This is a genomic window from Pseudomonas sp. RtIB026 (assembly GCF_016861355.2).
In the GTDB taxonomy this organism is placed as follows: Bacteria; Pseudomonadota; Gammaproteobacteria; order Pseudomonadales; family Pseudomonadaceae; genus Aquipseudomonas; species Aquipseudomonas peradeniyensis.
This window is the reverse complement of the sequence record NZ_AP023348.2, coordinates 5,599,466-5,656,365: the sequence shown is the minus strand read 5'-3', so window position 1 is coordinate 5,656,365 and position 56,900 is coordinate 5,599,466. Positions and strand designations below refer to the sequence as shown.

The following is a 56,900-nucleotide window of genomic DNA, read 5'->3' as shown; positions in this document are numbered from 1 at the left end:
ATTGTATTCATGCCACCGGTGTTCGGCAATCGCTGCCGACGCAAGGCATGCCTACCGCTGGCGCCGGCATGCTTTGCTTATGAGAATTGAAATCATTAGTATTGCAACCCCAATTCCCGGACCCTCGCCATGAAGAGCAAAGCCGCCGGCCTTCCCCTGAGCTACCGCCTGGCCGTGACCTCACGCAGCCTGGCCGCGTTGCTGGGCGGTTACCTGCTGGCGTCGATGGCCAGTGTCTGCATCACCCTGCTCGCGCCGATGACCCAGGCCGACGCGACGATGACCGGGATGATGCTGTCGTTCGTCTTCTACCTGATCGCCTTCATCTGGTGCTTCGCCTGCCGCAGTGCCTGGCGCGCCTGGTTGGGCGTGCTGCTGCCAAGCCTGGCCCTGGGGCTGATCAACGCGCTGGCCTACTGGATGAACCTGCCATGAAAGAAGGCTTCCGCCAGGCCATGGCCTGGCTGCATACCTGGACCGGCCTGATCTTCGGCTGGCTGCTGTTCGCCATCTTCCTTACCGGGACGCTGTCGTACTTCAAGGAAGAAATCAGCCACTGGACCCAGCCCGAGGTGCAGAGCCATCCGCTTGACCCGGTGAGCAGCCTCGGGCTGGCCCAGCGTTACCTGGAATCCAATGCCGGCCACGCCAGCACCTGGTTCATCCGCCTGCCCAGCGAGCGCGAGGCGGCGCTGAGCGTCAGCTGGCGCGACCCGAACGGCGGCGGGCGCCGCGGTTTCACCGACAAGGAACTCGACGCCCGCTCCGGCGAGGCGGTCGAGGCCCGTGACAGCCGTGGCGGCGAGTTCTTCTACCGCTTCCACTTCCAGCTGCAGATGCCCCACCCCTGGGGCCGCTGGCTGTCGACCTTCTGCGCCTTCATCATGCTGCTCGGGCTGGTCACCGGGATCATCACCCACAAGAAGATCTTCAAGGAGTTCTTCACCTTCCGCCCGGGCAAGGGCCAGCGTTCCTGGCTCGATGGCCACAACGCCATCGGCGTGCTGGTGCTGCCGTTCCACCTGATGATCAGCTACAGCAGCCTGGTGATCTTCATGTACATGGTCATGCCGGCCAGCATCCTGGCCAGCTACGGCGACAGCAGCGGCTATTTCAACGATGTGTTCGGCCGCGACGAAGTACCCAAGACGGCGGCTCAGGCCGCGCCGTTGGCACCACTGACCGAACTGTACGCCAAGGTCCAGGAACAGGCGCCGGGTGCGCGCATGGGCTACATCCAGGTGCACAATCCCGGCGACCGCAACGCCCGGGTCACCTTCACCCGCGCCTCGGCCGACAGCGTCGCCTACCAGCGCAGTGCCATCTGGACCTTCGATGGCGTCAGTGGCGAGCTGCTGCGACGTGGCGCGCCGGAAAGCGCGGCGATGACCACCTCCTTCACCTTCGTCGGCCTGCACATGGGCAACTTCGCCGGACCCTGGCTGCGCTGGCTGTACTTCGTCTTCGGCGTGGCCGGCACGGCGGTGATCGGCACGGGGCTGGTGATGTGGCTGGGCAAGCGACAGCTCAAGCATGCCAAGAGCGAGCGAATGCCTGGCGAGCTGCGCCTGGTCGAAGTGCTGAACATCGCCAGCATGAGCGGCCTGTTGCTGGGGGTGGCGGCGTTCTTCTGGGCCAATCGCCTGCTGCCGACGGCCATGGACGGGCGGGCCGACTGGGAGATAAACGCCTTCTTCCTGGCCTGGGGTGCGTCATTGCTCCACGCCATGCTGCGCAGCGGGCGCCGTGCCTGGGGCGAGCAACTGACCCTGGGGGCGCTGGCGTTCGCCGTGCTGCCGGTGCTTAACGCGCTGACCACCGACAAGGGGCTTGATCACTCCATCGCCGCGGGTGACTGGGCGATGGCAGGTTTCGACCTGACGGCGCTGGCCACCGGCCTGTTCCTGGCCTGGGCCGCCGGCAAGATGCTGCGTGCGCCCAAGCCGGTCGCCAAGCGTGCGCCACGCGCCGCCAAGACCGTGGAGGCGAGCTGATGCTGGGTGTCGCGCTGATGGGCTTCGCCGGTTTCGCCGGCCTGTGCCTGGCCATGGAAAAGCACTTCAACGACCTGCTCGGGCGCAAGCCTACGAGCCGGCAACTGCGAGCCCTGAAGGTCGGGGGCTGGGCGTTGTTGTTGCTGTCGTTGATCCTCGCCGTGCACGGGCGCGGCTTGGCCCTGGGCCTGGTGGAGTGGATCGCCGTGCTGATGGCCGGGGTGACGCTGTGGGTGTTCGGCCTGCCTTACCAGCCGCGCCTGCTGCTCGGCGCGGCTCTCGCCAGCCTGGTGCTCGGACCGCTGCTGGCCGTGTTGGCGGTCTAGGCCCTTGAGCGACTCCGAGGCTGGCGGTGGTCGGGCGCGCTTTCTCCAGGTGTTCCTGGCCCAGCGCGCACGCATGGAGGCGCTGGTCAGCCGGCGCGTCGGCTGCCGCGCCACGGCGTCGGACCTGGTCCAGGACCTGTTCCTGCGTTTCTGGCGGCGCCCCGAGGTGAAGGTCGAGGCGCTCGACACCTACCTGCTGCGCAGCGCCAGCAACCTGGCCATCGATTATCTGCGCAGCGAAGGCAGCCGCGACCGGGCCGCCGAAGGCCTGCACGACCCCGAGGAGCCGCAGGGCAGCCAGGCTCCCGAGCAGGCCCTGGAAGTTGACCACGACCTGCAGCGTATCGAGACGGCCCTGCGGGCATTGCCCGAGCGCACGCGGCAGATCTTCCTGCTCAACCGCATCCATGGCTGCACCTACGGTGAGATCGCCAAGGCCATGCAGTTGTCCCAGAGCGCGGTGGAAAAGCATATGATGCGCGCCCTCGAAGCGTGCAAGGCGAGCGTCGCCGAACCCGCGTCCTCACTGCGCCGGCCAGGGAGCGCCCGTCGATGAGTCTTGAACAGCCGATCACTGCCGCCCAGTCCCAGGCCGCCCTGCGCTGGCTGGGGCGCATCCAGCAGCAGCCGGCGCAGGCCGAGGGCGCGGCGTTCAAGCGTTGGTTGCTGGAGAGCCCGGCCCATCGCCAGGCCTATGCCGAGGCCCAGGCGCTGTGGTGCCTGAGCGAAGCACCGGCGGCGCGGCTGGCGGCCGAGGAGCGAGAGGGCCTGCAACAGTACCTGGACGCCATGCGCCGACCCGCGCGCAAGCGGCCGTGGCGCGGCCTGGCGGTGGCGGCGTGTCTTGTGCTGGCGCTGGGATGCGCGGCGGGCTGGCAGCCGCAGTTCTGGCTGCAGGACCTGCGTGCCGACTACACCAGCGGCGCGCAGGTGCGGCAGGTGACCCTGGCCGATCATTCGCGGCTGACCCTGGACGCCGGCACAGCCGTGGCGGTGGATTTCGCCCAGGGCGAGCGGCGCGTGCGGTTGTTGCGCGGCGCCGCATTCTTCGAGGTGACCCATACCGGCGAGCCGTTCCTGGTGGATGCAGAGGGCGGTGAAGTGCGGGTGCTGGGGACCCAGTTCGAGGTACGCGGGCAGGGCGATGGCGCCCAGGTCACCGTGCGCAGCGGCCGCGTGGCGGTGACAGCGGCCGAAGGGCAGGCGGCCCGCGAGCTGACCGCCAACCAGCAACTGGCCTATGCCGACGGTGTGGCTGGTGGGGTCGAGGCGGTAGACAGTGACAGCCGCCTGGCTTGGCGCCAGGGCTGGCTGAACTATTACCAGGTGCCGTTGGCGCAGGTGGTCGAGGACCTTGGGCGTTACTACCCCGGGCGGATCCTGTTGCTTGACGGTGAGCTGGGGCAGCGCAGGGTCAGTGGCAGTTTCCCGGTGGCGGAACCGCTGGCGGCGCTGGATTCGCTGGGCAAGGTGATGGGCTTCTCGCGGCAGACGCTGCTGGGGCGGCTGACCGTCTTGCGTTGACCTGATCCGACGCCATCGCGGGGGTTGCGCGGTCCCTGTAGGAGCGGGCTTGCCCCGCGAAGACGTCGGTGCAGCAAAAATTTTTCGATCAGGTGATGAGGTATCCCCCCACGGCATCCGTGTAGTGAGTGGAAGTGCGATTCATTCGCAAACGATCATCCCTCTCACAGGTCCGCGTCCATGAAGTTCACCCCGCGTTGCGTCCCGCTCTGGTTCGGCCTCTGCTCCCTGCCCGCTATCGCCATCGCGCCCCAGGCCCTGGCCGCGCAGCAGAGCCAGGTCTACAGCTTTGCCCAGCCAAGCCAGCCGCTGGCCCAGGCACTCAACGCCTTCAGCCGCGCCACCGGGCAGAGCGTGGTCTACACCCTGGTCCTGCCGGATGTGCAGGCCCCGGCGCTGAACGGCACCTTCGACGCCGACCAGGCGCTGCAGCAGTTGCTCGGCAACTCGGGCCTGGCCTGGCGCCGCCTCGACGCCCGCACCCTGACCCTGGAGCTGGTCGACAGCTCCGGCGCGCTGAACCTGCAGGCCACCACCATCAACTCGCAACTGGACGACTACAGCTACCAGCCGCCGGCCAGCGCCTCGATCATGCGTGGCCAGGGCGCGACGCTGGACATCCCCCAGGCCGTCAACGTGGTCCCGGCCCAGGTGATCCGCGACCAGGCGCCGCGCAACCTGGACGATGCCCTGTACAACGTCAGCGGCATCACCCAGGGCAACAACTTCGGCGGTACCGCCGACACAGTGATGAAGCGCGGCTTCGGCGACAACCGCGACGGCTCGATCATGCGTGACGGCATGCCGATCGTGCAGGGCCGCGCCCTCAACGCCAGCACCGAGCGGGTCGAGGTGCTCAAGGGGCCGGCCTCGCTGCTGTATGGCATCCAGGACCCGGGCGGGGTGATCAACGTGGTCAGCAAGCGCCCGCAATTGCAGCAGTACAACGCCCTGACCCTGCGTGGCTCGACCTACGGCAGCGGCAAGAACGGCAGTGGCGGCGGCCTGGACAGCACCGGGGCGCTGGGCGACAGCAACCTGGCCTATCGCCTGATCGTCGATCACGAGGACGAGGACTACTGGCGCAACTACGGCGTGCACCGCGAGTCGCTAGTGGCGCCGTCGCTGGCCTGGTACGGCGAGGACACCCAGGTGGTGCTGGCCTATGAGCACCGCGAGTTTCTCTACCCGTTCGACCGTGGCACCGCCTTTGGCAGCGACGGCCACCCGTTGAACATTCCCGTCACCCGTCGCCTCGACGAGCGGTTCAACGACATGGAGGGCCGGTCCGACCTGTACCGCCTGGAGGTCGACCATCGCCTGGCCGATGACTGGAAACTGCACTTCGGCTACAGCTTCAACCGCGAGACCTACGACGCCAGCCAGGTTCGCGTGACCGGCGTGGATGAAAGCAAGGGCACGCTGTCACGCAGCATCGACGGCACCCAGGGCGCCCTGAGCCGCGACCAGTTCGCCACCCTCAGCCTCAACGGCAGCGTTGAGCTGGCGGGCATGCGCCACGACCTGGTGGTCGGTGTCGACCACGAAGACCGCAAGGTCTACCGCGCCGACCTGATCCGCCAGAATAGCCGCTCGACCTTCAGCTACCTGAACCCGGTCTATGGCCGCGAAGTGGAAGGCACCAGCGTGCGCGCCAGCGACAGCGACCAGACCGACAAGCTGCGCACCGATTCGCTGTTCCTGCAGGACGCCTGGCACCTGGACGAGCACTGGATTCTGGTGGCCGGCGGGCGCTTTCAGCAGTACGACCAGTACGCCGGGCGCGGCCGGCCGTTCAACGTCAATACCGACACCAGCGACCAGACCTGGGTGCCCCATGCGGGCGTGGTGTACAAGGTCGATGACCAGCTGTCGTTGTATGCCAGCTACAGCGAGTCGTTCAAGCCCAACTCGACCATCGCCCCGCTGAGCATCGGCGGTGGCCGCACCCTGACCCTGGACTCAGGTATAGCGCCGGAGGAGGGCAAGTCCTGGGAAATCGGGGCCAAGCTCGATGTGCCGGGGGCGCTGACCGGTACCCTGGCGTTGTTCGACATCACCAAGCGCAACGTGCTGGTGGCCGATGGCGACACCCAGCCGGGCACCATTCTCTACAGCAACGCGGGCGAAGTGCGCTCACGGGGCGTCGAGCTGGACCTGACCGGCCAGCTCAGCGAGCGCTGGAGCCTGATCGGCGCCTACGCCTTCACCGACGCCGAGGTGACCAAGGACCCGCAGCTCAAGGGCAATCGCCTGCAGAATGTCGCCCGGCACAGTGGTTCGCTGTCGGCGGTGTATGACTATGGCAGTCTGTTCGGCGGCGATCGCCTGAGACTGGGGGCTGGTGCGCGTTATGTGGGGGAGCGTGCGGGGAACGCCACCAATGATTTCGACCTGCCGGCGTACACCGTGGCCGATGCCTTTGCCAGCTACGAAACGAAGTTGGACGAGCACAAGGTGCGCTTGCAGTTGAACGTGAAGAACCTGTTCGACAAGGTGTATTACAGCTCGGCGGTGAACCGGTATTTCGTCGCGGTGGGGGATGCTCGGCAGGTGAGCTTGTCGAGCACCTTGGAGTTCTAGATCGCCGGGACCGCTTTGCGGTCCTTTCGCGGCACGAGGCCGCTCCTACAAAGTACGCGGTCTCCTGTAGGAGCGGCCTCGTGCCGCGAAAGGGCCGCAACGCGGCCCCAGGATTCAACCGGCAAACGCCGCCCGGTACTCCCCCGGCGTCGCCCCCAGCGCCTGCCTGAACCGGTTGCTGAAATGGCTGGCACTGGCAAACCCGCACAACAACGCCACCTCGCCCAGGGGCAACGTGCCCATGCGCAGCAACCGACACGCCCGCTGCAGCCGCCGGGCCAGCAGGTACTGATGCGGCGGCAAGCCGAAACTCGCCCGGAACATCCGCGCGAAGTGGTATTCGGACAGGTTGCAGCGCAGCGCTAGCTCCCCCAGGGTCAGCGGTTGGTCGAGGTTGGCCTCGATGAAGTCCACCAGTTGCCGACGCTGGTGCGGTGCCAGTCCGCCCTTGAGTTTCAGCCCCTGGCGCAGGCCGACCTGGTTGAGCACGGCGTGGTCGATGATGTCGTGGGCCAGGCTGCTGGCCAGCAGGCGTTCGCCGGGCTCGGCCCAGTCCAGGCCGATCAGCTCGCGGAAGCGCCGGGCCTGTTGCGGGTCGTCGAGGAAGGTCGCCTCGCGTAGCTGCATCTCCCGCGGCTCGCGGTCCAGCAGGCGGGTGCAGCCAAGGGCGAACTGTTCCTCGCTGATATACAGGTGGGCCAGACGGATCGAGCCGTTGATCACCCAGTTCGACTCGTGGCCGGCGGGCATCACGCACAGTTTGTCCGGTGCGCCGCGATCGCCAGGGCGCTGGCGACGGAAGGTGCCGGTGCCGTCGGCGATGTAGCACGACAGCGTGTGATGGCTGGGCGCCTGGTAGTCGCGGGCATCGTCGCGGTTGCTCCACAAGGCCGCCGCCAGCCCGTCGCCCAGTTGCGCGCTCAGCTCCAGCCTGGCGTGGGGCGAGGCGTTCAGGACGTTGAAGACCTGCAGGTGATCGAGTGGGGGCATGGGCGGTTCCTCTGCTGGCCATCGTACTGCGCCGGCACCGGGATGGCAGCTACCCGGGGAGGAAAAGCGCAAGTTTATGCAAGCGCCGAACAGCAATGGCGCAAGAAACTGGGCTCATGGGGTTTTCATCGCGGGGCAAGCCCGCTCCCACCGAGGTCGCATGCGCCCTGTGGGAGCGGGCTTGCCCTGCGATAGGCCTGATACCTGTCGAGGGAGTCCATCATGAACCTGTCGCTCTACCTGCTCACCGTCCTGATCTGGGGCACCACCTGGATTGCCTTGAAATGGCAGTTGGGCGAGGTCGCCATCCCGGTGTCGATCGTCTACCGCTTCGCCCTGGCCGGGCTCATCCTGTTCGCCTTCCTGCTGCTCACCCGTCGCCTGCAACCGATGAACCGGCGTGGTCACCTGGTTTGCCTGGCCCAGGGGTTGTGCCTGTTCTGCGTCAACTTCATGTGCTTCCTCACTGCCAGCCAGTGGGTCGCCAGCGGCCTGATCGCCGTGGTGTTCTCCACCGCCACCTTGTGGAATGCCATCAATGCACGGATCTTCTTCGGCCAGAAGATCGCCGCCAATGTGCTCGGTGGCGGCGCCCTGGGCCTGCTCGGCCTGGGCTTGCTGTTCTGGCCGGAACTCTCGCACCACGCCGCCAGCCGCGAGACCTTGTACGGCCTGGGATTGGGCCTGCTCGGCACGCTGTGCTTCTCGGCCGGCAACATGCTCTCCAGCGTGCAGCAGAAGGCCGGGCTCAAGCCCATGACCACCAATGCTTGGGGCATGCTCTATGGCGCCTCGATGCTGGCGGTGTACTGCTTGGCAAAGGGCATCCCCTTCGACATGGAGTGGAGCGCCCGCTACATCGGCTCGCTGTTGTACCTGGTGATCCCGGGTTCGGTGATCGCCTTCACCGCCTACCTGACCCTGGTCGGACGCATGGGGCCGGAGCGGGCAGCCTATTGCACGGTACTGTTCCCGCTGGTGGCGTTGAATGTGTCGGCATTCGCCGAGGGCTACCAATGGACGGCGCCGGCATTGCTGGGCCTGGTGGCGGTGATGGCGGGGAATGTGCTGGTGTTTCGCAAGCCGAAATCCAGGCCGGTCATAATGACGGCCATGGCCAAGTAGGGCGCTAATCTTCACTGTTTTCTTCGCGGGTAAACCCGCTCCCACACGGCTTGCACAGTCCCTGTGGGAGCGGGTTTACCCGCGAAGAGGCAGAACGGTTGGCAGCAACCTTTCAGTGTTTCCACACCTGCGGATTCACCAGATCTCGCGGCCGCTCACCCAGCAACGCCGCCCGCAGGTTGTCCAGCGCACGGTTGGCCATGGCCTCGCGGGTCTCGGCGGTGGCCGAGCCGATGTGCGGCAGGGTCAGGGCGTTGGGCAGTTTGAACAGCGGCGAGTCGGCGAGCGGCTCTTTCTCGTAAACATCCAGCCCGGCGCCGCGGATCGTGCCGTTCTGCAGCGCCTCGACCAGCGCCGCTTCGTCCACCACCGGCCCCCGGGCGATATTGACCAGAAATGCGCTGGGCTTCATCAACTGCAGTTCGCGGGCGCCAATCAGCTTGCGGGTGGCGTCGGACAGCGGCACCACCAGGCAGACGAAATCGGCTTCGCCCAGCAGGGCGTCCAGGCTGCGGAACTGCGCGCCCAGTTCCTGTTCCAGCGCGGTCTTGCGGCTGTTGCCGGTGTACAGCACTTGCATGTTGAAACCGAAGCGGCCACGACGGGCGATGGCCGCGCCGATGTTGCCCATGCCGACGATGCCCAGCTTCTTGCCGTGCACATCGCAGCCGAACTGCGCCGGGCCGACGGTGGCCTGCCAGTGGCCGGCCTTGGTCCAGGCATCCAGCTCGGCGGTGCGCCGGGCACAGCCCATGATCAGGGCGAAGCCCAGGTCGGCGGTGCTTTCGGTGAGCACGTCGGGGGTGTTGGTCAGGGCGATGCCGCGTTCGTTGAAGTAGTCCAGGTCGTAGTTGTCGTAGCCGACCGAGACGCTGGACACCACCTCCAGCTTGCCCGCGCCTTCGAGCTGCGCCCGGCCAAGCTTGCGGCCGACGCCGATCAGGCCGTGGGCCTCGGGCAGGGCTTCGTTGAACTGGGCGCTGATGTCGCCGAGTTTCGGGTTCGGCACGATCACGTTGAAGTCTTGTTGCAGGCGTTCGGCCATGGCTGGCGTGATGCGGCTGAAGGCCAGGACGGTCTTTTTCATCGGGCTGCTTCTCTGCAAGGCGTGGGGTGGACTCGGGCAGAAGAGCGGGGCCGCTGTGCGGCCCTTTCGCGGCGCAAGGCCGCTCCTACAAGTGCCGGGTAACCCTGTAGGAGCGGCCTTGTGCCGCGATGGAGGGCGCAGCCCTCCCATGGCCCTGTCTGCCAGACACTGGAATCGATGGTTAGCAACCTACCATTGTCCCCACCCCCAATGCAGCCGCTTTTTTCAGTTGGCGATCAGCAGCTCATGAGTCTTCAGGTCGGCCTCATGGGCGGCAAGAATCTCCGGCAGCGAATTGCGCAGGTACTCGACCCAGGTCTTGATCTTGGCATCCAGGTACTGGCGCGACGGGTAGATCGCGTACAGGTTCAGCTCCTGCAGGCGATACTCCGGCATGATCCGCACCAGGCTGCCGTCGCGCAGGCCGTCGATGGCCGAGTAGATCGGCAGCACGCCTACGCCCATGCCGCTGCGGATCGCAGTCTTCATAGCGTCCGCGGAGTTGACCTGGAACGGCGAGGTGGTGATGTTGACCATCTCCTGGCCTTCCGGCCCGTCGAACAGCCACTTCTCCAGCGGTATTACCGGGCTGACCATGCGCAGGCAGGCATGCTTGAGCAGGTCGGCCGGCTTGTGCGCGCTGCCGTGGCGGGCCACGTACTCGGGCGAGGCGCAGACGATGCTGTAGGTGATGCCCAGGCGTTGCGAGACGAAGCCCGAGTCCGGCAGCTCGCTGGCCAGCACGATGGATACATCGTAGCCCTCGTCCAGCAGGTCGGGCACGCGGTTGGCCATGGTCAGGTCGAAGGTCACGTCCGGGTGCGACTCGCGGTAGCGGGCGATGGCATCGACCACGAAGTGCTGGCCGACGCCGGTCATCGAATGCACCTTCAACTGCCCAGCGGGGCGGGCGTGGGCGTCGCTGGCCTCGGCCTCGGCTTCTTCCACATAGGTAAGAATCTGTTCGCAGCGCATCAGGTAGCGCTTGCCGGCCTCGGTCAGCGCGATGCGCCGGGTGGTGCGGTTGAGCAGGCGGGTTTGCAGATGGGCTTCCAGGTTGGAGACCGCCCGCGACACGTTCGCGGTGGTCGTATCCAGTTGCGCCGCGGCAGCGGTGAAGCTGCCGAGCTGGGCCACGCAACTGAAAGCACGCATGTTTTGCAAGGTGTCCATGGGTCACTCTCGGTTTAGAGGACAAAATTGTGACATGAAGTAACGGAGTTTCGCCTCCGACTAAAGCCGGATTATCGCTGTTTTGGTAACAAAGATTCGCAGGATTATGCGCTTATCGCCAGTGCGGGCGGCCCCTAGAATTGCTCGGCCCCTCCACCTCTTCCTCGGGAAATCGCAGCTGTGCCGCGTCGCCACATCAGAGCGCTCCATGCGTTCAGTGCCTGTGCCCTTTGTCTCACCTTGAGCGGCTGTATCGGAACCTGGGGCATCGCCCCGCAAAGCAAGACCCTCCAAGCCAACCAACTGACCACCGACGCCGCGATCCGCGAGGCCGCGCGCGACGCCCACTGGCCGGCCCAGCAATGGTGGCGCGCCTATGGCGACCCGCAGCTCGACGCCTGGATCGCCCAGGCCCTGGCCGGCAGCCCGAGCATGGCCATGGCCGCCGCCCGGGTGCGGGAAGCCAAGGCGATGGCCGGCGTGGTCGAGTCGGCGGAAAATCTGCAGGCCAACGGCAACGCCACGCTCAAGCGCCACAACTGGCCCGAGGATCAGTTCTACGGCCCGGGCGCGTTGTCCGGCGCCAACACCTGGGACAACAACGCCGCCATCGGCTTCAGCTACGCCCTGGACCTGTGGGGCCGCGAGCGCAATGCCAGCGAGCAGGCCGTGGACCAGGCGCACGTGAGCGTCGCCGAGGCGCGCCAGGCCCAGCTGGAACTGGAGAACAACGTGGTGCGCGCCTATATCCAGCTCAGCCTGCATTACGCCCGGCGCGATATCGTCCAGGCCGAGCTTGCCCAGCAGGAGCAGATCGTCGGCCTGGCCAAGCGCCGCCTGGACGGCGGCATCGGCACCCATTTCGAGGTCAGCCAGGCCGAGGCGCCGCTGCCGGAAACCCACCGCCAGATCGACAGCCTCAACGAAGAAATCGCCCTGACTCGTAACCAGCTGGCCGCCCTGGCCGGCAAGGGGCCAGGGGAGGGCGCACAGCTGCAACGCCCGACCCTGACCCTCGGCGCGCCGCTGAAACTGCCGTCGAACCTGCCCGCCGAACTGGTCGGCCAGCGCCCGGACGTGGTTGCCAGCCGCTGGCAGGTGGCGGCCCAGGCCCGTGGCATCGACGTGGCCCACGCCGGTTTCTTCCCCAACGTCGACCTGGTCGGCGGCCTTGGCTTCATGGCCACCGGCGGCGGCCCGCTGGAGTTCCTCACCGGGCGCAAGTTCAACTACAACGTGGGGCCGGCCATCAGCCTGCCGATCTTCGATGGCGGCCGCCTGCGCTCGCAGCTGGGCGTGGCCTCGGCCGGCTATGACGTGGCCGTGGCACGCTACAACCAGACGGTGATCGGCGCGCTGAAAAACATTTCAGACCAGCTGATCCGCCGCGAGTCGATGAAGGAGCAGGCGCATTTCGCCGCCGAATCCGTGGCCGCCGCGCAGAAGACCTACGACATCGCCACCGTCGCCTTCCAGCGTGGCCTGACCGATTACCTCAACGTGCTCAACGCCCAGACCCTGCTGTTCCGCCAGCAGCAGGTGCAGCAGCAGGTGCAGGCCGCGCGCCTGACCGCCCACGCCGAGCTGGTCACCGCCCTGGGCGGCGGCCTGGAGGCGGGCAAGGATGTCCCTGAGCAAGAGCGCCAGGCTGCACCGAAAACGCCGGCCACCCTGGCCATCTTCGACCAGCCGGACCACGCCGAATGAGCACATCGAGCTTGCCCTTGCGCTGGCTGCGGAGCCTGGAGTGGCGCCGGGGCTTCTTTGCCTGGGCGCGCACCGACGGGGTCACCTGGGTCTACATCTTCAAGGTGCTGGCCGCCGCGTTCATCACCCTGTGGCTGGCCATGCGCCTGGAGTTGCCGCAGCCGCGCACGGCGATGATCACCGTGTTCATCGTCATGCAGCCGCAGAGCGGCCATGTGTTCGCCAAGAGCTTCTACCGGGTGCTCGGTACCTTGGCCGGCTCGGCGATGATGGTCGCGTTGATGGCAATCTTTCCGCAGAACACCGAGCTGTTCCTGCCCAGCCTGGCGCTGTGGGTCGGCCTGTGCTCGGCGGGCGCCATGCGCTACCGCACCTTCCGCGCCTATGGTTTCGTGCTGGCCGGTTACACGGCGGCGATGATCGGCCTGCCGGTGCTGCAGCACCCCGACCAGGCGTTCATGGCGGCAGTGTGGCGGGTGCTGGAGATCGCCCTGGGGATTCTCGTCTCGACTTTCGTCAGTGCCGCGATCCTGCCGCAGTCGGCCAGTGCCGCCATGCGCAACGCCCTGTACCAGCGTTTCGGCGTGTTCGCCGGGGTGGTGGTCGAGGCCCTGCGCGGCGACAGTCAGCGCGACCGCTTCGAGACCAGCAACGTGCGCTTTGTCGCCGAGGCGGTGGGCCTGGAAAGCCTGCGCAACGTCACCGCCTTCGAAGACCCGCATATGCGCCGGCGCTCCGGCCGCCTGGTGCGCATGAACAGTGAGTTCATGGCCATCACCACGCGCTTCAACGCCCTGCACCGGTTGCTCGAACGCCTGCGCGCCCGTGGCCCGTTGCAGATCGTCAGCGCCATCGAGCCCGGCCTGGACACCCTGGCCGAGCTGCTGCGGCCCTATGTCGGTCGGGCACTGACCGATGCCGACGCGCTGCGCCTGGCCCTTGAACTGGGCACCTATAAGGAAGGCCTGCAGGCCCAAGTGCGCGGCTTGCGCGCCGAGTACCTGGAGACCAGCCCGAGTGAGTCCGACCTGCTCGATTTCCACACCGCCTTCGAGCTGCTCTACCGCTTCGTCGACGAGATGTACAGCTACGCCGAGACCCACGCCTCGCTGGCCGTGCACAAGCACGAGCGCGAGCAGTGGGACGAGCACTACGTGGCCCAGACCAGCTGGCTGGTATCACTGGCGGCCGGCGTGCGCGCCTCGGCGGTGCTGCTGTTGCTGGGCAGCTACTGGCTGCTCAGCGACTGGCCCAGCGGCGCCATGATGACCCTGATCGCCACCGTCACCGTGGGCCTGTCGGCGGCCTCGCCGAACCCCAAGCGCATGTCGTTCCAGATGGCCTGCGGGACGGCGATCGGCGCGTTCATCGGGTTCTTCGAGACGTTCTTCGTGTTCCCCTGGATCGACGGCTTCCCGCTGCTGTGCATGGTGCTGGCGCCGGTGTTCGTGCTCGGCGCGTTCCTCGCCTCGCGCCCGGCCTATGCCGGTTACGGCCTGGGCCTGCTGGTGTTCTTCGCCATCGGCTCGGTGCCGAACAACCTGACGGTCTACGACCCCTACACCTTCATCAATGACTACATCGGCATGGTCATCGGCATGTTCGTCTGCGCCGCGGCCGGGGCGATCATCCTGCCGCCCAACAGCCGCTGGCTGTGGAGCCGCCTGGAGCAGGAACTGCGCGAGCAGGTGCTGTTCGCCATCGGCGGGCGCCTGCGCGGTTTGGGCTCGGCGTTCGAGAGCCGCACCCGCGACCTGCTGCACCAGGCGTATGGGCTGGCAGCGGGCAAGCCGCAGGTGCAGAGCGAGCTGATGGGCTGGATGTTCACCGTGCTGGAGGTCGGCCACGCCATCATCGAGCTGCGCAAGGAGCAGGATCGCGCGCCGATCCACCCGGCCTACGCCGAGTCGCAGCCCTGGCGCCAGGCCATCCGCGTGATGGGCCGGGCCCTGGCGCGGCTGTTCCTGCAACCCAGCGCCAGCAACCACGAGCGCGCGCTGGTGGCGGTGGACCACGCCATCAGCCGCGTGCAGGCCACCGACGAACCCTTCGCCCGGCACTTTGACACCTCGGTGCTGCGCCGGGCGCAGAGCTACCTGCACTTCATCCGTTCCTCCCTGCTCGACCCACAGTCGCCGCTGGCACCGGCGAAAGGAATGCACCATGCCCCGTGAGATCGCCTTCCATGGCGTGTACATGCCCACCATGACCTTGATGTTCCTGTTCGCCCTGGGCCTGGCCTGGGGGCTGGACCGGTTCATCGCAAGCGTTGATGGCTATCGCTTCTTCTGGCACCCGGCGCTGCTGCGCCTGTCGCTGTTCGTCTGCCTGTTCGGCGCCCTGGCGCTGTCGCTCTATTGGTGAGAATCCTGCAATGAAAAAGTTCTTCAGCCTGATCGCCACCCTGCTGGTGCTGGTCGCTGCCGTGGCGATCGGCCGTCAGCTGTGGCTGCACTACATGACCACGCCGTGGACCCGTGACGGCCGGGTGCGCGCCGACATCATCAACGTCGCCGCCGATGTGCCGGGCTATGTGGTGGACGTGCCGGTCAAGGACAACCAGCGAGTGAAGAAGGGCGATGTGCTGATCCGCATCGATGCCGAGCACTATCAGCTGGCGGTGGACCAGGCCAAGGCACTGGTGGCCTCGCGCAAGGCCACCTGGGAAATGCGCAAGGTCAACGCCAGGCGCCGCGCCGATCTGGACAACCTGGTGATCTCCAAGGAGAACCGCGACGACGCCAGCAACATCGCCAGCTCGGCACTGGCCGACTACCAGCATGCCCAGGCCCGGCTGGCGGCCGCCGAGCTGAACCTCAAGCGCACGCAGATCGTCGCCACCGTCGATGGCTACGTGACCAACCTGAACATCCACAAGGGCGACTACGCCCGCACCGGCGAGGCGGTGATGGCGGTGGTGGATGAGCAGTCGTTCTGGGTGTACGGCTTTTTCGAGGAGACCAAGTTGCCCCATGTGAAGGTGGGCGATGTGGCCGAGCTGCAGATGATGAGCGGCGAGCGGATCAAGGGGCATGTGGAGAGCATCGCCCGGGGCATCTACGACCGCGACAACCCGCAGAGTCGTGAGCTGATCGCCGATGTGAACCCAACCTTCAACTGGGTGCGCCTGGCGCAGCGGGTGCCGGTGCGGATCCATATCGATGAAGTGCCGGAAGGATTCCTGCTGGCGGCTGGGACGACCTGTACGGTGGTGGTTAAACCGAGCGAGGAATGATCCGGTTCTTGCGCTGACGCCGTTGATGGATTGGTGGGCAGGTGTCAGCGCTTGAGGGTGGCGTTGAATCGAGCTGTTGCCGCGGTCGCTTCCTGCAACAGTTGGTCCCAGTCATCAGGAGGGTGTCCGCTGCCCAGCATGCGACGGAACACTCTGTAGGCATCGTCACTGCTTTCGTAAGCGTGTTTGCTGTCGTCATCGTTCACCCACGCCAACACGATGATCTTGCTGGAGGCGTGATAGCGATAAAACAAGCGGTATTGCTGGAAGAACTTTGCACGAAACCAGTGCTTGTGTTCCGCGCCCAGTGTGCCGCCCATTCGATGGTCAGCGTTGCCAGGCGCCTGGGCAATGACGTCGAAGGCCAAGCGTCTGACGGCCTTCAATCGTTTTGCCGCATTTTTCTTTACGTAGCCGACCGGATCCTTCTTCTGAAGCACTTCGACTTCATCGATGAGTGCCTCCAGTTTGTCGAGAAAGAGGGGGTGGGCGAACACGCTCCAGCCATGCACGCAAAGAGGTTTGCGCCTCGTTTCAGTCATTCATCATCCGCCGAGAGAGGTTGATCGAGATCGATTTCAACGTCGCCCACCAGTGCATCCAGGCGAGCGACGAGCTCTGCATCGACAACCTTCAATCGTTGCGGATTCGTGGCGATATCCCGGGCCAGGAAATCCAGGAACTGCCCCACGGCGGGGTCTTCCTCGGCTGTCTCTGCGCGGGTCAGTATTACCGCTCCGTCAGGGCGGATCGAGTAGTGAATCTTGTCACGTTTTTTCAGGCCCAAGGCACGGCGAACGGTTTCGGGGACCGTCGTCTGGTAGCGCTCGGTCAGGGTCGACTCGGCTTCGAAGGTAGTGGCCATGATCGTAGGTCCGCGAGGGGTAATATCGATCAAGGTAATGCGAGTGCATTACCTGGTCAATGCAGTTGCATTACCTGGTGTGTCCTGCCTGATCAACGGCTTTCCTGGCTCAAGCGGCCCCAACCAGCACTGGGACTTGTACCCGGTCGATCACCTTGGCACTGATTGACGGATCCAGCAGCCTTCCGACCCGCGACAGGTGGCGGTGGCCAATGATGATCAGCTCGCATTCAAGCTCTCGGGCCTTGGTGATGATCGCCTCCACCGGCTGGCCGGCCACCATGCAGCCCAGGCTGTCGAACCCGGCTTCGCACAGGGTGCCCACGGCGCTGTTCACGGCGTGCTCGGCCAATTGCTGTTCGTCGCAGGCGGCGGGGTATTCCTCCAGCTCTTCTTCGGTGTAGGCCGTACGGTGGTCGTGCACGGCAAAGGTAGAGTCGATGGCCAGCAGCACGTGCAGGGTGTGTTCGCCCGGGCGGCAGTAACGACGGGCGAGGTCGAGCAGGGCGTGGCTGGCGGGGGAGGCGTCGATGGCGATCAGGACCGGGCGGGGCATGGGGGTTCCTTGGGCAAGGCTGGCGGGGTGTGTTAGCTGTGCTGGCCTCTTCGCGGGCAAGCCCGCTCCCACAGGTTCACTGCTGTCCTCGGACCTGTGGGAGCGGGCTTGCCCGCGAAGAGGGCGACACCATTCTTGATGCATTCCTCTATTGAATAAATGGCTCCTCACGCACGGTGCCATTGCGCCTGACGCAATCCACCAACCTGATACCATCGCGTTTCCCACAGCTGTCACGGAAAACGGCCATGCAACTCCCGGACATGAACCTGCTCGTCGCCCTCGACGCCCTGCTCGACGAAGGCAGCGTGGTCGGCGCTGCCCAGCGCATGAACCTGAGCCCGGCGGCCATGAGCCGCACGCTGGGGCGCATCCGCGAGGCCATGGGCGACCCGATCCTGGTGCGCGCTGGCCGTGGCCTGGTACCGACGCCCCGGGCACTGGCCCTGCGCGACCAGGTACGGGCGCTGGTGGAGCAGGCCGGTCTGGTGTTTCGCAGTGGTGACGAGGTCGACCTGCCGAACCTCGACCGGGCCTTCAACATCCGTACCAACGACCTGTTCATCGCCCTGTACGGTGCGCGCCTGCTGCACATGATGCTCGAACAGGCACCGAACACCGTGCTGCGCTTCGTCCCCGAGCACCAGGGCGACGACGACCTGGTGCTGCGCCACGGGCAGATCGACCTGGTGGTCAGTTCGAGCATCGACATGGGACCGGAGATCAAGGTGCAGAGCCTGTTCGACACCTGGTTCGTCGGACTGGCCCGGGCCGACCACCCGATCTTCGACACCGAGATCACCCCGCAGCGCTTTGCCCGCTACCCGCAGATCAGTGTGTCGCGGCGCGGGCGGGCCAATGGGCCGATCGACGTGGAGCTGGGCGCCCATGGCGTGCAGCGCAGGGTGGCGCTTATCACGCCGAGCTTTCATTCGGCGATGTTCTCGTTGCCGGAGTCGGACCTGATCCTGCCGATGCCGGCGAACATCCTTGGCAGCGTGACCAAGTTCGGCCTGCCGCTGCGCTCGTTCGAGATCCCGGTGCCGCTGGAGCGGGTGCGGGTGATGCAGGCCTGGCATCCGCGGTTCGACAACGACCCGGCGCATCGCTGGCTGCGCCAGACCATGCGCGCCTGCTGCGCGGGCGAGCCCACGCCAGCCTCAAACCCTGCGCGTTCTCGGTAGGAGCGGCCTTGTGCCGCGAAAGGGCCGCATAGCGGCCCCGGATTTCGGCGTTAACGCAAAAATCGCTGGGGCTGCTTTGCAGCCCTTTCGCGGCACAAGGCCGCTCCTACAGGGGATGCGCATTTTTCATGGATTGCGTCTGACGCAACATAAACCTGCCAACAAGTCAGTTTTCGTCAGCATTCGACCTTCATAGACTTGCTCCAGCCCTGAATTTGTTGCTGGAGATGTCTATCCATGAGTTCCCTGACCGCGCCTACTGCCGCGCTGGTCGCCCCTGCGCAGACGGCGTTCGGCCTGCGGGTGGTGGTCGGGCTGTTCGGCGTGTTGCTGGCGGTGCTGTGCGCCGGGCTCAACGAGGCGGTGACCAAGATTTCGCTAAGCGACATCCGTGGTGCCATGGGCATCGGCGCTGACGAAGGCGCCTGGCTGCTGGCGGTGTATGCCGCCGCCTCGGTCTCGGCCATGGCCTTCGCGCCCTGGCTGGCCACCACCTTCTCGTTGCGCCGCTTCACCATGAGCGCCGTCGGCCTGTTCGCCGTGCTTGGCCTGATCCAACCCTTCGCCCCCAACCTGCACAGCCTGATGCTGCTGCGCGTGCTGCAGGGCTTCGCCTCGGGCGCCTTGCCGCCGATGCTGATGAGCGTGGCGCTGCGTTTCCTGCCGCCGGGCATCAAGGTCTACGGCCTGGCCTGCTATGCCCTGACCGCCACCTTCGGACCGAACCTTGGTACGCCGTTGGCGGGCCTGTGGACCGAATACGTCGGCTGGCAGTGGGCGTTCTGGCAGATCATCCTGCCGTCGCTGCTGGCGATCGCCTGCGTCGGCTGGGGCCTGCCCCAGGACCCGCTGCGCCTCGAGCGCTTCAGGCAACTGGACTGGCGTGGCGTGTTGCTCGGCCTGCCGGCGATCAGCTGCATCGTCCTCGGCCTGTCGCTGGGCGATCGCTGGGGCTGGTTCGATTCGCCGCTGATCTGCTGGCTGCTCGGCGGCGGCGTGTTGCTGCTGGTGCTGTTCATGTTCAACGAATGGTCCGAGCCGCTGCCGTTCTTCCAGTTGCGCATGCTCACGCGGCGCAACCTGAGCTTCGCTCTGGTGACCCTGGCCGGGGTGCTGATCGTGCTTTCGGGGGTGGGCAGCATTCCGTCCGCCTACCTGGCGCAGATCCAGGGCTATCGCCCGGCGCAGACCAGCCCGTTGATGATGCTGGTGGCCATGCCGCAGCTGATCGCCCTGCCGTTGACCGCAGCGCTGTGCAACATCCGCGCGGTGGACTGCCGCTGGGTGCTGGCGACGGGCCTGGCCATGCTGGCGGTCTCGTGCGTGGGCAGCAGCCTGCTGACCTCGCAGTGGATCCGCGGCGATTTCTATCCGTTCTACCTGCTGCAGGTGTTCGGCCAACCCATGGCGGTGCTGCCGCTGCTGATGCTTTCCACCAATGGCATGACCCCGCAGGAAGGCCCGTTCGCCTCCGCCTGGTTCAACACGGTCAAGGGCCTGTCGGCGGTGATCGCCGGCGGTCTGCTCGACGCCCTGGGTACCCTGCGCCGGCATTTTCATTCCAACCACCTGGTCGACAGCCTGGGCAACGCGCCATTGATCGACGACAACACCGTTGGCCTGGCCAAGCGCATCCATGAACAGGCCCTGGTGCTGACCTCGGCCGACCTTTACCTGGTGATGGCGGGCATCGCTGTCGCCCTGATCTGCCTGATCCCCTTCGTGCCTACCCGGATCTTCCCGCCGCGTGCGGTGGCCTGAATCCGTGGATGAATCCGAGACCTTGAAATGACCAACAACCGCAAGACAATCCTTATCGGCTCGGTGCTCGCCGTGGCCGTGCTGGCCGCCATCGTCGGCCCCTGGATGTTCGGCAGCGACCACCGCCAGAGCACCAACGACGCCTACGTGACCGCCGACTACACCGTGGTCGCGCCGAAGGTGGCGGGCTTCATCAAGGAAGTGCTGGTGGAGGACAACCAGCAGGTGAAGGCCGGGCAGTTACTGGCGACCATCGACCCACGGGACTACCAGACCGCCCTCGACGCGGCCCAGGCCCAGTTGCTGGTGGCCAGGGCGCAGAGCCTGGATGCCCGCGCCACCCTCGAGCGCCAGGCAGCGCTGATCGCCCAGGCCGAGGCCGCGGTGAAGGCGGCCCAGGCCGAGGCCGCGTTCGCCGATCACGAAGTGACCCGCTACAGCCGCCTGGCCGAGCAGGGCGCCGGCACCGTGCAGAACGCCCAGCAGGCGCGCAGCGGCGTTGACCAGGCCCGTGCCCGGCTGGCCAACACCCAGGCGGCGCTGGTGGCGACGCGCAAGCAGGTGGATATCCTCGACGCCCAGGTGGCCAGTGCCGATGGCCAGCTGAAACGGGCCGAGGCCGGCCTGGAGAAAGCCCGGCTGGATCTGTCCTACACCCGCATTGCTGCGCCGGTGGACGGCATGGTCGGTGAGCGCGCCCTGCGCGTCGGCGCCTACGTCAATCCGGGCGCACGACTGTTGTCGGTGGTGCCGCTGGAGCGCGCCTACATCGTCGGCAATTTCCAGGAGACCCAGCTGACCCACGTTCAGCCGGGCCAGCCGGTGAGCATCAGCGTCGATACCTTTTCCGGCGAGAAACTCCACGGCCGCGTCGAGAGCATCGCCCCGGCCACGGGGGTGACCTTCGCGGAAGTGAAACCGGACAACGCCACCGGCAACTTCACCAAGGTGGTGCAGCGTATTCCGGTGAAGATTGTCTTTGACGATGGCCAGCCGTTGTTGGAGCGCCTGCGGGTGGGCATGTCGGTGGAGGCGGTCATCGATACCCAGGGCGACAAGCTGGCCGTTAAAGAGGTGACGGCGCGATGAGCAATGTGGTTGAAAAAATTGAGAGTGCCGGGGCTGCTGCGCAGCCCTTTCGCGGCACAAGGCCGCTCCTACAGGCGACCGCGATCCTTTGTAGGAGCGGCCTTGCGCCGCGAAAGGGGCGCGCAGCGGCCCCCTTGCTGCTGGCCGCGATGCTGGCCGGCTGCACCCTCGGACCGGATTTCCAGAGCCCGTCCAGCGAAGCGCCTCGGGATTGGGCCTCGTTGCAAAGTGAGGCAGCGGCCAGCCAGCCGGTAGCCGAACCGCTGGAACTGCGCTGGTGGGACAGCTTTCACGACGCCCAGCTGAGCGCGTTGATCCAGCAGGTCGCCGAACGCAATCTCGACCTGCAGATGGCCAGCGCCCGCCTGCTGCAAAGCCGCGCCTTGCGCAGCACCGTGGCGGCCGACGAGATGCCTTCGGTGGATGCAAACGCAGGCTACAGCCGGGCGCGTAACAGCGCCGAAGGATTGAACGACCCCTCCGGCAAGGCCGGCAAGTCGGCGTATAACTTGTGGCAAGGCGATCTGGTCGCCGGTTGGGAACTGGACCTGTGGGGGCGTGTGCGCCGTCAAGTCGAGGCCGCCGATGCGACCGTGGCGGTCGCCGAGAACGATCGCCGTGGCGTGCTGCTGGCGCTGCTGTCGGAGACCGCCGGCAACTACATCCAGCTGCGCGCCGTGCAGCACACCCTGGACATCACCCAGGACAACCTCAAGGTTGCCCGGCACAGCCTGAAGCTGTCCGAAGGCCGCCAGGCCGAAGGTGTCGCCACCCGGCTCGACGTCGCCCAGGCCAGCGCCCAGGTGGCGTCGATCGAGGCGCGCCTGCCGACCTTGGAGGCCCGCCGCGACGACCTGATCAATGCCCTGAGCCTGCTTGCCGCCGAACCGCCGCGCAGCTTGCAGGCCCAGCTGCTGCAGGGCGGCGAATTGCCCGCGCCGCAGCAGCGCTTTGCCATCGGCGTGCCGTCGGAGCTGGCCGAGCGCCGTCCGGATATCCGCCAGGCCGAGGCCCGGTTGCATGCGGCCACCGCCAGCATCGGCGTGGCCAAGGCCGATTTCTATCCGAGCATCCGCCTGTCCGGAAGTGTCGGTTTCCAGGCCATGCAGTTGTCCGATTTCGGTGCCTGGGATTCGCGCAGGTTCGCCTTCGGGCCGCAGCTGTCGTTGCCGATCTTCGAGGGCGGACGGCTCAAGGGCCAGTTGGAACTGCGCGAGGCCCAGCAGCAGGAAGCGGCGCTGAACTACCGCAAGGTGGTGCTCGGCGCCTGGCATGAGATCGACGATGTGCTGCGCCTGTACAACGCCAGCCAGTTGCGTCGCGATCACCTGGCCGAGGCGGTGCGGCAGAACCGCATCGCCCTGGAGACCGCGCAGCGCCAGTATGTGGAAGGGGCGGTGGACTTTCTCAACGTGCTGACGGTGCAGTCGGCGTTGCTGGCCAGCGAGGAGCAGTGGATCGACAGCTCGGCGGCGGTGTCGCAGGCGCTGGTGGGGCTGTACAAGGCGCTGGGCGGTGGCTGGCAGGCGTTCGACCAGGTCTGAGCAGTATCGCGGGGCAAGCCCGCTCCCACGGGGGCTCCCAGGTATGCGTGGGAGCGGCGGTGCGCCGATGCGACTTGCCCTGCGACGACGTCAGAGCGGTCGCAACAATCCGAAGCGCTTGCGCAATACCCAATCCAGCAGGCGCTGTGGCAACAGCCGGGCCATCAACGGCAGGGCCGTGCTGCCATTGCCGATACGCACCAGTGCAGGCACAGGCGATTTGCGCGTCGCCGCCAGCAACCCCTGGGCGAACACTGCCGCCGACGTCGGTCGATCCTGCGACGCTCGCGCCCGCGCCTGTACCTGTTCGCGCAAGGGCCACCACGGCGAACCGCTCGCCAGTACCTGTTCGGCCTGCTGCTGCGCATTGCTGGCGAACTGCGAGGCGATCGCGCCCGGCTGCACCTCCATGACCCTGATTCCGAAAGGCGCCAGCTCCAGGCGCAGGGCATCGCTCAGCCCGTGCACGGCGGCCTTGGACGCACAATAGGCACCGGCGAAGGGCGTCACCAGCACACCCGACACACTGCCGATGTTCACCACCAGCCCACGGGAACGGCGCAGCAGCGGGAACAGCGCCTGGGTCACGCCGACCAGGGCGAAGACGTTGGTTTCGAACTGCTGGCGCATGGCTGCGACCCCGCCGTCGAGCAGCGGGCCCATGGCGCCGTAGCCGGCGTTGTTGATCAGGATGTCGAGGCTTTGCAGCTCCTCGGCCAGGCGGGCGAGGGCTTCGGCGTCGTTCACGTCCAGTTGCCGGGCATTGAAGCCGGCAGCGGCCAGTTGTTCGACATCCTGTGCCTTGCGGGCGGTGGCCCAGACTTCATGGCCGGCATCGCGGAAGGCGTCGGCCAGGGCGCGGCCGATGCCGCTGGAACAACCGGTGATCAGGACGGTGGGCATGTAAAGGGCCTGTGATCGATAGATGGAATGGGTCGTCTGTGCCGACCTCTTCGCGGGTAAACCCGCTCCCACAGGGATCACCACAACCCTGTGGAAGCGGGTTTACCCGTGAAGAGGCCAGATCGGGCAACGAATCAATTGGCGAATGTACCTTGCAGATGCTCGGCACGAAACTCCAGGGTTTGTGGCCGATAGCCCGAGCGCAGTGGCGGCAATGGCAGGCAATCGCTCCATTCGGCGCCCGGCTGCAATTCGCCGGGGCCACGATAGCGCGGGGCGGCGTAGGTGTTCTCGGCCAGGTTCACGGTATCGCCAGGCGCATAGGCGCCGACGCGCCAGCGCAGTTCGCTGAGCGGGGCCTTGTTGCCGTTCTTCATGCGCACCTGCAGGACGCGGTCGGCGGGGCACTGCTCGGGGGCGTAGGCCAGGCGGATATCGAGGCGGGCCAGTTGCGAGGCTTCGCGGGTGTCCTGCCAGACCACGTAGAGCGCCACCAGCCCCAGGCCACAAACGGCGGCCATGGAAATCGGCAGGGCCTTGGCCGGGTAGCGCAGCAGCAGGACCAGCCAGGTGAGGACGAGCAGGGCGCCGATGATCATGGTGGGGCAGGCCTTGGTGGCGGGGGTTCGATCATCGTAGCGGGAAATGGGGATTGGCTCAAAAGCGGGAGGGCTTTGCCCTCCTTTCGCGGCACAAGGCCGCTCCTACAGAGGGAACGCAACCTCCTGTAGGAGCGGCCTTGTGCCGCGAAGCGGTTCCAACGTTTTACTGCGCGATGGTCTTCACCGAAACCCCACGTTCCACCGGCGTTGAAGTCCGCCCATACACATCCTCGAAGCGCTCGATATCATCCTCGCCCAGGTAGCTCCCGGACTGCACCTCGATGATCTCCAGCGGGATCTTGCCCGGGTTGCGCAGGCGGTGCACCGAGGCGATGGGGATATAGGTGGACTGGTTCTCGGTGAGCAGGAACACGTTCTCGTCGCAGGTCACCTCGGCGGTGCCGGACACCACGATCCAGTGCTCGGCGCGGTGGTGGTGCATCTGCAGCGACAGGCTGGCGCCGGGCTTGACGGTGATGTGCTTGACCTGGAAGCGCCCGCCCATGTCCACCGAATCGTACGAGCCCCACGGGCGGTACACCTCCAGGTGGTTCTGGGTTTCCGTGCGGCCCTGGGCGTCGAGGGTGTTGACCAGCTGCTTGACCCCCTGAACCTTGTCCTTGTGGGCGATCATCATGGCGTCCTTGGTCTCGACCACCACGATGTTCTCAAGGCCAATCACCGACACCAGCTTGCCGTTGCCGTGGATCATGCAGTTGCGGCTGTCCTGCACCACCACGTCGCCCTTGGTGACGTTGCCGTCGGCGTCCTTCTCGTGCACGTCCCACAGCGACGACCAGCAGCCGACGTCGCTCCAGCCGGCCGACAGCGGCACCACGCAGGCGCGCTGGGTCTTTTCCATCACCGCGTAGTCGATGGAGTTGTCCGGGCAGCAGGCGAAGGTGGCTTCGTCGATGCTCAGCGCATCGGCGTCCTCCTGGCTGCGTTCCAGGGCCAGCAGGCAGGTGTCGTAGATGTCCGGGTCGTGCTTTTTCAGCTCTTCGAGGAAGCGGCTGGCGCGGAACAGGAACATGCCGCTGTTCCAGAAGTAGCCGCCGGCGCGGACGAACTCGTTGGCGCGCTTCTCGTCGGGTTTCTCGACGAACTGCGCGACCCGCGCCACGCCTTCGGGCAGCAGCGCGTCCTGGCTCGAGCGGATGTAGCCGTAGCCGGTCTCGGGTTTGGTCGCCGGCACGCCGAACAGCACCATCTCGCCGCGTTCGGCGGCCACGGTGGCCAGGGCCAGGGCGCGCTGCAGGGCCTTCTGGTCCTCGATCACATGGTCGGCCGGTAGTACCAGCATCAGCTCGTCACGGCCTTCGTTGACCAGTTTCATTGCGGTCATGGCCACCGCCGGCGCGGTGTTGCGGCCGAACGGCTCCATGAGGATGGCCTGGGTTTCCAGCTTCAGCGCGTTCAGCTGCTCCTGGACGATGAACTTGTGGTCCTTGTTGCAGACCACGATGGGGGTGTCCATGCCGTCGAACACCAGGCGCTGGATGGTCTGCTGGAACAAGGTGTGCTCGCCGGTCAGGGCCAGGAACTGCTTGGGGAACTGCTTGCGCGACAGAGGCCACAGACGCGAACCGCTACCGCCAGAAAGAATTACCGGGATCATGATGTTTCTCCAATAAGGTCGTAAGGGGCAGGAATCAGTTGGTGGCTACGGGACGGGTGACCCACACCGGCGACAGGCTGCTGCCGCTGCCGGTGACGTACAGCACGGCGGCTTCGCCGCGCGCCAGGGCGACGGGTTTGACGTCGCCGACTTTCTTGTCGCCTTGATACAGGGCCAGGTTGACCTTGACCGGATTGATCTCGCGCTCGCCACGGCCCTTGGCGGCCACGGGGCTGACCACTTCGGTCTTGCCATCGGCGGTCTTCAGGGTCAGCGACTGGTCGCTGAGGTTCTGTACCCGCACCAGGGCCTTCTGCTTGTTCTTGAACGGCGGTTCCTCGATCAGCTGAGGGTTGCCGCTGGCGCTGTTGACCAGGGTGTAGTACTTGTCGGCGGCGAGTTTCACCGGGACGCTCTTGCCGCCGACCTGGGCGGTGTAGTCACCGCCGGGCAGGAAGCTGAAGTCGCTGCTGGCCTGGGCGCCGACCTGCTTGATCTGGGTGTTGCCGACCGACGCGGCGGCGGGGCTGCCGGCGGCGTTGTACAGGCGCACGAAGGTCGAGCCCTTCGGCGCGCTTGGGCCATAGAGGGCGGCATCGGCGCCGGCGAAGGCCTGCAGCGAGGCCAGGGACAGGCCGGCGGCGAGGGTGAGGGCTTTGGCAATGGAAGTCTTGGTGGTCATGTGCGTATTCCTCTCTATCTTCAGTGGTCCGTCCGATTGGACGACAGGGCCAGGTTTTCTTCGGATTGACGGGAGTTCTTCAGCTGCGCGATCCACTGCGGATCGAAAGCGCTGAGGTCGTTCTTCATTGGCAGATACCGTTCGGGGAATTCCCACACCACGACCTGTGGCGGGGCGTTCTTGAAAGCGTCGCTTTGCAGGTACTTGAGCATCGGCAGCAGCGGGCCATGGCCGTCCTCGGCGTAATTGGCGACGTCGCTGCGCAACGCCTGCTGCAGGGCGCCGAGGAAGTTCCAGTGCGGGTTGGCGCTGTAGCTGGTGCCCACCAGCGCCACCGGGATCCGGTTGTCGGCGAACAGCGCGTCATCGCCTTCGGCCTGCACCGGGTGAGTCTTGCGCTGCTGCAGGTTGTCCGGGGACGGCAACAGGTTGCTGAACAGCGGGTCCAGCGGCAGGAAGTTGGTCAGGTCGCCCTTGTACGGCGCGGTGGCGCCGGCCTCGGTGATGAACGCCTGGGGTTCGCTGTCGAGCAGGTTCTGGCGGCTGACTGCTTCGGCGATGGACTGCGCGACCACCTCGGCGCCCATCGGCGTCCAGTGGGTGTCGGTACGCAGGAACACCTGGCCGCGGGCCTTGGCCTGCTCCAGCGGCGCCAGCAGGTCGGGGGCGAACACATTGGCCTGGCGCGCCTGGGCGTGGAAGCGGTTGAACAGCTCGTCGTGCAGGCTGGCCGGCGTCTCCTTGCCGATGTACTCGGCGTACAGGCGCGCCTTGGCCGGCACGATCGCCAGCACCAGCTGGCTGCCGTGGCGTTGCAGGGCGTCGCGGATGCCGCGCACCAACGCCAGGTTGTCCTGCATCAGCTGCTCGGCGCCGGCGGTGGGCTTGAACTCCTCGTCGCTGAACAGCCACTGGTCGCGGCCCAGCACCACGCCGGGACGGCCTTCGTTGAACAGCTTGAAGTCCAGCGCGGCCCACAGGTTGGTGCCCAGACGCTTGATCGGGAACTGCTCGTCGTAGTGGGTCTCGGCGGCCTTGGCCAGCTTGCCGTCGAGCAAGGTCATCTGCCCTGTGCGGTTGAAGCTTTCCAGCCCGCCGAGCGAGGCCACTCCCAGGCCGACCAGCAGGCCCATGAACGACAGCGAATAGGTGATGCGAAGTGTCCGGTTCATGATCGGGGCCTCAGAACTGGAAGTAGAGGAACGGTGAGTAGCTCTGCGCCGAGAGCTTGAGCACCGAGGCGGTGAACAGCAGCAGGACCAGGGCGCGGGTCATGATCCGCGTCCAGTCCAGGCCTACCGAGCCGTCGGCGTTGACCTGCACCGGGGTGGCCTTGGGTGCTGGCGTTGCGTTGCGGTAGAAGTCGCGCAGGCCGAAGAACGCCAGGGTCAGGTAGGCGACGATCAGCGTGGCCACCTGCAGGCCGGTGAGGTTGGCGCGGTTGAGCTCCGACAGCTGCCAGTCGCCGAAGCTGAACATGGCGCCGTACATGCGTGCCGCCACGTGCAGGTTCTCGGCGCGGAAGATCACCCAGCCGACCACCACCAGCAGGAACGTGAAGGCCCATTTCACCGGGTTGAAACGCTGCGGGTTGGTGTCCAGGCCCAACGCCCGCTCGATCGCCAGCCACATGCCGTGCCAGGCGCCCCAGATGATGTAGGTGAAGTTGGCGCCGTGCCACAGCCCGCCCAGCAGCATGGTCAGGAACAGGTTGCGGTAGGTGTTGAAGGTGCCTTTGCGGTTGCCGCCCAGGGTGATGTACAGGTAGTCGCGCAGCCAGGTCGACAGGCTGATGTGCCAGCGCCGCCAGAACTCGGTGATCGACTGGCTGATGTAGGGCTGCTTGAAGTTCTCCATGAAGCGAAAGCCCATCATCAGGCCCAGGCCGATGGCCATGTCGCTGTAGCCGGAGAAGTCGAAGTACAGCTGCGCGGTGTAGGCCAGGGCGCCGAGCCAGGCGTCACCGGTGGTGGGGCTCTCCAGGGCGAAGCAGTGATCGGCGACCACCGCCAGGGTGTCGGCGATGAACACTTTTTTGATGAAGCCCTGCATGAAGCGGGTGCAGCCTTCGGAGAACTTGTCCAGGGTGTGGGTGCGGTTGTTGAACTGGTCGACCAGGTCCTTGAAGCGCAGCACGGGGCCGGCGATCAGGTGCGGGAAGATCGCCACGAAGGCGGCGAAGTCGATCAGGTTGCGGGTGGCCGGGGTGTCGCCGCGGTACACGTCGATGATGTAGCTGATCGACTCGAAGATGTAGAACGAGATGCCGATCGGCAGCAGCACGTGGGTGAGGATGAACGGCTCCAGCCCCATCGAGGTCATGATCGCGTTGAGGCTGTCGACGCCGAAGTTGGCGTACTTGAAGTAGCCGAGGATGCACAGGTCGACACCCACGCCGAGCAGCAGCCAGCGCTGCGCGGGCTTGGTGCGCACGCCGGCGGCGCCGACCTTCAGGCCGATCCAGTAGTTCCACAGGGTGACCCCGGCGAACAGGGCGAGGAAGTCCACCCGCCACCAGGCGTAGAAGATGTAGCTGGCAACCAGCAGCAGCAGGTTGCGATAGCGGTTCCCGCTCACGTAGTACAAGCCGAGGAAAACCGGCAGGAACAGGAACAGGAACACGTTGGACGAGAAGACCATCCCGGTTCTCCTTGTTGTTCACAGCATCCGGGGCACAGCGCCCCCCAAACCCCCCACCAAAAAAGTGGGAGATACCTAGGTCCCTGTGGGAGCGGGTTTACCCGCGAAGAGGCCGGCACAGGCACCGCACATGGCAGGTCTGGCCCTTTCGCGGGTAAACCCGCTCCCACAGGGTTGTCTATTTCTTCAAAGCAGCGCTCGGGTCATAGACCCGGGTCACATCCCCACCCAGCCTGAAGCTGTTGAACGGCTGCATGTCATGCTTGCGCTCGAGGGTGTCGCCGACGCACTGGTACAGCGCGCACCACGGCTCGAGCCAGGCGTACTTGCTGTCGATCTTCAAATCCTTCAGGTCCTGCTTCACGCCGGCGCGGGTGTTGAAATGAACAGGATCGCGGGCACCGGCCAGCACGCCTTCGCCGAGGCGTTGCAGGGCGAAGTTGTTTTCCTTGCGCAGGTCCACGCCGTTGGCCTGGGCGAAGCTGGCGATCATCGCCAGCGGCGGCAGGGCGTAGTTGTGGTAGGCCAGGGCACGCTGGCGGCGCTTGAGCTCGTTGGGCAAAAAGCCCTGCTCATCGACCTGGTTGGCGCCGACCTTGTATTCCTTCACCGCCCAGTCGAAGAGGTCCTGGCGGTCGGTGGCCACCGCGGTGGCCATCACCGACCAGGCCGCCCAGTAGCTGTGGTTGTTGATCTTCTCCAGCGGCAGGTCGCTCCAGTCACGCACGGTCTGCCGGGCCAGGCGCACGAACCATTTCTCGATCTGCTCGGCCTCGGCCCGGTGCGCAGCCAGTGGCTGCGAGTTGGAGAACTTCAGGCGCAGCCACGACCCGCTCATGCTGCCCAGCGCCCATTTGCGCATGGACTTGCCGGTGTGGTTGTAATCGGTGGACATCAGCGCATCGGCGCGCGCCCAGGTGTCGAGCCAGGTCAGTGCGCAGTCCAGTTGCGCCGGGCGGCCATCGCGCATGTACTGGCCGACCATCTTGCTCACGCCCTTCTCGAGGGTGGTGATGTCCTCGGTGGATTTGCGAAAGGCTTTTTCCGAGGCGGCATTGAGCGTCGCCCGGGCCTTGTCCGAGCCTTCGTACTTGCTGCGGAACACCAGCGCGCCGGTATAGGGCTTGGGTGCGGCCTCGCAGCGGAAATTGCCGTCGCCGGTCTTGAGTTTCTCGATGCCCTCGTAGTAACCCTGGGGCGGTACCAGCGCGGCCTGCGCCGCACCGCCGAACAGGGCGAGGGCGAGCAAAGCGGGTGCGGTCTTGCGGTGGATGGAAGTCATGCTTGCCTCACTGGCCGGCCTGCGCGGTGTGCTGCGCGGGGCTGGCGAAGTTGTTGCGTTTGCAGAGTTTGGCTTCGACTTTCTGCGTGCCGCTTTCCGGCCCCTGGACCTCCAGGGCGAGCAGGTTCTGGCCTGCCCAGTCTTCGTCCTCGCGCATCTGGAAGACGAAGCGTCCATCGGTGTCGGAGGTCTCGGGCTTCTCGATCTTGATGTCCTCGTGGCGGCCGTTGAGGTACCACAGGGTGGCCTGCAGCACTTTCACCGAGGTGTCCTCGAACTTGATGTCGAGCTGGTGGTTGCGGTTGACCAGGTCCTTGATCACGCCATTCTTGCCGTTGACCATCAGCTCGTTCTTGCCGGGCTTGAGGGTGGCGCTGGCGCTCATCTGCGCGGGACGGTCGTCGCAGCCGTCGTCGAGCAGGCCGAGGATCTGCCGCCAGATGGTTTCCTGGTCGAGGCGGTAGAGCGGGGAGAACTCCCAGACCAGGATCTTCGGCGGGTTGTTCTGGAACTCCTCGCTGCCCAGGTACTGGATCATCGAACCTTCCAGACCGCCCCCGGGGAAGGCGACGTTGAGCACATCGGCGCCAATGTACTGCTCGAGGAAGCCCGAGAAGTTGTAGTTCTTGCCGCTGTGGCTGGTGCCCACCAAGGTGATCTGCGCGTTGCCCGAATCACCGAACAGGTCGTCGCCGCCGCTGGCGCCGCCCTTGGGCTCGGTGGCGAACTGGTCCATGTACTGCACCGCGTAGCTGGTGCCGCACAGCTGGCCGGCGACGTTGTGCAGGGTGCCGGTCTTGCCCATGCGTCCGGACTTCCTGGTCTCGAATTCCTTGCGCGGGATGCCTTCGAAGGCCGGCATCTGGTGCACGGTGTCGGCGACGATTTTCGCCGCGCGCTCGGCGCCGTAGGGCGTCCAGTGCTGGTCGCCGCGGAAGTAGAAGTCCTTGCCCTGGTCGGCCGCGGCCAATTGCTCGTTGGTCAGCGGCGACAGGTCGGGCACGTTGTAGCCCATCTTGGCGAAGCGCTGGAGCATGGCCTGGTAGTTGCGCAGTGCCTTCTGGTAATCGAAGGCGGCCTTTTCCTCGGGGTTGAGCATGTTGCGGTTCACCAGGCCGCGAGTCGGCTGGTACACCACCACCAGCTCGACGCCGCGCTTCTTGAACGCGTCGTGCACCTGCTGCAGGCGCTTGTAGCCGCCCGGGGTGGTGTCGAATTCGGTGCGCAGGTCTTCGCGGGTACGGAACAGCCAGTCGCCCTGGGCCTGCACCAGAGTGGTGAAGTTCTGCTGGTAGCGCGTGGTGTAGCGGCTGGCGTCGTGGGCTTCGGGGCACAGCTGGCAGCAGGGCTCGGCGCTGAAGGTCGGCGCCTTGACCTCGTCGGCGCGCACGCCCTGGCTGATGGCCAGGAGGGCGGCGGACAGGCCCAGCAGTTTCATCAGGTGTGGAGTCATGGTCTGGGCTTCCTTAGTCGATCATTTCGGTCTGGCGTTCGACCGGGTCGATCAGCACGGCCTTCTGCTGGCGCACCAGCAGGTCGAGGATTTCGTCCTGGCGCTCGCCGAGCACGCCGTTGAAGCTGATGCCGTTGGCCTTGCGCGGCATCAGCATCGACACCTTGTACAGCTCCACCGACAGGGGCGAATCGATCGACAGCGGGCCGGAGCCGTTGGCCGCCAGCTCGCCGCCGACCACGATCAGCGACACCTTGGTGTCGAACGGGTCGAGGGCGATGTCGCGGTCGGTGTCGGAGAGGTCCTTGATGTGTCCGTACACGCCCACCAGACCGTTGGCCATGGCGACGTTCTCGTACAGGCGGATGTTCACGCTGTTGCGCACGCGGATGCCGTGGCGGCGGTTGTTGATCAGCTTGTTGCCCCAGATCAGGTTGTCGCCGCTCTCGTACAGGGTGATGCCGTCGGTATGGTTGCGGTAGATCTCGTTGTAGGCGATCAGGTTGTTGACGCTGTTGCGGTCGATCACCACGCCCGAGAGCTTGTTGTCGTAGCTCTTGTTGTTGATGATCCAGCTGTCGTTGACCTCGCGCGAAACGATGATCCCGTGCTTCTTCTTGGTGCCGTACACGGTGTTGCCGGCGATGATCAGGCGGTGCGAACGGTCGTGGGGGTCGATGCCGTAGACGATGTTGTCGCGGTAGGTCGAGTCCTTGATCACGAAGTCCTGGGTCTCGTAGCAGTAGAAGCCGTACCACATGTCGCTGAACTCGGAGCCGATGATCCAGCCGGTGGGTTCCGGGCGGCCCATCTGCTTGGCCATGTTCGGCGTGTACTGCGAGATGCTCACGCCGTACGACTTGGACTTGGCGTAGCCGAAGCTGGCCATCTTGCTGTTGACGATATAGGTCTCGGTGCCGCCCCAGCTGAGCAGGAACGGGCGGAACTCATCGGGCTTGCGGAAGGTTGCCGGGCCGTTGGCCTGCTCGCGCCAGCCGGTCACCCGGGTATCGCTGACGAACAGCTTGCCGTCGTTGACGATGAACGAGCCGGCCTCTTCGGACAGGCGCAGCTCCTTGACCTTGCCGTCGATCTCCAGCACGCCCTTGCGCCCGACCACGATCGGCAGGCGGGCGAGGTAGACCCCCGGCGCGGTCTCGCGCAGGTACTGGTCGGGCACCTTTTTGCTCAGTTCCACCAGGTCGACATGCCCGTCATCGACGAAGATCGCCTGGGGAATGCCGTGCTGGCGCCGCACCCACTCGGCGCCCTTATTGTCGCCGCCGATGAACTCCTTGAGGGTGTCCTCCTGGAGCATGCGGCGCACGCTGACCTTGCCCTTGTGGCGGCGGTCGATCTTCTTCTGCACGGCTTCGGCGGTGTAGCCGGAGAGGTCGGGCAGCTTGGGCGGGTCCATCAGCAGTGGCTCGATCGGCGCACTGGCAACGGTGTAGGTCTTGGCCTGTTGCAGCCCCTTGGCCATTTCCGGCTCGGCGGCCTGGGCCAGGCCTGCGGCCAGCAGCAGGGCGCTGGCCAGCAGGCTGTGGCGAAGGTTCGGGTGCAGGTTCATGTCAAATCCTCTCCCGGCCTCAGTAGCGCCAGATCACGTCGACGAAGGCGCGGTGCATGTACGAGTCGGCCTCTTTGCCATAGGCGTCGCCCGGCTTGAACACGCCGGCGCGCAGGCGCACCAGGGCCGACGGCTCGTCGATCGACTGGCTGATCGAGGCCGGCAGCAGGCCTTGCTTGAAGTACTTGGTGACGACCACGTCCATCTCCTGGCCGAGGTCTTTCTCACCCTGCACCAGCGGACGGTTGATGCCGCCGTCGTCGACCACCGCGTTGATGCCACTGGAGCCGATGTTCTGCTTGCCGTCGACGCGCCAGAACTTGTGGTAGATGAAGCTGGCGTCGTAGTCGTCGCGCAGCTGCCAGGAGGCGAACAGGGTGGCGGCCTGCAGGTTGCCCAGCTCGCCGCGGAACGCTTCGCCGAAGCGGTGCACCCGCGAGCGGGTGCCGGTGAAGTTGGAGCGGTTGCTCTCAAGGCCGGTCTGCTCGAAGTTGTTCGAACCGTCGCTGCCGCCACCGCCGCTGCCCCGGGCATAGGCCGCGCCGACCTGCCATTGCGGGTCCAGGCGCAGGCGGATGCCGAGGTCGGTGGCCCAGGCGTTGACGTCGCCGCTCTGCTTGCCGGTGGCGACCTGGTCGTTGCCCACCGCCTGGCTGCTGAGGGTGTCGCGATCGCCGGTCAGCCAGGTGACGCTGCCCCAGTAGTTGACGGTGTGGTCGTTGCGCCAGTTGTAGGCATCGCTGTTGGCCTCCAGGCCCAGCCAGGTGAGATCGCCCGTGCGAGTCTTGTCGAGGGCGTCGACGGTTTCGCCTGGGCTTTTCAGGCTGCCGCCGTCATGAGTGTGGTGGGCGCGCAGGCCGACCCAGTGGCCGGGTGTCCACTGCGTGGCGACGTTGCCATAGACGTGGGTGCGGTCCTTGTCCTCCGGGGCCAGCTCGGTGAGGTCGGTGCGGTATTCGCTGAAGCGCTGGGCCACGCCCAGGTCGGCCTTGAGCAGGGTGGTGTCGAAGGTCCAGTTCAGCGCCTCGATGTTGGTGTCGCGCCACATGCCGTCGTCGCTGCGCAGGCGCTGGCGGCCGAAGCGCAGCTGCTCGCCGGGGTAGGGGGTCAGGCCGCTGTAGCCGATCCAGAACTCGCGCATGGCCAGGTAGCTCTTGTCCGGCTTGCGGCTGTCGTCGCCGTTGTCGCTGGTGGTGCCGTCGTCGTTCTGGCGCAGAGTGTCGGTCTCGATGATGTCGGTGGCGGCCACCGCCTGGCCCATGGCGAAGGCGCTCCAGTGGCCGCGCTCACCGTACACCCAGGGTCGCAGGTCCAGGCCCAGGCCGTTGACGTCGCCGCCGGAGCGGGTGCCCAGGTCGCGGTCGTCCTCGGACTGGCCGGTGATCTTCACGTCGAGGCCGAAGTTCTTCTGCGCGGTTTCCGCCGCCAGGGTCGGCATCGACCACAGCAGGGCGAAGCCCAGGCCGATGCCGGCTTTCACGAAGGGGTTGAGCGTCATAGCGAATCCTCGGCGTCTACGTCGTCTTTCTCGTCCTGCAGTGCTTCGATGGCCAGGGTGCTGTTGGCGCCCTGGGTCATGCTGCCGCGTGCCCGCTTCTCCTGCGCCAGCAGGTCCTGCGCCTGGTTGCGCTGGTCGGGCGTGAGCTGCTGGTCGAGCTGTTGCAGCAGTTCGGTCGACTGCGGGGTCGGGTTGACCTGTGACAGCTGGGCGAACACCCAGGCATTGGTCGGTGCCGGGCGGATGCCGTGGCCTTCGCTGAACAGCTGGGCCAGGGCGTAGTCGGCGCTGTTCTGGCCGCCGCGGGCGGCGGCGAGCAGGTGGTCCACGGCTTTCTGCGGCTCGACCTGGCCCAGGTAGCCACGGCGGTAGAGCTGGCCGAGGTAGTAGTCGGCGCTGACCTCGCCGGCGTCGGCGGCGGCCTGCAGGTGCTCCTGGGCCTTCTGCGCGTCGGCGGGCACGGTCTTGCCTTCGTAGTAGAGGCGGCCCAGCAGCAGTTCGGCGCGGGGTTGCTCGGCCTCGCGGCCCTTGTCGATGTAGGCCATCAACTGGTCTGTGTCGCCCAGCTCGGGGAAGTCGTAGAGCAGTTGCGCCAGGCTCACCCACGAGGCCGGGTTGGCCGGGGCGATGTGCTCGAGCAGGTCCTTGGCGGTCTTCTCGTCGGTCTGGCCGAGGCTGCGGTCGGCCAGCACCCGGGCGACGCTGTCGACCCGGGTGGCCGGCACGGCGCCACGGGCATGGGCGGCTTTCAGTTGTTCGAGCAGGGCGGCCTGCTGGTCGGGCTGGGCGCGTTTCTGGTAGACGGTGGTCAGCTCGACGTAACAGATGTCGGTGCTGGTCAGTGCCGCCTTGCAGATCTTCTCCACATCGCCCAGGTGCTGGTCGTAGGTGCCCTGGGTGCGGTACAGCAGGACCTGGGCAAGGCCCGCCTCGGGGTTGCCGGCGGCGCGCCACTGGTCGATCTGCTGCTGGGCGTTGACCTTGGGGAAGCTCTGCGGGTACTGCAGGTAGAGCATCGCCAGCGGGATCAGGGTGTTGCTTTCGCCCTGTTGTGCGGCGTGCTTGAGCAGGGTTTCGGCCTCCTCGCGTTCGGCCTGGGTGCTGTCGGGCTTGGCCACCAGCAGGCGGCCGAGACGCGCCTGGGCACGGGGCGAGGTGGCGGCGGCGGCGCGGTAGGTGGCTTCGGCCTCCTTGAGTTTCGCCGGGTCGCGGGTGGCGACCTGGATATCGGCCAGGCCTACCTGGGCATCGCTGTAGCCGAGGTCGGCCAGGGCCTTGTAGTTGCGCTCGGCGGTGGCGGTGTCGCCGCGCTTGAGCGCTTCATTGGCCAGGCGCTGGTCGGGCAGGCCGGCGCAGCCGGCCAGGGTGATGGCGGCGGCCAGGGCGCACCATGCCAATGGGCGGGCGCTGCGCACCCGATCGCGGGGCAAGCCCGCTCCTACAGGGTGCGGCGCGGTCCCTGTAGGAGCGGCCTTGTGCCGCGATCCAGGCGACGCCACTCCAGCAGGAGAAAAACCATTCAAAGGTTTCATCGTCCGATCCTCTTACAACCCACGAGCCACGGCCTTGTCGATCAGCCAGTTCAGCGACGGACCACGATCACTGTTGACCGCGGCCGGGCGCCCGGCGAGCTCGGCCGGCAGGCCGCCGTCGGGCTTGATCTGCACGCGGATGTCGGAGGCCAGGTTGTCGGTGTCCAGGCTCGAGCTGCCGGTGATCCGCCCGGTGCGCACTTCGTCCTCGCCGGCGATCTGGAAGTTGACCCGGGTACCCGGCTTCACTTCGTCGAACTGGCGATAGCTGAAGCGCGCCTCGATGGTCGGGACGCTGGTGCGCGGGATCAGCGCGAACACCGGCTGGCCCTTGCTGGCGTACTGGCCGTCATCCACTAGCTGGCGCGAGACCACGCAGTCGCATGGGCTGGTGAGGGTGCCGGAGAGCTGCTTGCCGAACAGCTCCTCGACCTTGGCCGGCTCCAGCTGCGAGTCGTCCAGGTGGCCCTTGAGCAGGTCGAGCATGCTGGTGTTGAAGGTCGCCAGCGGTGCGCCCTTGGCCACGCTCGCGCCGCTTTCCACCAGGCTCTGCAGACTGCCGTCGCGGGGCATGGTGACGTTGGTGGTGGGCACCGCGACCACGCCGGCCTCGGCATGGCTGACGAAGTACAGGCCGTACAGCGACTTGGCGACGAAGCCGAAGGCCACCAGGCCGACCACGAACACCCCGGCGGTCACGGTGACCGCGCGCAGGCGGCCAAAGGCGGAAAGGCCCGAGCCTCCGTCCTTGTGCTTGCGCGCCTTGGTGAAGTTGTCGCGCTGCAGGGTACTGAGCACGTCGCCGACGCTGATCAGCTCGCCGGACAGGTGGCTGGTGATGATGTGGCGCAGGGTGGCGATGTCGCGCGGCTCGAGGTTCTGGAACTCGGCGCCGGTGCGGGCGGTCTCGCGGCTGCTGGTGCGCACCAGCAGTTCGACGTCCATCGACAGGCCGAGGTTGTCGACCACGAACTGCAGGCGACCGCGCAGCACTTCGCCTTCAGGCAGAGGCTTCTTGGCGTGGAAGGACAGGCCCCCGGCGGACAGGTCGTCAACCTTCACCTCGTGCGCTTCGCGGTTGCCGTCCAGGTAGCGCAGCTTGGCGGGGATGCGCACCCGGGCGTGCTGGCGCTGCGCTTCGGATTCATGCACGACATTGACGTTCACGGCGGTATTCATGGCGATATTCGTTCCTGTTGTCCGATCCGGGGGCTCACACGACCATGAACAGCACGGCGACGAAGATGCTCGCGGCCGAGAAGGTCATGGTCCGCGAGGACCAGGTGTTGAACCATTGTTGAAAACTTGCGAGGTCGCGTTTGAGGGCAGTGGGCTGGCGGGTCCAGGACTGCCTGTCGAGGCGGAAGAACACGTAGATCTTCATCACCGCGCCGACGATCTGGTTGTAATAGAGGATCAGCGGGTAGGCCGGGCCGACGTTGTGGCCCGAGCACAGCAGCATGATGGTGAGGATCAGGCGGGTGATGCCGATCCACAGCAGGTACACCAGCAGGAACTGCAGGCCGAACTTGAAGCTGGCGATCACCGCCACGGTCAGGCCCAGCAGGCTGGTCCACATCGACACGCGCTGGTCGAGCAGCACGATGCTGGTGAACAGCCCCAGGCGCTTGAGACCCAGGCCCAGGGCGCGGGAGTTCTGCCGCAGGTTGTTGCCGTACCAGCGGTACATCAGCTTGCGGCTGGCCTTGACGAAGCTCTTCTCTGGCGGGTGCTCGACCGTGTTGATCGCGGCATCGGGCACGTAGAAGGTGTCGTAGCCCAGGCGCATCAGGCTGAACCAGCTGGACTTGTCGTCGCCGGTGAGGAACTTGAAGCGGCCCAGGCGCCAGTGCATCAGCGAGTCGCTTTCGACGTCGGCGATGAACTCGGGGTTGGTCACTACGCTTGCGCGGAACATCGACATGCGCCCGGTCATGGTCAGCACGCGCTTGGACAGGGCCATGGAGCACATGTTGATGTGGCGCTGGGCGAAGCGCAGCTTGTGCCACTCGCTCATGATGTAGCCGCCGCGCACTTCGCAGAACTCGTTGGTGGTCAGGCCACCGACGTTGGGGTACAGGCGGAACCATGGCACGGTCTTGCGCACCACGCCCTCGGCCAGCACGGTGTCGCCGTCGATCACCGCCACCACGGCGTTTTCATCCGGCAGCATCCGCGAGATGGCGCGGAAACCATAGGCCAGGCCGTCACGCTTGCCGGTGCCGGCGATACGCACGATGTCGAGGGTCACGTGGGACGGCGGGTTGTACTTGGCCCACAGGCTTTTCACCAGCAACTCGTCGGACTTCTCCACCAGCGAGCAGACCACGGTGGTGGGGAAGCCGCAGTCGATCGCCTCGCGGATTACCGAGCTGTACACCTGGGCGGTTGTCAGGGCCTCGATGCGAAAGCTGGTGACCATCAGGTACACGTGCGACGGGTCGGCGTCCTTGCCAAGTTTCTGCACCTTGCGGCGCAGGTAGGGGTAGACGATGTACAGGAAGATCATGCCGCGGATGAAATGGGTGGCGCCCATGGAGTAGCGCCAGATGCCGACGGCACCGACCAGGAAGATGAAGTGCTTCGACTGCGAGTCGAAGATATCGCTGGGCAGGGCCAGGGCGATCAGCATGAGCAGGCTCATGTAGAGCAGCCAGCCGGCGCATTGCAGCAGCATGGTCTGGAACCTTTGCATGTTCGGCATCCGTCGAGAATTCGGGGGAGGGCGGGCGGCGCGCTGGGGAGGGACGCGCCGCCCGGCCGGGTTTACCAGCAGATACCTTCGGTGCGGCTGGTGGCGCAGGTCGGCTTGCTCATGAAGCCGACCAGGTCGATCACCTGCTTGCCTTCCGGTGCCTGCTGGGCCAGGGCGCGGAACTGCTCGTCACGGTTGCCCAGGATGATGATCTCGGCGTTGTCCACCACCTGCTCGAAGTTGGCGTTGAGCAAGGAGGAGACGTGGGGGATCTTCGACTCGATGTAGTCCTTGTTGGCGCCGTGGACACGGGCGTACTCGACGTTCTGGTCGTAGATGTCGAGCTGGTAGCCCTTGCCGATCAGGCGTTCGGCCAGCTCCACCAGCGGGCTTTCGCGCAGGTCGTCGGTGCCGGCCTTGAACGAAAGGCCGAGCAGGGCGACCTTGCGCTTGTCGTGGCTCTCGATGATGTCGAAGGCGTTCTGCACCTGGGATTCGTTGCTGCGCATCAGCGAGTCGAGCAGCGGCGCGCGCACGTCGAGGCTGGCGGCGCGGTAGGTGAGGGCGCGCACGTCCTTGGGCAGGCACGAGCCACCGAAGGCGAAGCCCGGGCGCATGTAGTACTGCGACAGGTTCAGCGCCTTGTCCTGGCAGACCACGTCCATCACCTCGCGACCATCGACGCCGACGGCCTTGGCGATGTTGCCGATCTCGTTGGCGAAGGTGACCTTGGTCGCGTGCCAGACGTTGCAGGTGTACTTGATCATCTCGGCCACTTCGACCGGCTTGCGGATGATCGGCGCGTCGAGTTCTTCGTACAGGGCCTGCAGCACGTCGCCGCTGGCGCTGTCCAGTTCGCCGATGACGGTCATCGGCGGCTGGTCGTAGTCCTTGATCGCGGTGCTTTCGCGCAGGAACTCCGGGTTGACCGCGACGCCGAAGTCGACACCGGCCTTCTTGCCCGAACAGTCTTCCAGAATCGGAATGACCACGTTCTTCACGGTGCCCGGCAGCACGGTGCTGCGCACCACCACGGTGTGACGGCTGGCCTTGTCGCGCAGCACGTAGCCGATCTCGCGGCACACCGACTCGATGTATTCCAGGCCCAGGTCGCCGTTTTTCTTGCTTGGCGTGCCGACGCAGATCATCGACACGTCGCTGGCGCGGATGGCTTCGGCGAAGTCGGTGGTGCCGCGCAGGCGGCCGTTGGCGATGCCTTGTTGCAGCAGCTCTTCGAGGCCCGGTTCGACGATGGGCGACTTGCCCTTGTTGATCAGGTCGATCTTGGTGCTGGAAACGTCCACACCAATCACTTCATGGCCTCGTGCCGACAGGCAACCTGCACAGACTGCACCCACATAACCCAAACCAAAGATGCTGATACGCATCGCATTCACCTCGTGTGTTTATCACGCCAGCCCTTCAGCGAAGAGCCGACCGGGTTGATTGACCAGCAGTATTCGGGCGCACGGATCCATGGCGAATTGACACTTCACCGAACGCAGGCATGAATAAATCCGGAGCGCAAAAAGTTATGCACTCAAAGTTGGCAGTCATAGGCCAGTATTTAAAAAGGCGTGCCCTGAAATGCAGCCGTCTTTATTGCAATTCACCGTTGGTGAAGTGCTGTGCTTGTTTTTTCAAGTGGATAAATCCTTTGAAATCAACCACTAGGACGAATTTTAGGGGCGCTTGTCTCCTGCATGGATCATGGCTTTTGGCACTTCCTGTACCGCCGTTGAAGTTTTTTGGGCCGGTTGAGAATGGCGGCCCTTTGTCATCTGTAAGTCATTTCTCACGCCGGGCGCTTGAAACTCGTTACGGGTGCTATGAGCCATCTCCCTTGGCAGAAGTTCCGGGGGCGGTTTCGTCACGATGAAAGATTTCTAAATATTTTTTCAGAGGGAAATACTTTCAATCTGATAGCACACGGCAGTTTCGTCCCCGTATATAAAGGGCGAAATCGCAGGGGGATGGTTATAGGCCAGCATGCGAAAATTTTTTTCAATTTTCGTCAAAAAACTACGAACGGTCTTATGGCGTTTTGCAATAAGGATAGGGTGGTTGGTTTTTTGGCGTCTGTTATTTGGCGAATTCGAGGGTGAAAGCGTGCCCCGTTGCAGGGCAAGGGTGGGATGGGGCTGCTTCGCAGCCCTTTCGCGGCACAAGGCCGCTCCTACAGAGAACAGCGCGGTCCCTGTAGGAGCGGCCTTGTGCCGCGAAAGGGGCGCAAAGCGCCCCCGGGGCCATCAGCCCTCAGCGTGATCGCGCAGGAACACCAGATGATCCGGCTTCGACTGCTCGGCGCTGTAGTAGTAACCCTGCACATCAAAGCGCTTGAGCTGCTCCGGGTCGCTGATCCGCTCCTGGATCACAAAGCGGCTCATCATCCCGCGGGCCTTCTTGGCGTAGAAGCTGATGATCTTGTACTGGCCGTTCTTCAGGTCCTTGAAGTCGACATTGATCACCCGCGCCTTCAGCGCGCTCTTCTTCACCGCGCTGAAGTACTCGTTGCTGGCCAGGTTCAGCAGCACGTCGTCACCCTGGTCGGCCAGGGCCTGGTTCAGCCATTCACTGATGCGCGTGCCCCAGAAGGCATACAGGTCCTTGCCGCGGGCATTGGCCAGCTTGGTGCCCATTTCCAGGCGGTAGGGTTGCATCAGGTCCAGCGGGCGCAGCAGGCCGTACAGGCCCGAGAGCATGCGCAGGTGGTCCTGGGCGTAGCTGAAGTCGTCCTCGCCCAGGCTCTCGGCGTCGAGCCCGGTGTACACGTCGCCCTTGAACGCCAGCAGCGCCTGCTTGGCGTTGGCCGGGGTGAAATCCGGGGTCCAGCTGCCGAAGCGGGCGGCGTTGAGGCCGGCGAGCTTGTCGGAGAGGTGCATCAGCTCGGCGATCTGCGCCGGCGCCAGTTCGCGCAGTTGCACGATCAGTTCCTGGGAGTCGTCCAGGTACTGGGGCAGGGTGTGGCGCTGGGTTACCGGCGGGGTGTCGTAGTCGAGGGTCTTGGCGGGGGAAATCACCGTCAGCATCGGGTCGGCTCCTGGAATCGTCGGGCGAATTCTACGGGGCCGCTGGCACAACGCCAAACTATGGCGACGATAGTCACCGAACATCGCCACATTAAACCGCGGGCGGTCGCGCTATAGTGCGCGCCATGCCTTCAAGGAGATTGCTCATCGTGCGTATCGCGTTTGCCCTGTTCGCCGGGCTGCTCAGCCTGGGCGCGCAGGCGGCCCCGGCGGATTTCGTCAGTTTCGACCGTGAGCTGTGGCCCGAGCAGCTGGACAGCCCGACGCTGTTCGACGTGGCGTCGCGGGCGGAGATCCTGTCGTTCGCCCGGGTGCTGCACGAAAGCGAGATGCTCGACGAGCAGGCGCTCAAGACCCGGCTGGGCTTGCGCCAGATCAACCTGCCCGTCGTGCGGGCCGTACGGGCACGTCTGTGGCAGCGCCTGTGGACAAGTTATCAACAGGCGCAGAAGAGTTGCGAGCAGGATGCCTCGTTCTGCTATCCGGTCGAGTCCATGGCCGATCTACGCACGCAGTCTGCTGTTTTCGCCGAGGATGTAGGCACGTTCTATACCGGATGGGTCGACCCCAGTCATCAGTTCCACACTCGATACCTGGATGAACAGTTGCGCAAGGCCGCGCTGTTCCCGCAGACCACCAGCGAGGTGGCCAAGCTGTCCAACCGCGAGCGCAATGGCGAGGAGTTCAACGACCGGATGTTCCTCCTGACCTTCGCCGGCGGCCCGGGGCCACAGGGCGGCAGCACCGATGCGGTGGCCGACTACCTGCGGCGGCAGAAGCTCGACGGGATTTTCTTCGTGCTCGGCAATCGCCTGCAGCAACGGCGCGACGCAGGCCCGGTGAATGAGCTGTATGCCGGCCAGTGCGTGGGTATCCAGGGTTGGGAGTACCGCTCCCACGCCCAGTGGCAGGACTGGCAGGACTCGCTGCGGCGTAGCCAGGCGCGGGTCCAGGCCGACCTGGCGGAGCAGTATGTGCCCTTGTTCCGCCCGCCCTACGGCCAGCGCCGCGCCGATGGCGAGGCATTCATGGACAGCCAGCAGTTGCGGGTATCGTTGTGGGACATCGACGCCCAGGATGACGGACCGCTGACCGCCGAAGCCTCGGCACAGCGGGTGCTGACGCTGATGCTGCTGTGGCGCAAGGGGGTGATCCAGTTCCGCGACAATCAGCCCAAGACGCAGCCGGCGCTGGAGTGGCTGTTGCAGCACACGGCCCAGAGCGGGATCGGTTGGGAGGATTGTCGGGAGTATGCCCGGCGGGAATAAAGGAGATCGGGCGGCTCAGTGCGCCAAGGCGCCGCATTGCGCCTCCCGCTGCATCGACTCCAGGTTGCGTTCGATCGTTTCGCAGATCGTGTCCATCGGAATCTGGTGCTCGCTGAAGCGGAACGGGCTCTGCAAGTCCGTGCCGATCCGCTCGATGGCCAGCAGCATGAAGCCGACCACCGTCGAGGCCAGCGGCGTGAACCAACCCAGCGACTCCACCAGCCCCACCGGCACGATCAGGCAGAACAGCGTGATGAACAGCCGCGGGAAGTACACATAAGGATAGGGCAGCGGCGTATTGGCGATCCGCTCCATCCCGCCCTGGGCGTTGGACATGTCCACCAGGGTCGATTCCAGCCGCGCCAGGCGAATGCTGTCCAGTCGCCCGGCCTGGTACTCCTGGGCCAGCAAGGCCGCCGAGCCGCCGAGGATATCGTTGGCGAAGTTGTTCGAACGATTGCGCCGCTCGAACTCCCCGGGCGGTATGAAGGCCATCAGCTCATCCGGGCACTGCTCGCCCTTGAGGTGCGCCGCCAGGCAGTTCACGTAGGCAATATGCCTGCGCAGCAAGGTCGCCTTCACCGGGTTCGGCCCGTCGGCCGGATCGTCGACCAGCGTCAGCACCTGCCGGGCGAAGCTGCGTGAACTGTTCACCAGCGCGCCCCACAGCGTGCGCGCCTCCCACCAGCGATTGTAGGCGCTGCTGTTGCGAAAGCTCACCAGCACCACCAGCGCCGAGCCCAGCAGGGTGAGCGGGATCAGCGGCAGGCTGAACTTGCTGTTGAAGAACAGCATGAAGTCGATGGTGACCAGCACGTCCCAGATCAGCAGCCAGAACAGCGACCAGCCGATGTAGCCGAAGGTCTTGACCACCAGGCGGTATTTGCGGGCGAGGAGGGCTTTCACGTGGGGGAACCTCGATGCGGGGGATGCAGGTTCCGACGTCGCGGGAAGGGCAAGGTTCGGTGGGATTCGTCGCAGGGTGTTACGTGGTTTTTCTGGTTAGAGTTAAAGAAGAGGCCTACAGCAAGCGGTAAAGCTTCCCTCGAGGCTATGGTTTAGGCTCGTCACCATTCACATTGCGAGGTAGTCGAGCATGGCCAGTGAACTGACGCCATTCAAGATTGCGGATTTACTGGATTCCGAGGCAGCGATTCAGGAGTACCTGCCACAGGTCCTGGCCGAAGGTGACGCTGATGAAATCATTCGAGCACAGTCCCATGTCCAGGCCGCGCGCTTGCGCAATACAGAAGGCTAGTCCAGCCCACCCAGCCCTATGTACAGCGCTTTGGCGCGATGAGCAAAATTGCAAGCATCGCCAGCGTGGGAGCGGGCTTGCCCCGCGATGGGCTGCAACGCAGTCCCAATCAGGGCCGCACCGCACACCCGTAAATCACCTCACCCTCAGCTCAACACCTGCTTCATCTGCACCAGTGCCACCCGGCTTCCATCCGGCGCCCGTCGCTCCTCGATCCCGAACGGCACAAAACCCAGCTGTGGATAAAGCAGCAACCCTGCGGTGTTGTGATTGAAACACGACACCCAGACCTCCCGCGCGGCGAACTCTTGGCGAGCCAAGTCGATCATGCACTCCACTAGGTAACGTGCCACGCCCTGACCCCGCGCAGTCGGCGCCACCACCACATTACCTAGCGCGCAGACGCCGTCATATTCAGCTTTATAGAAATTGGCGAAACCAACGATCGCCCCGTCAGCCTCGATCACCGTCGAACCGCTGCGCTGGGCGATGGCTTCGCTCAGTTGCGCGGATGTGAGCGGGTAAGTGGCTTTGGGGAACATATAGAAGAGTTCGTCCGCGCTTTGAGGGAAGCTACAGAGCGTGGCGATGTCGGCAGGTTGGACAGGGCGATGGCTTAGTGGCACGGGGAATGTTCCGATGAGGCTAGAAGCTACTTACCCTGTGCGGCCGGTGACATGAAGTCAATGCTGTGGCTCTACAGTAAATTGCACTAAGTGTGATTTTCTGTGCAGTCAGGAGTGTCGCAAAGGCTTGGCTAGAGGCGGTAATGCAGCTCGAAAGGCATTAACGCGTAGACGGGCGAGCCCACTCCCATAGGGCTTTATCGAGCGTGTGGGAGCGGGCGCAGCCTATTTAGACGGTAGACGTTGGGTCAGGGCTATTCAGTCGAGCCCCGTTGGCGACCCAGTTCCACATCATCCATCACCGCCTTGGCCATATCGCTCATCAAGTGTGCTCCCCAGCCAAGGTTGACCTCGCCATCAGTCGCTGCAAGCAATGTCATGCGCTTCACGCAGGCCATGATCGCAGATGCTTGCTCCATGGCTGACTTTCCGTCCTGCCCCGGTTCGACCCGGAACAGTGGTTGCTCGCCATCGCCATAGCCGAATCCGGTCACGCCGGCAGTCTTGTCGTTCATCGTGTTTTCTCCCTGTTCAGTGCTTGATCTGAAGCTTGCTCAGTGCCAGTTCCACCAGCCAGCGGGCGGCCTCGATTTCGTGCATCGTTGCCATGGACATACCGTGCGCTGTGCTGGTGACCTGGGTGAGGGCGTTCTGGTGGGTGACGGAGAGGGCGCAGAACAAGCGTTCTGAGATCTGGATGAGCAGGTCTTCGAGCGAGTGGGTTGTTTCGGGAGAAAGCGGTGGATCGGGGACAATCTTCAACATGGTGTACTCCTAGCTTCGAAAGGAGCCATCACCACCTGCTGTCAAACAAGAGGGTGGCGGCAGTACGTGGGTTGACAGACCGAGGAAGCATAGGAACCCGGCGCACTCGAAAGTGCCCCACGCACAACCGCCATAAAGCCAGCTGTTGCGTTGGTAGCTTCTGGTCGGCCTGTCAAAGCCGGTCGCTGATTTGGCAGCGACGGATCGAGACTAGAGGCCGATCCAGACCATCGCAATGGCTTGAAAGGGGTTGGGAGTATGTTTGGGAAATGGACTACAGGGAATGGGGAAAGTCTTAAAGGACTGGGCGTGAAACGAGCTTGAAGTCGTAGCATTTGCCAGGGGCGCAGGTAGGAGCGGTACAAGACCGCTCCTTGGGGAGCGAGTAAGTCGAGCTAGCTGGTGTGGCAAGGATTACAGCAATAGTAACAACCATTAATCCTTAGGGTGGGGTTCGCAACTCGAGCGGTATTGACAGCACCGGTACACGATAGGTGGTTCCCGAGAGGTACCTGATTTTCCGGCTGCGGCATGTAGCGGCAGCCAATCGTAGTGTTGTGCACTTCGTAGTCGCCGTTCGCTTGAACGTTTCTGTTAACGATAAATGATTGCATATGCTAGTCCTTGCTTCCGTGTGTCGGATCGGTAATGACTTAACATCTATGCGCGGGTGATATGCTGTTTGTGCTGCGAAATCACCAAGCATCGAGGAGGTTAGCTTGATGATGGCAAAAAGCAATCGAAAGGGAGCGTTAGTCATCCTGTGACTGCTTGAGGGGGTGGGATCGGAACGCACACTGTCTTGACCTGCTGAAGCTGAACCAGATGTTTGTTGGTCGAAAGTGTTGGATATGAACTGGTGGAGGTTGCACCGTTGTCGTGTCGTTCGCTTACGGTCTGCCGCGCAAAAAAACTTCCAGCAGATCCTGCCGCCCGGGCTGAACCTGCCCCGGGGAGCGAAATGGGACCAGTCTGACAGCACAACGAGGCCTGTCAGCAGCGAACGGATGCGGACGGCAATTGGCTACGCGAGACGTACGGGAAGTTCTAGGGCAAGGCGATCAAGCGTGAAGTTGAGCCGCTGGCCAACCGCGAGCAGCTCCAGAGCCATATCAGGAACGTGGACGACCACTCGACCGAGACAGTGGGCAGGGTGAAGAAGGTCGAGGCGCTGGGCGCGCTTAAGCTGCTGTCCGGCGGATCTGCGAGCCTAGCCGCAGTCGATACCTGCACCAGGCACCGGGCGCAACCTAAACCTGGTAACGGCGCGGAGGCTAAACGCGATGATCGGCGGCAATGTCCAGGAGCGCATCGAGGGCATGTGCACGAGCATCACGACAGGTAGCTAGCGTTTACAGGCATCGAAGACTTGGCTGGAGTCGGAGGGTGTGAACGTGCTGCAGGTGCTGTGTGACCAGCTCGACCTGATTCAAGAGATGAATACTCAGCTGGTTGAGCATGTTCACGGACCTACCCCCCCCTCCCACCAAACAACAAACTAATTTTCACCGCATCAGCAAATCACGCATTGCTATTGGGCTCATCCTTGAAGTCCATCACCCGATAGTTACTTCTTATCACCGCTTTTCTTCCTGTTTTCGTCCGAGACAATTCCCCGTAACCCAATAAAACCTGGAGATTTGAAATGCAATTCAAGATCAGCCATATCCATTATGGTTGCTTCCGTGTGACTTCTAGATACCAAAGGAAAATTGACCACCAGTGCTTTATCTTCATTAATATAGAGTACCTTCCACTCTCTCTTATCCTTGCCGACAACATAAGCAAGTTCCGAACCGTAGGTCTTTAAAATATACAACCCATCTGCCTTGCCAGCATAAATGGGGACACATGCAAATAAAAGAATGGCAATCGTGGGGACAACCAGCCTTAAAACTTCATGAGCAAACATGATTTGGGGGGCGGCTAAACACAGTGAAACAACCATAGGAAAGTAAAACACGGAAACCCGACGTGCGACACTTACAGACTCGATAGCCACGTCCATATCCCCCCACCCACTTTGCTCTACACTTGTGTAGACCGTACCCAAAAATCCGGTCATGAACACAACCACAAAAACGGCGAGCCATCGTGTCACCTCTGAAGCTTTACCACGCACGCTAAAATAAAAGCCCGCAAACATCAAAAGCGCGCCTGAAAAATATATAGCCGCCACCATGGAAAAATATGAAGAAGGGAGAAACTGCACATACCATTTCAGTCCAAGGATATCGTACTTGGATGATATATACAGATAGCCATATGCAAAAGAGGCAAAGTAAATTAACGCAGCGCCCGCGCCAATTTCTCCGACCAGCTTACCAACATCTTTCATCGTGAAGAATCTCGTATAATTTACTGCATGCAGCAAACTTTAAACTTTCGACTAGACCCACATGGGCACTTTTCGTTCCGCCCAATCTTTGGAGCCACACCATCAGGACAGAAGCTAGTAAAAGTTACGTCATTTAAAATATCATCTTCCTTCATAAATTTGGCAGCCAGCACACGTTCCTCTGCTCCAAGGGGAATTTTGGCATCGACAACAATTATTGTTTCGGACTGCCCACCGCTACCTTTGGTCATAGCTCCAAACACAACTATCTGTTCTGTTTTCGGCATCTTATATTGAGCGACCAACGCGTAAGCATGCATACAAGCCAAACGATCATCGCGATAGGCCTGATAGTTTTCATAATTGTCGTCCCAAGGAAAGAAAACAAAAATGAAAATTTTATTATTATGACACAGTGAAGGTACAACCCTTGCAGAGCGCCCACCAACGGGCACTGACTCATATTTTTCAAACAAATATTTTGAAAGGTGTGATCTCGAATAAAGATTTTCATTGGCAAGAGAGTGAAGGGCTTGTGCATGAGTTAGCAAGGGCTGGTGCATTCCCTCTCCCACATCGCCTTCTATAATACAATCAGAAAATCTCGTTAATATTGCATTACAGCCTTCAGAATTCTTTCTTCGCCCATAATGGAGAGCATAGGGAACTGACTCCCTATACATTTTCCACTGATGCTCACCGATCCCGAATTCTTCTCCACTAAGATTATGGATTGCACCAAACCCAAACTTACCCTCACTAAGCAAATAGTACCCTAGAAGCTCCTCCTCCCCCATTGTAGAGGTTAATCCCCCTTGCCTAATCGCAAACTCTTTGCTTTCAAGGTAATTGATAAAGTCTGTCGGAGTGGGAAGCTCCCTAAGCAAAAGCTCGAGCCCCTCCTCATCTAACACGTGCACAAATGTTTTCTTGGGGTCAACATCTGTCACTGTAAAAGGAATTCCAGAAACTTGTTGCTCCGATAGTTTGTAATACGAAACTAGGGTTCCGCGGCTCCCTTGGCCGAACTGATCAAAATACTTTCTCGCATGTTCGCTGATCCCCCGAGTTACAGCAATCAAATGAACCTTGACTTGTTTGCCTGACAAATCGAAAGGAAACTTATCCTTACATTCTTTATTCAGATAAACTCTTCCGGGGTGTCGCTTAAGAAAGCTCTCCGCTGCATAAAGCTGCTTCGCAGATTCTTTTACAGCAGCTCGGTACCACCTCGACCACGCCAATTTAATTTCATTTTGATGTTGGTACTTCACCTCTCCCTTATCGGAAAAGAGAATGACGGTGTCACCAAAATACACAGTTAGATCGATTAACTCCTTTCCACCTCCCACGTCGCGATAAAGGCTTGGATAGCTCCATAAACTCAGGAAAGTTTTTTGAGCCACTCTCTCTAAAATTCTTTCGCTCTCGTTAACGCCTATCTCTTTAATTGTCGGTTTAAGCATGGTATCCATCCACCCTCAGCAATGGCAGTCCGCCACCACGTATACAATCTCAAGAAGGAAAGAAAATCCACATCAAAATTCACTTATCCCCTCCCGCCGACGCGCTTTGCCTCGCGAAATAGTGCAAACCAGCGGTGGGGTGCAATGCCTGCTGCAGGCCCCGCCGTTTCTGGGCTCTTGCTAGGGGGCGGCCATTTCACACTGTGAAAGAAAATGAAGGGTTGTGCAGCCGTGGTCGCACTATTCGGCGGAGGTAGTGGGGCGGGGCGGGTAGGCTGTAGGCCACGGAATCCGTGAGGGAGGAACTGAAAAATCCCGAATGTGCCGGGTTTTTCATTTTGGACAAGGTCATTTGAACCGGTGCAGATCGCACCAGGTGCAGAACGCCGATGCGCCTGGAGCCCCCGAACGATGGGGGCCGGCGCTTCTTCAGCGTTGCACAGCGTTTCAGTCCTGCTCAGCTGCCACCAAGCGGAGGTGCGGAAGGTTGGCTTCCTTCTTAAGGCGCTGGAACTCCTTGGCGACGACTGGGGTTAGCAGGCGATCCAGGGCGTGACGCAGCTGGATGGCCTGAGCCTCAGTCAAGCGCTTCACGGATCCTGTACGAGCGCTTGCACACGCCACCTTCTCATGTGAGATTCCGATCGCGTCCATTGCGTCATCGATGTAGCCGTCTAGGTACTCGCGGCGCTTGAATAGGTTCGAGCTCTCGGGCGCTTCCTGGTAGTCCCAATGCACCTCCCATGCCTTGCCGGACTGGATGACTTCGATGATGGGCAGTGCCGCTTGGGTTGCTGGTTTGCGCATGCTGATGCTCACGATCAATTCGCTACGCGGGGCAGTCTTAAGGATAGCTTCGGGGTACCCCATGAAAGGTTTTTCAGGCTGGCCCCCAAATCCCTGTCAGAACATGGATATCTGTCAGGAAATCGGCTGGAGGCCGCGTATTTACTAGGTTTGCGACCTGACAACGAACTGGGAAATTCGTGGCAAATCTGACAGACCAAAATAAAAAAACTTATAAATCAATGAATTGAGAAAGCTGAATCTGACACAGTGGTTCTGTCAGGTTCTGACACCACGCTGACACCTTTCTGACACTACATGAAAACGCTGTATGCCTTGAGATAGAAGGGTTAGACAGAGGTAAGAATATCTATCTGACAAATCTGACAGGCTTTTTTAGGGGGCAACCTAAGTTTTGATTTGCTACGTGCAGGGGGGGTGAGAGAACCGGCCTAGCACAGCGCGATACTGCTACTGCTACTGCTCACTCTTCGCAATTGGTATGCGAAACAACCCTTTGGCGTTCATTGCGGCCGTCCTTGTGTAGACCGCCGTTGACCGGTTGGGTAAAGATCATTCGAGTGCTTCGACTTGCAGGTTCTTTGGATGCTTGCGTCGGAACAGGTACAGAGAAATCGATCCCATAGCCATGTAGATGACTCCCATTATCATCGCTGCATGACTTGGCTGATTAAGGTTGAACGCCATAAGCGCGTTGAGCGTCTCAGGGCTGGCGAACAACGCTATCAGGATGAAGGCACCCCCAAACAAGAGCGGAACCCAGGTGATCACCTTGCTGGCCATGATTGAGGCCAGGCGGCTTGGACCAGCCCGTTTGAGGATGTTCGGTGTTCGGGTGATTCGGCCTACAGACTTCAAGCCTTTCGGCAGGCGTCGGAGTGTTCCCTCGAGATCAGGTTGACGGCATTGGCTGGTATGAAGAATTTCTACGACCACCCCGTCCCCAGAGTCGAAGTAGTTGAACTCAAATATTGCTTCGTTTGGAGCGTGCGGAGAGGGGGGCCTGATCTTGAAATCGTTTACCGAGCGTGTCTCCTTGATAACCGATGCCGAAAGAATTTCGCCATCACTTCCGACACAGACTCGTAGTGGATCGGCATCGACCACATCCGAACCCAATATCGTATTCTCGCCACTGTTCCAGAGGACGACCATGGATCGGGTCAAGCGAGGAATATCCGCTCCCTGGTACTGCACGCTTATCCCATGGGGCAGGCTGGCAGAATCGCTACCTAGCAGATGCTCCCCAAGATACGCAAAGCTTAAGCGCGTACGATTTCGCGACTTTATGTAGACGATGGGGATAGCAATCAGACCCACCAGTCCTATCAATGAACCTACCCAACCAGGTGAAAGGAAGGTAGCAGCGTTTTCAAGCCATGCCATGGGCGTGATCCCTACGCTTATATTGTCGAGTGGTTGACCAAAAAGGCCTGCATTCCTGCAAGCCCTTCTGTTCTAAGGTGTCGGTACCAGTAGTCGACCCCGGCCGACTTACGCCAGGATTACGCCATAGGCATAAAAAAAGCCTGTAGATCAGGGATCTACAGGCTTTGTCTGGTGCCCCGAGGGAGACTCGAACTCCCACTCCTTTCGAAAACGGATTTTGAATCCGCCGCGTCTACCAATTCCGCCATCAGGGCTTGTGGCGCCGCAGTATAGAGAGGTGCCTTGGGTCGGTCAATCGGCTTTCATGGTCAATTTTCACGCATTGGGCTAAACTTTGCGGCCCTGTCGAACCGAACATCATCATGCGCGTCGCCGATTTTTCTTTCGAACTCCCCGATTCCCTGATCGCCCGCCATCCGCTGGCCGAGCGCCATGGCAGCCGCCTGCTGGTGCTCGATGGCCCCAGCGGCACGCTGGCCCACAAGCAGTTCACCGACCTGCTCGAGTACCTGCGCCCGGGCGACCTGATGGTGTTCAACAACACCCGGGTGATCCCGGCGCGCCTGTTCGGCCAGAAAGCCTCCGGCGGCAAGCTGGAAGTGCTGGTCGAGCGTGTGCTCGACAGCCACCGCGTGCTGGCCCACGTGCGCGCCAGCAAGGCGCCTAAGGAAGGCGCGCAGATCCTCATCGACGGCGGTGGCGAGGCCGAGATGGTGGCCCGCCATGACACGCTGTTCGAACTGCGCTTCAGCGAAGAGGTGCTGCCGCTGCTCGAGCGCGTCGGCCACATGCCGCTGCCGCCGTACATCGACCGTCCCGACGAGGGCGCCGACCGCGAGCGCTACCAGACCGTCTACGCCGAGCGCGCCGGCGCCGTGGCCGCGCCCACCGCCGGCCTGCATTTCGACGAAGCGCTGCTGGCGAAGATTGCCGCCAAGGGCGTCGAACGCGCCTTCGTCACCCTGCACGTGGGCGCCGGCACCTTCCAGCCGGTGCGGGTCGACAAGATCGAAGACCACACCATGCATAAAGAGTGGCTCGAAGTGAGCCAGGATGTGGTCGACGCCGTCGCCGCGTGCCGTGCCCGTGGTGGCCGGGTGATCGCCGTGGGCACCACCAGCGTGCGTTCGCTGGAGAGCGCGGCGCGCGATGGCGAGCTCAAGGCCTTCAGCGGCGACACCGACATCTTCATCTTCCCGGGCCGGCCGTTCCATGTGGTCGATTGCCTGGTCACCAACTTCCACCTGCCGGAGTCCACGCTGCTGATGCTGGTCTCGGCCTTCGCCGGTTACCCCGAGACCATGGCCGCCTACGCGGCGGCGGTCGAGAACGGGTACCGCTTCTTCAGTTACGGTGATGCCATGTTCATCACCCGCAATCCGGCGCCACGCGGCCCAGAGGATCAAGCATGAGTCGCACCTGTCGAATGTCGTTCGAACTGCTGGCCACCGACGGCAAGGCCCGTCGTGGCCGGCTGACCTTCCCCCGTGGCACCGTCGAGACCCCGGCGTTCATGCCGGTGGGCACCTACGGCACGGTCAAGGGCATGCTGCCGCGTGACATCGAGGCCATCGGCGCCGAGATCATTCTCGGCAACACCTTCCACCTGTGGCTGCGCCCGGGCACCGAGGTCATCAAGAAGCACAACGGCCTGCACGACTTCATGCAATGGAAAGGCCCTATCCTCACTGATTCCGGTGGTTTCCAGGTGTTCAGCCTGGGCGCCATGCGCAAGATCAAGGAGGAAGGCGTGACCTTCGCATCGCCAGTGGACGGTTCCAAGGTGTTCATGGGCCCCGAGGAGTCCATGCAGGTCCAGCGCGACCTGGGCTCGGACATCGTGATGATCTTCGACGAGTGCACCCCGTACCCGGCCGAGCACGACGTGGCGCGCACCTCCATGGAGCTTTCGCTGCGCTGGGCCCAGCGCTCGAAGAACGCCCACGGCGACAACACCGCGGCGCTGTTCGGCATCGTCCAGGGCGGCATGTACCAGGACCTGCGCATGCGCTCGCTGGAAGCGCTGGTCAACATCGACTTCGATGGCCTGGCCATCGGCGGCCTGTCGGTGGGCGAGCCCAAGCACGAGATGATCAAGGTGCTGGACTACCTGCCGGCGCAAATGCCTGCTGACAAACCTCGTTACCTTATGGGGGTAGGCAAGCCGGAAGATCTTGTAGAGGGTGTGCGCCGCGGCGTCGACATGTTCGACTGCGTGATGCCCACGCGCAATGCGCGCAACGGCCATCTGTTCGTCGACACCGGGGTGATCAAGATCCGCAACGCGTTCCATCGCCATGATGAATCGCCGCTGGATCCGACCTGCGATTGCTATACCTGCACCAACTTCTCCCGCGCTTATCTGCATCACCTGGACAAGTGCGGCGAAATGTTGAGCAGCATGCTGAATACCATCCACAACTTGCGCCATTACCAGCGCTTGATGGCCGGTTTACGCGAGGCTATTCAACAGGGTAAATTGGCCGCCTTTGTCGACGCCTTCTACGCCAAGCGCGGACTTCCTGTGCCGCCCTTGGACTGACTGTTCGCATCCATTATTAGAAAACATTCATTAGGAGTGCCCAATGAGCTTCTTGATTCCCGCCGCCTACGCGGACGCAGCAGCCCCAGCCGCCGGCCCAGCCGGTACCGGTTTCGAGTGGATCTTCCTGGTCGGTTTCCTGGTCATCTTCTACCTGATGATCTGGCGCCCGCAGGCCAAGCGTGCCAAAGAGCAGAAAAACCTGCTGAGCAACCTGCAAAAAGGTGACGAAGTGGTCACCAACGGCGGCATTGCCGGCAAGATCGTCAAGGTCGCCGACGACTTCGTGGTCCTGGAAGTGTCCGACAACGTCGAACTGAAGTTCCAGAAGGGCGCCATTGCCGCGACCCTGCCGAAAGGTACGCTCAAGGCTATCTGAGTTACCGGTTTCATTTTTCCAGTCGGGGCGCGCAAAGCGCCCCGCGTCTTGAACGGGCGGCGTGATGCTGAACAAATACCCTCTGTGGAAATACCTGCTGATCGTGGTGGTACTGGCGGTCGGCTTCATTTATTCCGCACCCAACCTCTACCCGGATGATCCGGCGGTGCAGATCAGCGGCGCCAGTTCCGCCCTGCATGTCAGCCAGGCCGACCTCGATCGCGTGACCAAGGCGCTGACCGATGCCGGCATCGCCGTCAAAGGCAGCAACCTGGGCGAGAAGGGCAGTGCGCTGGTGCGCCTGACCAACCAGGAAGCACAGCTGCCAGCCAAGGATGTGGCGCGCAAGGCCCTCGGCGACGACTATGTCGTGGCCCTGAACCTGGCCCAGACCACCCCGCAGTGGCTGCGCAACCTGGGTGCCAGCCCGATGAAGCTGGGCCTGGACCTGTCCGGTGGTGTGCACTTCCTGCTGGAAGTGGACATGGACAAGGCCATGACCGCTCGCATGAAAGTCTACGAAGGCGAGGTCAAGACCTTGCTGCGCAAAGAGCGCGTCCGCTACCGCAGCCTGCCCCAGCAGGACGGCGGCATCATGCTGGGCTTCGCCGACGATGCTACCCGCGAACAGGCCCGCAGCCTGATCCGCAAGAATTTCAATGACTTCGACCTGACCACCACCGAGCGCAACGAGCTCGCCGTGCTGCGTCTGGCGCTGACCCAGGCGAAAGTCGCCGAGATCCGCGAATACTCGATCAAGCAGAACCTGACCACCGTGCGTAACCGGGTCAACGAGCTGGGCGTGGCCGAGCCGCTGGTCCAGCGCCAGGGTGCCAACCGCATCGTGGTCGAGCTGCCGGGCGTGCAGGACACCGCCGAAGCCAAGCGTATCCTCGGCAAGACCGCCAACCTGGAGTTCCGCTTCGGCGCCGAGCCGGGTGCGTCCAAGGCTACCACCGAGGTGTTCGAGTTCCGCGAAGGCGGCCGCTCCGCCCCGGTCGAGCGCGGCCTGATCATCACCGGTGACCAGGTCACCGACGCCCAGGCCAGCTTCGACGAGCACGGTCGCCCGCAGGTGAACATCCGCCTCGACGGCCACGGTGGCGAGCTGATGAGCCGCGCCACCCGCACCAACGTCGGGCGCAGCATGGCGGTGATCTTCATCGAACAGAAGCCGGTCACCCGCTACCAGAAGCAGATGGTCGATGGCGTCGAGAAAGAAGTCGCGGTGCAGACCTTCCAGGAAGAGAAGAAGATCATCAGCCTGGCGACCATCCAGTCGCCGCTGGGCAGCCAGTTCCGCATCACCGGCCTGAACGGCCAGGGCGAGTCGTCCGAGCTGGCCCTGCTGCTGCGTGCCGGTGGCCTGGCCGCGCCGATGTACTTCGCCGAAGAACGTACTATCGGCCCAAGCCTGGGTGCCGACAACATCACCAAGGGTATCGACGCGTCCCTGTGGGGCATGCTGTTCGTCTCGCTGTTCATCATCGCTATCTACCGCGCCTTCGGCGTGCTGGCGACCATCGCCCTGGCGGGCAACATGGTGCTGCTGCTGGCGTTGATGTCGCTGCTGGGCGCTACCCTGACCCTGCCAGGTATCGCTGGTATCGTGCTGACCATGGGCATGGCGGTGGACGCCAACGTGCTGATCTTCTCGCGTATCCGCGAAGAGATCGCCGCCGGCATGTCGGTGCAGCGCGCCATCCACGAAGGTTTCAACCGCGCCTACTCGGCGATCGTCGACGCCAACCTGACCACTCTGCTGGTCGGCGGCATCCTGTTCGCCATGGGTACCGGCCCGGTCAAGGGCTTCGC

General features: G+C 63.7%; 50 protein-coding genes and 1 tRNA gene (1 of these 51 cut by a window edge). 21 read left to right on the top strand and 30 right to left on the bottom strand.

Annotated features, from left to right (window positions below; genetic code table 11):
- Positions 1-129: 129 nt before the first annotated feature.
- The 6 genes from PRtIB026_RS25355 to PRtIB026_RS25330 all read left to right on the top strand — a co-directional run bounded on the left by PRtIB026_RS25355 (position 130) and on the right by PRtIB026_RS25330 (position 6,427).
- Positions 130-435, top strand: coding sequence for a DUF3649 domain-containing protein (locus PRtIB026_RS25355; protein ID WP_186712930.1), 306 nt, complete (start codon positions 130-132; stop codon positions 433-435).
- Positions 432-1,994: a PepSY-associated TM helix domain-containing protein gene (locus tag PRtIB026_RS25350; RefSeq protein WP_203650609.1), complete on the top strand. Its 1,563-nt coding sequence runs from the start codon at positions 432-434 to the stop codon at positions 1,992-1,994. Before PRtIB026_RS25355 ends, PRtIB026_RS25350 begins: the two co-directional genes overlap by 4 nt.
- Positions 1,994-2,320, top strand: coding sequence for a DUF3325 domain-containing protein (locus PRtIB026_RS25345; RefSeq protein ID WP_203650610.1), 327 nt, complete (start codon positions 1,994-1,996; stop codon positions 2,318-2,320). Before PRtIB026_RS25350 ends, PRtIB026_RS25345 begins: the two co-directional genes overlap by 1 nt.
- Before the next feature lie 4 nt (positions 2,321-2,324).
- A complete protein-coding gene (locus tag PRtIB026_RS25340) occupies positions 2,325-2,876 on the top strand; it encodes an RNA polymerase sigma factor (protein WP_244670957.1) in 552 nt (183 codons plus the stop codon).
- Positions 2,873-3,844: a FecR family protein gene (locus PRtIB026_RS25335; protein ID WP_203650611.1), complete on the top strand. Its 972-nt coding sequence runs from the start codon at positions 2,873-2,875 to the stop codon at positions 3,842-3,844. Before PRtIB026_RS25340 ends, PRtIB026_RS25335 begins: the two co-directional genes overlap by 4 nt.
- Before the next feature lie 180 nt (positions 3,845-4,024).
- Positions 4,025-6,427 carry a TonB-dependent siderophore receptor gene (locus PRtIB026_RS25330; protein WP_203650614.1) on the top strand — a complete coding sequence of 801 codons (2,403 nt, stop codon included), beginning with the start codon at positions 4,025-4,027 and terminating at the stop codon, positions 6,425-6,427.
- A 114-nt stretch (positions 6,428-6,541) separates the two neighbouring features.
- On the opposite strand, the gene PRtIB026_RS25325 is transcribed toward PRtIB026_RS25330, so the two are convergent.
- Complete coding sequence (locus tag PRtIB026_RS25325) at positions 6,542-7,417, bottom strand: helix-turn-helix domain-containing protein (RefSeq protein WP_203650616.1); 876 nt, start codon at positions 7,415-7,417, stop codon at positions 6,542-6,544.
- A 222-nt stretch (positions 7,418-7,639) separates the two neighbouring features.
- Here PRtIB026_RS25325 and PRtIB026_RS25320 point away from each other — a divergent pair, with 222 nt between their 5' ends.
- Entirely contained in the window at positions 7,640-8,542 is a 903-nt protein-coding gene (locus tag PRtIB026_RS25320) for a DMT family transporter (protein WP_203650618.1), read from the top strand.
- Positions 8,543-8,654: 112 nt separating this feature from the next.
- Here the strand turns inward: PRtIB026_RS25320 and PRtIB026_RS25315 are convergent, their stop codons facing one another.
- Both PRtIB026_RS25315 and PRtIB026_RS25310 read right to left on the bottom strand, forming a co-directional pair.
- Positions 8,655-9,629, bottom strand: a complete 975-nt coding sequence (locus PRtIB026_RS25315) for a 2-hydroxyacid dehydrogenase (RefSeq protein WP_110735837.1) — start codon at positions 9,627-9,629, stop codon at positions 8,655-8,657.
- A gap of 225 nt (positions 9,630-9,854) precedes the next feature.
- Entirely contained in the window at positions 9,855-10,802 is a 948-nt protein-coding gene (locus tag PRtIB026_RS25310) for a LysR family transcriptional regulator (RefSeq protein ID WP_028689548.1), read from the bottom strand.
- 180 nt (positions 10,803-10,982) lie between these two features.
- On the opposite strand from PRtIB026_RS25310, the gene PRtIB026_RS25305 reads away from it, so the two are divergent.
- The 4 genes from PRtIB026_RS25305 to PRtIB026_RS25290 are packed head-to-tail and all read left to right on the top strand — an operon-like array spanning position 10,983 to position 15,744.
- Positions 10,983-12,509: an efflux transporter outer membrane subunit gene (locus tag PRtIB026_RS25305; RefSeq protein WP_267813226.1), complete on the top strand. Its 1,527-nt coding sequence runs from the start codon at positions 10,983-10,985 to the stop codon at positions 12,507-12,509.
- The gene (locus PRtIB026_RS25300; RefSeq protein WP_203650628.1) at positions 12,506-14,683 is read left to right on the top strand and encodes an FUSC family protein; all 2,178 of its coding nucleotides are present in this window, start codon (positions 12,506-12,508) and stop codon (positions 14,681-14,683) included. The genes PRtIB026_RS25305 and PRtIB026_RS25300 overlap by 4 nt, the downstream gene beginning before the upstream one ends.
- A complete protein-coding gene (locus PRtIB026_RS25295) occupies positions 14,673-14,873 on the top strand; it encodes a DUF1656 domain-containing protein (protein ID WP_028689551.1) in 201 nt (66 codons plus the stop codon). Before PRtIB026_RS25300 ends, PRtIB026_RS25295 begins: the two co-directional genes overlap by 11 nt.
- A gap of 10 nt (positions 14,874-14,883) precedes the next feature.
- Complete coding sequence (locus tag PRtIB026_RS25290) at positions 14,884-15,744, top strand: HlyD family secretion protein (protein WP_203650630.1); 861 nt, start codon at positions 14,884-14,886, stop codon at positions 15,742-15,744.
- A 44-nt stretch (positions 15,745-15,788) separates the two neighbouring features.
- On the opposite strand, the gene PRtIB026_RS25285 is transcribed toward PRtIB026_RS25290, so the two are convergent.
- The 3 genes from PRtIB026_RS25285 to PRtIB026_RS25275 form a co-directional block, all read right to left on the bottom strand.
- Complete coding sequence (locus tag PRtIB026_RS25285) at positions 15,789-16,286, bottom strand: type II toxin-antitoxin system YhaV family toxin (RefSeq protein ID WP_203650632.1); 498 nt, start codon at positions 16,284-16,286, stop codon at positions 15,789-15,791.
- Positions 16,283-16,609, bottom strand: coding sequence for a type II toxin-antitoxin system PrlF family antitoxin (locus PRtIB026_RS25280; protein ID WP_050704328.1), 327 nt, complete (start codon positions 16,607-16,609; stop codon positions 16,283-16,285). Before PRtIB026_RS25280 ends, PRtIB026_RS25285 begins: the two co-directional genes overlap by 4 nt.
- A gap of 109 nt (positions 16,610-16,718) precedes the next feature.
- Positions 16,719-17,165, bottom strand: coding sequence for a universal stress protein (locus PRtIB026_RS25275; protein WP_203650634.1), 447 nt, complete (start codon positions 17,163-17,165; stop codon positions 16,719-16,721).
- Positions 17,166-17,413: 248 nt separating this feature from the next.
- On the opposite strand from PRtIB026_RS25275, the gene PRtIB026_RS25270 reads away from it, so the two are divergent.
- The 4 genes from PRtIB026_RS25270 to PRtIB026_RS25255 all read left to right on the top strand — a co-directional run bounded on the left by PRtIB026_RS25270 (position 17,414) and on the right by PRtIB026_RS25255 (position 22,743).
- Entirely contained in the window at positions 17,414-18,349 is a 936-nt protein-coding gene (locus PRtIB026_RS25270; protein WP_203650636.1) for a LysR family transcriptional regulator, read from the top strand.
- Positions 18,350-18,586: 237 nt separating this feature from the next.
- A complete protein-coding gene (locus PRtIB026_RS25265; RefSeq protein ID WP_203650638.1) occupies positions 18,587-20,110 on the top strand; it encodes an MFS transporter in 1,524 nt (507 codons plus the stop codon).
- A gap of 27 nt (positions 20,111-20,137) precedes the next feature.
- Entirely contained in the window at positions 20,138-21,199 is a 1,062-nt protein-coding gene (locus tag PRtIB026_RS25260; protein WP_203650640.1) for an HlyD family secretion protein, read from the top strand.
- 149 nt (positions 21,200-21,348) lie between these two features.
- Positions 21,349-22,743, top strand: coding sequence for an efflux transporter outer membrane subunit (locus PRtIB026_RS25255; protein WP_203652590.1), 1,395 nt, complete (start codon positions 21,349-21,351; stop codon positions 22,741-22,743).
- 90 nt (positions 22,744-22,833) lie between these two features.
- On the opposite strand, the gene PRtIB026_RS25250 is transcribed toward PRtIB026_RS25255, so the two are convergent.
- The 15 genes from PRtIB026_RS25250 to yaaA form a co-directional block, all read right to left on the bottom strand.
- Positions 22,834-23,646, bottom strand: coding sequence for an SDR family oxidoreductase (locus PRtIB026_RS25250; protein ID WP_203650642.1), 813 nt, complete (start codon positions 23,644-23,646; stop codon positions 22,834-22,836).
- Positions 23,647-23,780: 134 nt separating this feature from the next.
- The gene (locus PRtIB026_RS25245; protein WP_203650644.1) at positions 23,781-24,245 is read right to left on the bottom strand and encodes a multidrug transporter; all 465 of its coding nucleotides are present in this window, start codon (positions 24,243-24,245) and stop codon (positions 23,781-23,783) included.
- A 166-nt stretch (positions 24,246-24,411) separates the two neighbouring features.
- The gene (locus tag PRtIB026_RS25240) at positions 24,412-25,866 is read right to left on the bottom strand and encodes a mannose-1-phosphate guanylyltransferase/mannose-6-phosphate isomerase (RefSeq protein ID WP_203650646.1); all 1,455 of its coding nucleotides are present in this window, start codon (positions 25,864-25,866) and stop codon (positions 24,412-24,414) included.
- Between the two features lie 34 nt (positions 25,867-25,900).
- Positions 25,901-26,548: an alginate O-acetyltransferase AlgF gene (locus tag PRtIB026_RS25235; protein WP_203650648.1), complete on the bottom strand. Its 648-nt coding sequence runs from the start codon at positions 26,546-26,548 to the stop codon at positions 25,901-25,903.
- A gap of 20 nt (positions 26,549-26,568) precedes the next feature.
- Positions 26,569-27,720 carry an alginate O-acetyltransferase gene (locus tag PRtIB026_RS25230; RefSeq protein ID WP_203650650.1) on the bottom strand — a complete coding sequence of 384 codons (1,152 nt, stop codon included), beginning with the start codon at positions 27,718-27,720 and terminating at the stop codon, positions 26,569-26,571.
- Between the two features lie 10 nt (positions 27,721-27,730).
- Complete coding sequence (locus PRtIB026_RS25225) at positions 27,731-29,188, bottom strand: MBOAT family O-acyltransferase (RefSeq protein WP_203650665.1); 1,458 nt, start codon at positions 29,186-29,188, stop codon at positions 27,731-27,733.
- Between the two features lie 178 nt (positions 29,189-29,366).
- A complete protein-coding gene (locus tag PRtIB026_RS25220) occupies positions 29,367-30,470 on the bottom strand; it encodes a mannuronate-specific alginate lyase (protein WP_203650667.1) in 1,104 nt (367 codons plus the stop codon).
- Positions 30,471-30,477: 7 nt separating this feature from the next.
- Positions 30,478-31,923, bottom strand: coding sequence for an alginate O-acetyltransferase (locus PRtIB026_RS25215; protein ID WP_203650669.1), 1,446 nt, complete (start codon positions 31,921-31,923; stop codon positions 30,478-30,480).
- A 13-nt stretch (positions 31,924-31,936) separates the two neighbouring features.
- The gene (gene algG / locus PRtIB026_RS25210; protein WP_186712910.1) at positions 31,937-33,493 is read right to left on the bottom strand and encodes a mannuronan 5-epimerase AlgG; all 1,557 of its coding nucleotides are present in this window, start codon (positions 33,491-33,493) and stop codon (positions 31,937-31,939) included.
- A gap of 19 nt (positions 33,494-33,512) precedes the next feature.
- Positions 33,513-34,991: an alginate export family protein gene (locus PRtIB026_RS25205; protein ID WP_203650671.1), complete on the bottom strand. Its 1,479-nt coding sequence runs from the start codon at positions 34,989-34,991 to the stop codon at positions 33,513-33,515.
- Positions 34,988-36,523: an alginate biosynthesis TPR repeat lipoprotein AlgK gene (gene algK / locus PRtIB026_RS25200; RefSeq protein WP_244670958.1), complete on the bottom strand. Its 1,536-nt coding sequence runs from the start codon at positions 36,521-36,523 to the stop codon at positions 34,988-34,990. The genes PRtIB026_RS25205 and algK overlap by 4 nt, the downstream gene beginning before the upstream one ends.
- A gap of 12 nt (positions 36,524-36,535) precedes the next feature.
- Positions 36,536-37,702, bottom strand: coding sequence for an alginate biosynthesis protein Alg44 (locus tag PRtIB026_RS25195; RefSeq protein ID WP_232855682.1), 1,167 nt, complete (start codon positions 37,700-37,702; stop codon positions 36,536-36,538).
- Positions 37,703-37,736: 34 nt separating this feature from the next.
- Entirely contained in the window at positions 37,737-39,218 is a 1,482-nt protein-coding gene (locus tag PRtIB026_RS25190) for a glycosyltransferase family 2 protein (protein ID WP_203650674.1), read from the bottom strand.
- Positions 39,219-39,289: 71 nt separating this feature from the next.
- Positions 39,290-40,606: a nucleotide sugar dehydrogenase gene (locus PRtIB026_RS25185; protein WP_050704345.1), complete on the bottom strand. Its 1,317-nt coding sequence runs from the start codon at positions 40,604-40,606 to the stop codon at positions 39,290-39,292.
- 861 nt (positions 40,607-41,467) lie between these two features.
- Positions 41,468-42,247: a peroxide stress protein YaaA gene (yaaA, locus tag PRtIB026_RS25180; protein ID WP_203650676.1), complete on the bottom strand. Its 780-nt coding sequence runs from the start codon at positions 42,245-42,247 to the stop codon at positions 41,468-41,470.
- Between the two features lie 149 nt (positions 42,248-42,396).
- Here yaaA and PRtIB026_RS25175 point away from each other — a divergent pair, with 149 nt between their 5' ends.
- Complete coding sequence (locus tag PRtIB026_RS25175) at positions 42,397-43,515, top strand: polysaccharide deacetylase family protein (protein ID WP_203650678.1); 1,119 nt, start codon at positions 42,397-42,399, stop codon at positions 43,513-43,515.
- Between the two features lie 15 nt (positions 43,516-43,530).
- Here the strand turns inward: PRtIB026_RS25175 and PRtIB026_RS25170 are convergent, their stop codons facing one another.
- Entirely contained in the window at positions 43,531-44,421 is an 891-nt protein-coding gene (locus PRtIB026_RS25170) for a bestrophin family protein (protein ID WP_203650680.1), read from the bottom strand.
- Positions 44,422-44,611: 190 nt separating this feature from the next.
- On the opposite strand from PRtIB026_RS25170, the gene PRtIB026_RS25165 reads away from it, so the two are divergent.
- Positions 44,612-44,773: a transcriptional regulator gene (locus tag PRtIB026_RS25165; RefSeq protein ID WP_203650682.1), complete on the top strand. Its 162-nt coding sequence runs from the start codon at positions 44,612-44,614 to the stop codon at positions 44,771-44,773.
- A 146-nt stretch (positions 44,774-44,919) separates the two neighbouring features.
- Here PRtIB026_RS25165 and PRtIB026_RS25160 read toward each other — a convergent pair whose 3' ends face one another.
- From PRtIB026_RS25160 to PRtIB026_RS25120, 8 genes are all read right to left on the bottom strand, one after another.
- Positions 44,920-45,399: a GNAT family N-acetyltransferase gene (locus tag PRtIB026_RS25160; protein WP_203650684.1), complete on the bottom strand. Its 480-nt coding sequence runs from the start codon at positions 45,397-45,399 to the stop codon at positions 44,920-44,922.
- 254 nt (positions 45,400-45,653) lie between these two features.
- Positions 45,654-45,914 (bottom strand): DUF3077 domain-containing protein, encoded by a 261-nt coding sequence (locus tag PRtIB026_RS25155; protein ID WP_198743603.1) that lies wholly within the window; start codon positions 45,912-45,914, stop codon positions 45,654-45,656.
- Positions 45,915-45,930: 16 nt separating this feature from the next.
- Entirely contained in the window at positions 45,931-46,164 is a 234-nt protein-coding gene (locus PRtIB026_RS25150) for a hypothetical protein (RefSeq protein WP_203650686.1), read from the bottom strand.
- A 1,567-nt stretch (positions 46,165-47,731) separates the two neighbouring features.
- Positions 47,732-48,502, bottom strand: coding sequence for a hypothetical protein (locus PRtIB026_RS25140; protein WP_267813213.1), 771 nt, complete (start codon positions 48,500-48,502; stop codon positions 47,732-47,734).
- A 20-nt stretch (positions 48,503-48,522) separates the two neighbouring features.
- Positions 48,523-49,968, bottom strand: coding sequence for an SEC-C metal-binding domain-containing protein (locus PRtIB026_RS25135; RefSeq protein ID WP_203650692.1), 1,446 nt, complete (start codon positions 49,966-49,968; stop codon positions 48,523-48,525).
- Between the two features lie 447 nt (positions 49,969-50,415).
- Positions 50,416-50,787: a hypothetical protein gene (locus tag PRtIB026_RS25130; RefSeq protein WP_244670959.1), complete on the bottom strand. Its 372-nt coding sequence runs from the start codon at positions 50,785-50,787 to the stop codon at positions 50,416-50,418.
- A 540-nt stretch (positions 50,788-51,327) separates the two neighbouring features.
- Positions 51,328-52,161: a hypothetical protein gene (locus tag PRtIB026_RS25125; protein WP_267813210.1), complete on the bottom strand. Its 834-nt coding sequence runs from the start codon at positions 52,159-52,161 to the stop codon at positions 51,328-51,330.
- A gap of 172 nt (positions 52,162-52,333) precedes the next feature.
- A tRNA-Leu gene (locus PRtIB026_RS25120) sits at positions 52,334-52,418 on the bottom strand.
- Positions 52,419-52,526: 108 nt separating this feature from the next.
- Between PRtIB026_RS25120 and queA the strand changes: the two genes are divergently transcribed.
- The 4 genes from queA to secD all read left to right on the top strand — a co-directional run.
- Positions 52,527-53,576, top strand: coding sequence for a tRNA preQ1(34) S-adenosylmethionine ribosyltransferase-isomerase QueA (gene queA, locus PRtIB026_RS25115; protein ID WP_203650703.1), 1,050 nt, complete (start codon positions 52,527-52,529; stop codon positions 53,574-53,576).
- A gap of 14 nt (positions 53,577-53,590) precedes the next feature.
- Positions 53,591-54,706, top strand: coding sequence for a tRNA guanosine(34) transglycosylase Tgt (tgt, locus tag PRtIB026_RS25110; RefSeq protein WP_023629281.1), 1,116 nt, complete (start codon positions 53,591-53,593; stop codon positions 54,704-54,706).
- Between the two features lie 43 nt (positions 54,707-54,749).
- A complete protein-coding gene (gene yajC, locus PRtIB026_RS25105) occupies positions 54,750-55,085 on the top strand; it encodes a preprotein translocase subunit YajC (protein WP_110735801.1) in 336 nt (111 codons plus the stop codon).
- A gap of 64 nt (positions 55,086-55,149) precedes the next feature.
- Positions 55,150-56,900, top strand: the 5' portion of a protein-coding gene (gene secD / locus PRtIB026_RS25100) for a protein translocase subunit SecD (protein WP_203650709.1). The gene runs 112 nt beyond the window's last position; only the first 1,751 of its 1,863 coding nucleotides appear in the window; the start codon lies at positions 55,150-55,152; its stop codon lies beyond the right edge, outside the window.

Coding starts and splice junctions, on each gene's coding strand:
- PRtIB026_RS25140 (WP_267813213.1), bottom strand. CDS start 48,502: ATGAAAGATGTTGGTAAGCTGGTCGGAGAAATTGGCGCGGGCGCTGCG.
- PRtIB026_RS25185 (WP_050704345.1), bottom strand. CDS start 40,606: ATGCGTATCAGCATCTTTGGTTTGGGTTATGTGGGTGCAGTCTGTGCA.
- PRtIB026_RS25270 (WP_203650636.1), top strand. CDS start 17,414: ATGCAACTCCCGGACATGAACCTGCTCGTCGCCCTCGACGCCCTGCTC.
- PRtIB026_RS25195 (WP_232855682.1), bottom strand. CDS start 37,702: ATGAATACCGCCGTGAACGTCAATGTCGTGCATGAATCCGAAGCGCAG.
- PRtIB026_RS25290 (WP_203650630.1), top strand. CDS start 14,884: ATGAAAAAGTTCTTCAGCCTGATCGCCACCCTGCTGGTGCTGGTCGCT.
- PRtIB026_RS25260 (WP_203650640.1), top strand. CDS start 20,138: ATGACCAACAACCGCAAGACAATCCTTATCGGCTCGGTGCTCGCCGTG.
- PRtIB026_RS25355 (WP_186712930.1), top strand. CDS start 130: ATGAAGAGCAAAGCCGCCGGCCTTCCCCTGAGCTACCGCCTGGCCGTG.
- PRtIB026_RS25255 (WP_203652590.1), top strand. CDS start 21,349: ATGCTGGCCGGCTGCACCCTCGGACCGGATTTCCAGAGCCCGTCCAGC.
- PRtIB026_RS25325 (WP_203650616.1), bottom strand. CDS start 7,417: ATGCCCCCACTCGATCACCTGCAGGTCTTCAACGTCCTGAACGCCTCG.
- PRtIB026_RS25330 (WP_203650614.1), top strand. CDS start 4,025: ATGAAGTTCACCCCGCGTTGCGTCCCGCTCTGGTTCGGCCTCTGCTCC.
- algK (WP_244670958.1), bottom strand. CDS start 36,523: ATGAAACCTTTGAATGGTTTTTCTCCTGCTGGAGTGGCGTCGCCTGGA.
- PRtIB026_RS25190 (WP_203650674.1), bottom strand. CDS start 39,218: ATGCAAAGGTTCCAGACCATGCTGCTGCAATGCGCCGGCTGGCTGCTC.
- PRtIB026_RS25240 (WP_203650646.1), bottom strand. CDS start 25,866: ATGATCCCGGTAATTCTTTCTGGCGGTAGCGGTTCGCGTCTGTGGCCT.
- yaaA (WP_203650676.1), bottom strand. CDS start 42,247: ATGCTGACGGTGATTTCCCCCGCCAAGACCCTCGACTACGACACCCCG.
- PRtIB026_RS25235 (WP_203650648.1), bottom strand. CDS start 26,548: ATGACCACCAAGACTTCCATTGCCAAAGCCCTCACCCTCGCCGCCGGC.
- PRtIB026_RS25220 (WP_203650667.1), bottom strand. CDS start 30,470: ATGACTTCCATCCACCGCAAGACCGCACCCGCTTTGCTCGCCCTCGCC.
- PRtIB026_RS25135 (WP_203650692.1), bottom strand. CDS start 49,968: ATGCTTAAACCGACAATTAAAGAGATAGGCGTTAACGAGAGCGAAAGA.
- PRtIB026_RS25280 (WP_050704328.1), bottom strand. CDS start 16,609: ATGGCCACTACCTTCGAAGCCGAGTCGACCCTGACCGAGCGCTACCAG.
- PRtIB026_RS25295 (WP_028689551.1), top strand. CDS start 14,673: ATGCCCCGTGAGATCGCCTTCCATGGCGTGTACATGCCCACCATGACC.
- tgt (WP_023629281.1), top strand. CDS start 53,591: ATGTCGTTCGAACTGCTGGCCACCGACGGCAAGGCCCGTCGTGGCCGG.
- PRtIB026_RS25275 (WP_203650634.1), bottom strand. CDS start 17,165: ATGCCCCGCCCGGTCCTGATCGCCATCGACGCCTCCCCCGCCAGCCAC.
- PRtIB026_RS25205 (WP_203650671.1), bottom strand. CDS start 34,991: ATGACGCTCAACCCCTTCGTGAAAGCCGGCATCGGCCTGGGCTTCGCC.
- PRtIB026_RS25165 (WP_203650682.1), top strand. CDS start 44,612: ATGGCCAGTGAACTGACGCCATTCAAGATTGCGGATTTACTGGATTCC.
- PRtIB026_RS25155 (WP_198743603.1), bottom strand. CDS start 45,914: ATGAACGACAAGACTGCCGGCGTGACCGGATTCGGCTATGGCGATGGC.
- PRtIB026_RS25250 (WP_203650642.1), bottom strand. CDS start 23,646: ATGCCCACCGTCCTGATCACCGGTTGTTCCAGCGGCATCGGCCGCGCC.
- algG (WP_186712910.1), bottom strand. CDS start 33,493: ATGAACCTGCACCCGAACCTTCGCCACAGCCTGCTGGCCAGCGCCCTG.
- PRtIB026_RS25310 (WP_028689548.1), bottom strand. CDS start 10,802: ATGGACACCTTGCAAAACATGCGTGCTTTCAGTTGCGTGGCCCAGCTC.
- PRtIB026_RS25350 (WP_203650609.1), top strand. CDS start 432: ATGAAAGAAGGCTTCCGCCAGGCCATGGCCTGGCTGCATACCTGGACC.
- PRtIB026_RS25285 (WP_203650632.1), bottom strand. CDS start 16,286: ATGACTGAAACGAGGCGCAAACCTCTTTGCGTGCATGGCTGGAGCGTG.
- PRtIB026_RS25125 (WP_267813210.1), bottom strand. CDS start 52,161: ATGGCATGGCTTGAAAACGCTGCTACCTTCCTTTCACCTGGTTGGGTA.
- queA (WP_203650703.1), top strand. CDS start 52,527: ATGCGCGTCGCCGATTTTTCTTTCGAACTCCCCGATTCCCTGATCGCC.
- PRtIB026_RS25265 (WP_203650638.1), top strand. CDS start 18,587: ATGAGTTCCCTGACCGCGCCTACTGCCGCGCTGGTCGCCCCTGCGCAG.
- PRtIB026_RS25230 (WP_203650650.1), bottom strand. CDS start 27,720: ATGAACCGGACACTTCGCATCACCTATTCGCTGTCGTTCATGGGCCTG.
- PRtIB026_RS25225 (WP_203650665.1), bottom strand. CDS start 29,188: ATGGTCTTCTCGTCCAACGTGTTCCTGTTCCTGTTCCTGCCGGTTTTC.
- PRtIB026_RS25300 (WP_203650628.1), top strand. CDS start 12,506: ATGAGCACATCGAGCTTGCCCTTGCGCTGGCTGCGGAGCCTGGAGTGG.
- yajC (WP_110735801.1), top strand. CDS start 54,750: ATGAGCTTCTTGATTCCCGCCGCCTACGCGGACGCAGCAGCCCCAGCC.
- PRtIB026_RS25345 (WP_203650610.1), top strand. CDS start 1,994: ATGCTGGGTGTCGCGCTGATGGGCTTCGCCGGTTTCGCCGGCCTGTGC.
- PRtIB026_RS25315 (WP_110735837.1), bottom strand. CDS start 9,629: ATGAAAAAGACCGTCCTGGCCTTCAGCCGCATCACGCCAGCCATGGCC.
- PRtIB026_RS25215 (WP_203650669.1), bottom strand. CDS start 31,923: ATGACTCCACACCTGATGAAACTGCTGGGCCTGTCCGCCGCCCTCCTG.
- PRtIB026_RS25245 (WP_203650644.1), bottom strand. CDS start 24,245: ATGATCATCGGCGCCCTGCTCGTCCTCACCTGGCTGGTCCTGCTGCTG.
- PRtIB026_RS25150 (WP_203650686.1), bottom strand. CDS start 46,164: ATGTTGAAGATTGTCCCCGATCCACCGCTTTCTCCCGAAACAACCCAC.
- PRtIB026_RS25320 (WP_203650618.1), top strand. CDS start 7,640: ATGAACCTGTCGCTCTACCTGCTCACCGTCCTGATCTGGGGCACCACC.
- PRtIB026_RS25335 (WP_203650611.1), top strand. CDS start 2,873: ATGAGTCTTGAACAGCCGATCACTGCCGCCCAGTCCCAGGCCGCCCTG.